This is a genomic window from Caballeronia hypogeia (assembly GCF_001544875.2).
In the GTDB taxonomy this organism is placed as follows: domain Bacteria; phylum Pseudomonadota; class Gammaproteobacteria; order Burkholderiales; family Burkholderiaceae; genus Caballeronia; species Caballeronia hypogeia.
Map to the genome: position 1 here is coordinate 1 of NZ_FCOA02000044.1, position 50,715 is coordinate 50,715.

At 64.1% G+C, this 50,715-nt stretch carries 49 protein-coding genes; 9 read left to right on the plus strand and 40 right to left on the minus strand.

Annotated features, from left to right (window positions below; all coding sequences use genetic code 11):
- Positions 1–219: 219 nt before the first annotated feature.
- The 7 genes from AWB79_RS34820 to AWB79_RS34850 are packed head-to-tail and all read right to left on the minus strand — an operon-like array spanning position 220 to position 7,792.
- Complete coding sequence (locus AWB79_RS34820; RefSeq protein WP_061172008.1) at positions 220–894, minus strand: GntR family transcriptional regulator; 675 nt, start codon at positions 892–894, stop codon at positions 220–222.
- Between the two features lie 49 nt (positions 895–943).
- Complete coding sequence (locus AWB79_RS34825; RefSeq protein WP_061172009.1) at positions 944–1,375, minus strand: GlcG/HbpS family heme-binding protein; 432 nt, start codon at positions 1,373–1,375, stop codon at positions 944–946.
- A gap of 34 nt (positions 1,376–1,409) precedes the next feature.
- Complete coding sequence (locus AWB79_RS34830) at positions 1,410–3,404, minus strand: oxidoreductase (RefSeq protein WP_082862563.1); 1,995 nt, start codon at positions 3,402–3,404, stop codon at positions 1,410–1,412.
- A gap of 6 nt (positions 3,405–3,410) precedes the next feature.
- Positions 3,411–4,364, minus strand: a complete 954-nt coding sequence (locus tag AWB79_RS34835) for a hydroxymethylglutaryl-CoA lyase (protein WP_061172011.1) — start codon at positions 4,362–4,364, stop codon at positions 3,411–3,413.
- Positions 4,365–4,376: 12 nt separating this feature from the next.
- Positions 4,377–5,576 (minus strand): CaiB/BaiF CoA transferase family protein, encoded by a 1,200-nt coding sequence (locus AWB79_RS34840; RefSeq protein WP_061172012.1) that lies wholly within the window; start codon positions 5,574–5,576, stop codon positions 4,377–4,379.
- Positions 5,577–5,603: 27 nt separating this feature from the next.
- Positions 5,604–6,368 carry a maleate cis-trans isomerase family protein gene (locus tag AWB79_RS34845; RefSeq protein WP_063963617.1) on the minus strand — a complete coding sequence of 255 codons (765 nt, stop codon included), beginning with the start codon at positions 6,366–6,368 and terminating at the stop codon, positions 5,604–5,606.
- On the minus strand, positions 6,365–7,792 hold the full coding sequence (locus tag AWB79_RS34850; RefSeq protein WP_061172014.1) for an MFS transporter: 1,428 nt from the start codon (positions 7,790–7,792) through the stop codon (positions 6,365–6,367). The genes AWB79_RS34845 and AWB79_RS34850 overlap by 4 nt, the downstream gene beginning before the upstream one ends.
- A 238-nt stretch (positions 7,793–8,030) precedes the next feature.
- On the opposite strand from AWB79_RS34850, the gene AWB79_RS34855 reads away from it, so the two are divergent.
- Positions 8,031–8,960 carry a LysR family transcriptional regulator gene (locus tag AWB79_RS34855; protein ID WP_061172015.1) on the plus strand — a complete coding sequence of 310 codons (930 nt, stop codon included), beginning with the start codon at positions 8,031–8,033 and terminating at the stop codon, positions 8,958–8,960.
- A gap of 6 nt (positions 8,961–8,966) precedes the next feature.
- Here AWB79_RS34855 and AWB79_RS34860 read toward each other — a convergent pair whose 3' ends face one another.
- Positions 8,967–9,890 (minus strand): LysR family transcriptional regulator, encoded by a 924-nt coding sequence (locus AWB79_RS34860; protein WP_061172016.1) that lies wholly within the window; start codon positions 9,888–9,890, stop codon positions 8,967–8,969.
- A 143-nt stretch (positions 9,891–10,033) separates the two neighbouring features.
- Between AWB79_RS34860 and AWB79_RS34865 the strand changes: the two genes are divergently transcribed.
- Genes AWB79_RS34865 through ttdB form a run of 3 tightly spaced genes read left to right on the plus strand, consistent with a single transcriptional unit; the run spans position 10,034 to position 12,887 of the window.
- The gene (locus AWB79_RS34865; protein WP_061172017.1) at positions 10,034–11,335 is read left to right on the plus strand and encodes an MFS transporter; all 1,302 of its coding nucleotides are present in this window, start codon (positions 10,034–10,036) and stop codon (positions 11,333–11,335) included.
- Positions 11,336–11,382: 47 nt separating this feature from the next.
- Positions 11,383–12,282, plus strand: a complete 900-nt coding sequence (gene ttdA / locus AWB79_RS34870) for a L(+)-tartrate dehydratase subunit alpha (RefSeq protein WP_061172018.1) — start codon at positions 11,383–11,385, stop codon at positions 12,280–12,282.
- Positions 12,279–12,887 (plus strand): L(+)-tartrate dehydratase subunit beta, encoded by a 609-nt coding sequence (ttdB, locus tag AWB79_RS34875; protein ID WP_061172019.1) that lies wholly within the window; start codon positions 12,279–12,281, stop codon positions 12,885–12,887. Before ttdA ends, ttdB begins: the two co-directional genes overlap by 4 nt.
- A 54-nt stretch (positions 12,888–12,941) precedes the next feature.
- On the opposite strand, the gene AWB79_RS34880 is transcribed toward ttdB, so the two are convergent.
- The 5 genes from AWB79_RS34880 to AWB79_RS34900 are packed head-to-tail and all read right to left on the minus strand — an operon-like array spanning position 12,942 to position 19,011.
- Positions 12,942–14,078: a porin gene (locus tag AWB79_RS34880; RefSeq protein WP_061172020.1), complete on the minus strand. Its 1,137-nt coding sequence runs from the start codon at positions 14,076–14,078 to the stop codon at positions 12,942–12,944.
- A 40-nt stretch (positions 14,079–14,118) separates the two neighbouring features.
- Positions 14,119–15,039 carry a VOC family protein gene (locus AWB79_RS34885; protein WP_061172051.1) on the minus strand — a complete coding sequence of 307 codons (921 nt, stop codon included), beginning with the start codon at positions 15,037–15,039 and terminating at the stop codon, positions 14,119–14,121.
- 16 nt (positions 15,040–15,055) lie between these two features.
- Complete coding sequence (locus AWB79_RS34890) at positions 15,056–15,904, minus strand: fumarylacetoacetate hydrolase family protein (protein WP_061172021.1); 849 nt, start codon at positions 15,902–15,904, stop codon at positions 15,056–15,058.
- A gap of 41 nt (positions 15,905–15,945) precedes the next feature.
- Entirely contained in the window at positions 15,946–17,274 is a 1,329-nt protein-coding gene (locus tag AWB79_RS34895; RefSeq protein ID WP_061172022.1) for an MFS transporter, read from the minus strand.
- A 48-nt stretch (positions 17,275–17,322) separates the two neighbouring features.
- A complete protein-coding gene (locus AWB79_RS34900; RefSeq protein WP_061172023.1) occupies positions 17,323–19,011 on the minus strand; it encodes an FAD-dependent monooxygenase in 1,689 nt (562 codons plus the stop codon).
- A gap of 100 nt (positions 19,012–19,111) precedes the next feature.
- Between AWB79_RS34900 and AWB79_RS34905 the strand changes: the two genes are divergently transcribed.
- A complete protein-coding gene (locus AWB79_RS34905) occupies positions 19,112–20,026 on the plus strand; it encodes a LysR family transcriptional regulator (protein ID WP_061172024.1) in 915 nt (304 codons plus the stop codon).
- A gap of 1 nt (position 20,027) precedes the next feature.
- On the opposite strand, the gene AWB79_RS34910 is transcribed toward AWB79_RS34905, so the two are convergent.
- The 5 genes from AWB79_RS34910 to AWB79_RS34930 form a co-directional block, all read right to left on the minus strand.
- Positions 20,028–21,065: a DUF2955 domain-containing protein gene (locus tag AWB79_RS34910; RefSeq protein WP_061172025.1), complete on the minus strand. Its 1,038-nt coding sequence runs from the start codon at positions 21,063–21,065 to the stop codon at positions 20,028–20,030.
- A gap of 8 nt (positions 21,066–21,073) precedes the next feature.
- A complete protein-coding gene (locus AWB79_RS34915) occupies positions 21,074–22,219 on the minus strand; it encodes an HlyD family secretion protein (protein WP_061172026.1) in 1,146 nt (381 codons plus the stop codon).
- On the minus strand, positions 22,216–23,769 hold the full coding sequence (locus tag AWB79_RS34920; RefSeq protein ID WP_061172027.1) for an efflux transporter outer membrane subunit: 1,554 nt from the start codon (positions 23,767–23,769) through the stop codon (positions 22,216–22,218). The genes AWB79_RS34915 and AWB79_RS34920 overlap by 4 nt, the downstream gene beginning before the upstream one ends.
- 20 nt (positions 23,770–23,789) lie before the next feature.
- Entirely contained in the window at positions 23,790–24,896 is a 1,107-nt protein-coding gene (locus AWB79_RS34925; protein ID WP_061172028.1) for an AI-2E family transporter, read from the minus strand.
- 61 nt (positions 24,897–24,957) lie between these two features.
- Positions 24,958–26,130, minus strand: a complete 1,173-nt coding sequence (locus tag AWB79_RS34930; protein WP_061172029.1) for a monovalent cation:proton antiporter-2 (CPA2) family protein — start codon at positions 26,128–26,130, stop codon at positions 24,958–24,960.
- A 352-nt stretch (positions 26,131–26,482) separates the two neighbouring features.
- On the opposite strand from AWB79_RS34930, the gene AWB79_RS34935 reads away from it, so the two are divergent.
- On the plus strand, positions 26,483–27,973 hold the full coding sequence (locus AWB79_RS34935; protein ID WP_232471116.1) for an MltF family protein: 1,491 nt from the start codon (positions 26,483–26,485) through the stop codon (positions 27,971–27,973).
- On the opposite strand, the gene AWB79_RS34940 is transcribed toward AWB79_RS34935, so the two are convergent.
- From AWB79_RS34940 to AWB79_RS34995, 12 genes are read right to left on the minus strand one after another with little or no spacing between them, the layout of a single operon-like run.
- Positions 27,974–28,945, minus strand: coding sequence for a cupin domain-containing protein (locus AWB79_RS34940; protein ID WP_061172030.1), 972 nt, complete (start codon positions 28,943–28,945; stop codon positions 27,974–27,976).
- Between the two features lie 4 nt (positions 28,946–28,949).
- Positions 28,950–30,245, minus strand: a complete 1,296-nt coding sequence (locus AWB79_RS34945) for a M20 family metallo-hydrolase (protein WP_061172031.1) — start codon at positions 30,243–30,245, stop codon at positions 28,950–28,952.
- Between the two features lie 5 nt (positions 30,246–30,250).
- Entirely contained in the window at positions 30,251–31,132 is an 882-nt protein-coding gene (locus tag AWB79_RS34950; RefSeq protein WP_061172053.1) for an alpha/beta fold hydrolase, read from the minus strand.
- Positions 31,133–31,145: 13 nt separating this feature from the next.
- Positions 31,146–32,285, minus strand: a complete 1,140-nt coding sequence (locus AWB79_RS34955) for a pyridoxal phosphate-dependent aminotransferase (RefSeq protein ID WP_061172032.1) — start codon at positions 32,283–32,285, stop codon at positions 31,146–31,148.
- Entirely contained in the window at positions 32,282–33,106 is an 825-nt protein-coding gene (locus AWB79_RS34960) for an SDR family oxidoreductase (protein WP_061172033.1), read from the minus strand. The genes AWB79_RS34955 and AWB79_RS34960 overlap by 4 nt, the downstream gene beginning before the upstream one ends.
- Before the next feature lie 52 nt (positions 33,107–33,158).
- A complete protein-coding gene (locus AWB79_RS34965; protein WP_061172034.1) occupies positions 33,159–33,878 on the minus strand; it encodes a GntR family transcriptional regulator in 720 nt (239 codons plus the stop codon).
- A gap of 37 nt (positions 33,879–33,915) precedes the next feature.
- Positions 33,916–34,755: a TauD/TfdA dioxygenase family protein gene (locus AWB79_RS34970; protein ID WP_061172035.1), complete on the minus strand. Its 840-nt coding sequence runs from the start codon at positions 34,753–34,755 to the stop codon at positions 33,916–33,918.
- 38 nt (positions 34,756–34,793) lie between these two features.
- On the minus strand, positions 34,794–35,579 hold the full coding sequence (locus AWB79_RS34975) for a class II aldolase/adducin family protein (RefSeq protein WP_061172036.1): 786 nt from the start codon (positions 35,577–35,579) through the stop codon (positions 34,794–34,796).
- 19 nt (positions 35,580–35,598) lie between these two features.
- The gene (locus AWB79_RS34980; protein WP_061172037.1) at positions 35,599–36,369 is read right to left on the minus strand and encodes an ABC transporter permease; all 771 of its coding nucleotides are present in this window, start codon (positions 36,367–36,369) and stop codon (positions 35,599–35,601) included.
- Positions 36,348–37,160 (minus strand): ABC transporter permease, encoded by an 813-nt coding sequence (locus AWB79_RS34985; RefSeq protein WP_232471114.1) that lies wholly within the window; start codon positions 37,158–37,160, stop codon positions 36,348–36,350. Before AWB79_RS34985 ends, AWB79_RS34980 begins: the two co-directional genes overlap by 22 nt.
- A 1-nt stretch (position 37,161) precedes the next feature.
- Positions 37,162–38,040, minus strand: a complete 879-nt coding sequence (locus AWB79_RS34990; protein ID WP_232471115.1) for an ABC transporter ATP-binding protein — start codon at positions 38,038–38,040, stop codon at positions 37,162–37,164.
- A gap of 32 nt (positions 38,041–38,072) precedes the next feature.
- Positions 38,073–39,083 (minus strand): ABC transporter substrate-binding protein, encoded by a 1,011-nt coding sequence (locus AWB79_RS34995; protein WP_061172038.1) that lies wholly within the window; start codon positions 39,081–39,083, stop codon positions 38,073–38,075.
- Positions 39,084–39,385: 302 nt separating this feature from the next.
- Between AWB79_RS34995 and AWB79_RS35000 the strand changes: the two genes are divergently transcribed.
- Complete coding sequence (locus tag AWB79_RS35000; RefSeq protein ID WP_374728588.1) at positions 39,386–39,823, plus strand: YjjA family protein; 438 nt, start codon at positions 39,386–39,388, stop codon at positions 39,821–39,823.
- A gap of 53 nt (positions 39,824–39,876) precedes the next feature.
- Here the strand turns inward: AWB79_RS35000 and AWB79_RS35005 are convergent, their stop codons facing one another.
- Positions 39,877–40,788: a CHAD domain-containing protein gene (locus tag AWB79_RS35005; RefSeq protein WP_061172039.1), complete on the minus strand. Its 912-nt coding sequence runs from the start codon at positions 40,786–40,788 to the stop codon at positions 39,877–39,879.
- A 244-nt stretch (positions 40,789–41,032) separates the two neighbouring features.
- On the opposite strand from AWB79_RS35005, the gene AWB79_RS35010 reads away from it, so the two are divergent.
- Complete coding sequence (locus AWB79_RS35010; protein ID WP_061172040.1) at positions 41,033–41,401, plus strand: NUDIX hydrolase; 369 nt, start codon at positions 41,033–41,035, stop codon at positions 41,399–41,401.
- 12 nt (positions 41,402–41,413) lie between these two features.
- On the opposite strand, the gene AWB79_RS35015 is transcribed toward AWB79_RS35010, so the two are convergent.
- The 5 genes from AWB79_RS35015 to AWB79_RS35035 all read right to left on the minus strand — a co-directional run bounded on the left by AWB79_RS35015 (position 41,414) and on the right by AWB79_RS35035 (position 46,011).
- A complete protein-coding gene (locus AWB79_RS35015; protein WP_232471117.1) occupies positions 41,414–42,418 on the minus strand; it encodes a substrate-binding domain-containing protein in 1,005 nt (334 codons plus the stop codon).
- 103 nt (positions 42,419–42,521) lie between these two features.
- Positions 42,522–43,364, minus strand: a complete 843-nt coding sequence (locus AWB79_RS35020; protein WP_061172042.1) for a sugar phosphate isomerase/epimerase family protein — start codon at positions 43,362–43,364, stop codon at positions 42,522–42,524.
- Positions 43,361–44,608, minus strand: coding sequence for an NAD(P)/FAD-dependent oxidoreductase (locus AWB79_RS35025; protein ID WP_061172043.1), 1,248 nt, complete (start codon positions 44,606–44,608; stop codon positions 43,361–43,363). The genes AWB79_RS35020 and AWB79_RS35025 overlap by 4 nt, the downstream gene beginning before the upstream one ends.
- Positions 44,609–44,643: 35 nt before the next feature.
- On the minus strand, positions 44,644–45,648 hold the full coding sequence (locus AWB79_RS35030) for a sterol desaturase family protein (protein ID WP_061172044.1): 1,005 nt from the start codon (positions 45,646–45,648) through the stop codon (positions 44,644–44,646).
- Positions 45,649–45,699: 51 nt separating this feature from the next.
- On the minus strand, positions 45,700–46,011 hold the full coding sequence (locus AWB79_RS35035; protein ID WP_061172045.1) for a MocE family 2Fe-2S type ferredoxin: 312 nt from the start codon (positions 46,009–46,011) through the stop codon (positions 45,700–45,702).
- A 257-nt stretch (positions 46,012–46,268) separates the two neighbouring features.
- Here AWB79_RS35035 and AWB79_RS35040 point away from each other — a divergent pair, with 257 nt between their 5' ends.
- Positions 46,269–47,303, plus strand: coding sequence for a LacI family DNA-binding transcriptional regulator (locus AWB79_RS35040; RefSeq protein WP_198399159.1), 1,035 nt, complete (start codon positions 46,269–46,271; stop codon positions 47,301–47,303).
- Positions 47,304–47,312: 9 nt separating this feature from the next.
- On the opposite strand, the gene AWB79_RS35045 is transcribed toward AWB79_RS35040, so the two are convergent.
- The 4 genes from AWB79_RS35045 to AWB79_RS35060 are packed head-to-tail and all read right to left on the minus strand — an operon-like array spanning position 47,313 to position 50,144.
- Positions 47,313–48,032, minus strand: a complete 720-nt coding sequence (locus AWB79_RS35045; protein ID WP_061172047.1) for a GGDEF domain-containing protein — start codon at positions 48,030–48,032, stop codon at positions 47,313–47,315.
- A 2-nt stretch (positions 48,033–48,034) separates the two neighbouring features.
- Positions 48,035–48,430, minus strand: coding sequence for a DUF1987 domain-containing protein (locus AWB79_RS35050; protein WP_061172048.1), 396 nt, complete (start codon positions 48,428–48,430; stop codon positions 48,035–48,037).
- A 22-nt stretch (positions 48,431–48,452) separates the two neighbouring features.
- Positions 48,453–49,016, minus strand: a complete 564-nt coding sequence (locus tag AWB79_RS35055) for a SiaB family protein kinase (protein ID WP_061172049.1) — start codon at positions 49,014–49,016, stop codon at positions 48,453–48,455.
- A 12-nt stretch (positions 49,017–49,028) separates the two neighbouring features.
- A complete protein-coding gene (locus AWB79_RS35060) occupies positions 49,029–50,144 on the minus strand; it encodes a SpoIIE family protein phosphatase (protein ID WP_061172050.1) in 1,116 nt (371 codons plus the stop codon).
- Between the last annotated feature and the right edge of the window lie 571 nt (positions 50,145–50,715).

A 50,715-nucleotide genomic window follows, 5' to 3' on the forward strand; every position in this document is an offset into this window, starting at 1 on the left:
GCTATTGCTGATCCCGAAGAACCAGCCGCACTTGCATCAAGCGCCCACACTTATCGGCTGTTAGTTTTTAAAGAGCATTGCGCAGTTATTTGCTTCGCGAGTAATTCGTTTCGCTTGCTTTCTTGCGCGCCGTCATTCAACGGGAGGCGAATTATGCGGGGCTAATTCGATGGCGTCAAGCGTCTTTTTTAAAAAAGTTAATCGGGTCACATTTACCGGTCAACCGGCCGTCGCGGTCGCGCCATCCGCGCCATCGACTCCGCTCTTCAGATAGCTCGCCCGCGCCGCGAGGATATGCGCCTGCATCACGCTGCGCGCCCATTCGCCATCGCCGGCCTTGAAGCTATCGATGATCTCCCGGTGATGCCCGAGGCTCCGCGCAAGCTGCTTGTCGTCGTATCGATGAAACGTGCGCAGCACCACGGGAAGCTCGATGATCCCCGCCAGCACGTTCGCGAGCCGCCGCGTTCCGGCCGCCTCCAGAATCCGTCGATGAAACTCGCTGTTCAACGACGATATCCGCTCGATGAAACCGTCCTCACGCTCGCGCGCCTCACGCTCCATGCTGTCGGCGAGGCCTTCGAGCAGCGCGACTTCTTCATCCGAGATGCGCGTGGCCGCGATCGAACACACCATGCCTTCGAGCGTCGCGCGCAACTGGAAGATCTCGACCGCATCGTCGATATCGAACGACGCCACAGACGCGCGCTGGCTCGACGTGAACTGCACGAGCCCGTCATTGGAGAGGCGCCGCAGCGCCTCGCGCACCGGCGTGCGCGACACGCCGAGCTGCGCCGCGAGTTCCGTCTCGGTCAGCTGCGCGCCGATATGCAGCTCGCGCGAAAGAATGGCTTCGCGAATCGCTTCGTAAGCCTTGTCGACGGCCCTTTTCATGGTGCTGGATGATGATGGTTGGCTACCCTGAGCAGCATTCTAGTCCGTGCTAGTCGCTGGATGCGGAGCCAATCGCCGCGAGCGCCGCGCGCGCGCATTCCATGTCCTGCGAATAGTGGCCGCCGCTCAGCCCGATCGCCCCTATCACCGCGCCGTCCTCGACGATCGGAAAGCCGCCGCCGAACACCACCAGCCGCGGCGTATGCACGAAGCCATGCAGAAGCGGCGCATCGTCCTTGATGAAGTCGTGCCAGCGATGCGTCGGCAGGCCGGTCGCGGCCGACGTGTACGCCTTGTCCTGCGCGATGCCGAGCGAAATCTGCGACGCGCCGTCCATGCGCATGAACGCCTTCAGCAAGCCGGCGTTGTCGCACACGGCGATCGACATCAGCAAGCCCTTCGAGCGGGCGTGATCAGCGGCGGCGGCGATGGCTGCCTGTGCGGTTGCGGCGTCGATGCTGAGCGTTGAAATCGAGGACATGCGTGGTTCTCCCTTTGGTCGGTGATTGAATTGATCAGACTGCATTGCCGGCTTCGTGCCCGTCAGCGGTGGCGGCGAGAATGCCGCGCCCCGTGCGGCAGTCGCCGACGAGCCGGGTGGGAATGCCATGCTGTCGCAACGGTTCGAGCAGCGAGATATCGGGCACGCGCGGCGTCGCATAGGCGAGGAACGCGACGTCGTCGATAAAGCCCGCATCGCCGCTATAGACGTTGCGGTATTCGAGCCGTCCCTCGTCTTCGAACGACACGCCGATGACCGGCTCGCACAACGTCAGCACCTGCACGCGCGCGAGCGCGAGCCGCCGCAAAAAGCCTTGCCGCGTGACCAGCGCGACCTCCTGCGCGATCGCTTCGCGCGGCGTGATGATCGCGACGCGATCGAAGATGGTCGCCAGCATTTCGGCGGCGGCGTAGGTGCCTTCGCCCTGATCCATGTCGAAGATCACCGCGCTGCCCGGCTGGCGCGACGGATGACGCAGCAGCTCGGCCATCGCCGTGTTGATGTCGGGAATCAGGCCGCTTTCGGCATATTCCGCGGGCACCCACGACGGCACGCTATGCGTCGCGCCCGTCGCGAGAATCACTTCGTCGGGCTTGAATTCGCGAATCTCGTCGATGCCCGCGCGGAGGCCCAGCTCGAAGCGCGCGCCCGCGCGCTGCGCCGCCACGACCTGATAGTCGTACACGCTCGTGATCGTCTCGCCGCCCGGCAGATGCGAGCGCAAATGCGCTTTGCCGCCCGGCTCGCCGCTTGCGCCGAACACGATCACGTCGTGCCCGCGCGCCGCCGCCACCCACGCCGCTTCGAGCCCCGCGACGCCCGCGCCGACCACCGCGACGCGCTTCTTCTCCGGCGCGCGAGGCGGCATGAAATCGACCTCGTCGGGCTCGGCCACGCGCGGATTGTTGATGCAGGCGATCGGCCGGTTGTACGTGATGATCGTGTCCCAGCACGTATTGCACGACACGCAGTAGCGGATGTCGTGCGCGCGGCCCGCGAGCGCCTTGTCGAGCCACGCCGGGTCGGCGACGAGCGTGCGCCCGAGGCCGATCAGCTCGGCGTCGCCGCGTTCGAGAATCGCTTCAGCTTCGGCGGGATCGGTGATGCGTCCGAGCGCCATCACCGGCACGCCGTTGGCGGCTTCGCGCAGACGCCGGATCAGACCGGTGTACGGCACGCGCTCGCCGAAGCGGTCGGGCACGTGCATCTCCAGCGAGCGCGCGTGCGAGCCCTGCGCGAAGCAGACGTAATCGACATCGCCGGAGCGCGTCAGCATAGACGTGACGAGCGCGGCTTCGTCGGGGCCGATGCCGCCGGGCACGCCATCGTCGCCAGGCAGCTTCAGGCCGATCGCGAAGTGACGCGGACAGCGCGCGCGAATCGCCTCGATCAGCTCGCGCAGAAAACGCGTGCGGCCGTCCCAGTCGCCGCCGAATTCGTCGGCGCGAACGTTCGATTGCGGCGACAGGAACTGATGGAACAGATGCCCGTGCCCCGCCGAGAATTCGACGCCCGCAAACCCGCATCGATGCAGTCGCGCCGATGAAGCCGCGAAATCGTCGATCAGCTCGCGGATTTCGCCCGCCGAGAGTTCGCGCGGCATCGACCAGCTCAGATCGTCGGCGAGACGCGACGGTCCGATCGCGTTGAAGCTGCGCCCCGATTCGTGACGCGCACGCCCCGGGTCCTGAATCTGGCCGAAGAGGCGCGAGTCGTAACGCTCGACAGCTTCGGCCCAGCGCGTGAGGCCGTCGAGGTTGTCGTCGTTCCAGACGCGCACGCGGTCCCACACGCGCTGATGCCGCGCCATCGAAAGCGGCTCGGTCACGACCGCGCCCGCGCCGCCCTGCGCGCGATTCGCGAAGTAGCGGATCAGGCGGTCGGTGACGTACGAGTCGTCGGACATGAACGTGCTCATCGACGCATGCACGACGCGGTTGCGCAGCCGCGTGCCGCCCGGCAGCACGAACGGCTCGGCCAGTGGAGAAGAGAATCCTGGGTTCGTCATGAGCGTTCAGGAAGAAAGAGCGTTGATCGGAGCGGCCTGCTCGCGGCGCTTCCTGCGCTGGTTCGCAAGCCACGCCGCGACGCGTCCCTGATGCCGCGCGCCGAGCAGCGCCTCGACAGTATCGAGCACATCGAGCAGGCGGTCGATGTCGATGCCCGTCGCAAAGCCCGCCTGTTCGAACAGGAACGCGAGGTCTTCCGTCGCGACATTGCCGGATGCGCCCGGCGCGAACGGACATCCGCCCAAGCCGCCGATCGATGCATCGAACTGACGCACGCCGGAGAGCGCCGCCTGCCACGCGAGCGCCGTCCCAAGACCGCGCGTGTCGTGAAAATGCGCCGCGATGCGCGCGTCGCCATGCGCGCGCAAGAGCGGCTCGAACAGCGCGGGCACGTCTTTCGGATGCCCCGCCCCGATGGTGTCCGCCACCGCGATGGCGTGCGCGCCCGCATCGATCATGCGCGCGGCGAGCGCGTGCACGCGCGCGGGCGGGCTCGGGCCGTCGAACGGACAGCCCATCGCGGCCGCGAGATAGACGCGCACGCGCACGCCGTCATCGGCGGCGCGGCGCGTGACGGTTTCGCAGATGTCGGTCGCCTGCGCGAGCGTCATGTTGATGTTCCGAACGTTGAGCGTCTCCGATACCGCGAGCACCAGCGCCACCGACTTCACGCCGGCCGCATGCGCGCGCTCGTAGCCCTTCATGTTCGGGACCAGCGCCATGCAGTCGTCGAGCCGCGCGGTGAGGCCGCTGCGCGCGGCGGCATCGACGAGTTGCGCGGCATCGGCGAGTTGCGGCACGGCGTCGGGGCGCACGAAACTCGTCAACTCGACATGACGCACGCCCGCTTCGATGAGCGCTTCGAGCAATGCGAGCTTGCCCTCGACCGGCACCGCGACCGGCTGATTCTGCAAGCCGTCGCGCAGGCCGACTTCGGTGATGCGGATCGTTTCCGGCATGGATGCTTCACCTCACTGAATGACGCCTTCGCGGGCGAGCGCGGCCAGATCGGCCTCGCTCAGTTTGAGGAACTGCGACAGCACTTCGGCGGTGTGCTCGCCGATCGTCGGCGGCGGCGTATAGCTGTCCTCGTGCGTTTCCGAGAGCTTCACCGGATTGCCGGGCATCTCGACCATGCGGCCATCGGGCGCGCGCACCGGCACGAACATGCTGCGGCTGCGGATCTGCGCATCGCTCAAGACGTGCTCGAAATCGTTCACCGGTGCGCACGGAATGCGCCGCGCGGAAAGCTGCTCCAGCCAGTACTCGCACGTATTCGTTTCGAACTTCTGCTGCACCAGCGCGTTGATGCGTTCGCGCGCGGCATAGCGGCCCGGCTGACTCTTGTAGACGGGATCGTGCAGTTCCTCGATGTCGAGCAGCTCGATCAGCGACTCCCAGAACTTGTCGGTCAGCACCGCGACGATCACATGACGCGTCGAGGTGCGGAACGCATCGTAAGGCACGTGCACGAAATGGCGATTGCCGAGCGGCTCGGGGTTCTTGCCTGACATCGCGTACATGGTCGCCATGTAGTTGAGCATCGACACCTGGCAGTCGAGCATCGAGATATCGACGTGCTGGCCGCGCCCGGTTTCGTGGCGCGCCATCAGCGCGGCGAGCACGCCGATCGCGCCGAACAGCCCGCCGCCGAGATCGCCGATCGGAATGCCCGCTCGAATCGGCCGTCCGCCTTCTTCGCCCGTGATCGACATGCCGCCGCCCATGCCCTGCGCGACGAGATCGAACGCCGGCCGATGCTGCGCCGGGCCGCTTTCGCCGAAGCCGGTCACCGAGCACGTCACGATGCGCGGATTGATCTTCGCGAGTTCCTCGTGGCCGAGGCCGAGACGCGTCATCACGCCGCTGCTGAAGTTGTCGAACACGACATCGACCTGACGCACGAGTTCGAGCAGCAGCGCGCGGCCGCGCTCCGTTTTCAGGTCGATGCACACGCTGCGCTTGTTGCGGTTGAGCGTGAGAAAGTACGCGCCCATGCCGTCGATCGAATGATCGGGGTCGTTCGCGAGCAGCCGCCGCGTGCCCTCGCCCGCGCCCGGCGGCTCGATCTTGATGGTCTGCGCGCCCAGGTCGGCGAGCAGCATCGTCCCGTAAGGGCCCGACAGCATGTGCGTGAAGTCGAGCATCACGATATTCGAAAGCGCTTTCATGCGTTCGTCCTGTATTCGATGTTGGTTTTAGAACTGCGACATGAGCTTCGACCAGCCCCGCACGCGGTCGTCGATGCCGTTGTGGCGCAGCGCATGCCAGTAGTTCGCGATATTCACCGCGATCACCGGCTTGCCGAGCCAGCGCTCGGCTTCATCGGCGAGCGAGGCCATCGGCAGGTTCGCGCCGAACTGCACGATCGCTTCGGCGTCGGGCGTGTCGGTGTCGCGCAGGGCGTCGACCAGGTATTGCGCGCTCACTTTCGTGTAGCCGGTGAACTGCTTGCCCTGCAGATGATTGAATTTGACGACGTCGAAACCGGCCTCGCCGAAGAAGGCTTCGAGGTGTTTCTGAATGACCGGGTAATACGGCTCGACGATCGCGATGCGCCGCTTCACGCCGTGCGCGGCGAGCGCTTCGAGCACGGCGTCGGACGCGAGCGTCACACCGATATTGCGATCGGCTGCGCCCGCCCGAGCCGCGATGCGCGCCTTCAACGCGTCCGACTTCTCCCGGCTGCCGCCCCAGATCGCAAGCGCCGAAATGCCGAGAATCAGATGGTCGGGGCCGCAGGTCATCACCTGATCGACGGCGTTGTCGAGCGCGCCGAACAGCGCCTCGATGCCGCGCTCGAAATCTTCGTCGGAGCGCACGGCCAGATCCGGAACATGCATCCGCGCGATGTGATTCGTCACGCCCGCCGGACGCATCTCGTCGCATTCGGGCTGCACGCAGGTGTTGACCGAGGGCGTCGGGATGCCGAACATGCAGCGCGAGCCGAGGAAGTCTCTCATCGCGTCTTGCCCTCCGCGTTCAGCGCCATGTCGTGCGTGAAAGCGGCGTTGTCGGCGGCCTCGGGCGTCAGCGCTTCGAGCGGCTTCTTCTTGGTTTCGATGCCCGCGACGAGGAAGATCAGCGCCTGCACGACCAGCACGCCCGCCAGCGACGTGATCACGGCCGTCACGCCGCCCCACGTGAAGAGCGCCACCACGATGAACTGCACGAAGGCGGTGACGAGACGGCCCATCGTCTGGCAGAAGCCCGTGCCGCGCAGACGGTACTCGGTCGCGAAGAGCTCGGTCTGCAGCGTGTAGCCGATCGTGAGCCAGACGAAGATCGACGCCACCAGAAGCAGGCCGACGACGAGCAGCAGCGGCGTGTTGTGCACGGTGAGCGGATAGACGAACGCGCACAGCGCGGTGAACGCGGAAGCCCCGACCATCAGCGGACGGCGTCCTACGCGGTCCGACAACATGAAGCCGATCAGCGCGCCCAACGGGCCGCCGAGGCTCATCACGGTCGTATAGCCGAGCGACGACGCCACGCTCACGCCTTCCTTGACGAAGAAGCTCGGCAGCCAGCCGACCAGACCGTACACCGACAAACCCTGCACCACGCTGAAGGTCGCGCCGAGGAAGGTGCGGCGGATCACGGCTGGGGTGAACAGCACGAAGATCGACTGACGTTTCTGCGCGGGCGCGGCGGCGGCCGCTGTGGCCATGGCAGCCGGCGCGAGCGGCGGCAACGGTTTGCCGGTGGCGCGCTGCGCTTCCTGCTCGATGCTTTGCAGAACGGCTTCGGCTTCGGCGAGACGGCCCTGCTCTTCGAGCCAGCGCGGCGACTCCGGCATCTGCTTGCGCAGCACCCAGATGATCGCAGCGCCCACGCCGACGATCAGGAACATCGGACGCCAGCCGAAGCTCGGAATGATGAGCCACGCAAGCGCCGACGACGCGAACAGCGACGCATTCGCGATCAGCGCGAGCAGCGCGATCCAGCGGCCGCGCTTGCCCGCCGGGACGAACTCGCTGAGCGTCGCGAAGCCGATCGCCAGTTCCGCGCCGAGCCCGACGCCCATGATGAGGCGGAAGAAGATGAGCCATTCCATCGACGGCGCGAACGCGCCCGCGATCGACGCCACGCCGAAGATCGCCAGATTCACCTGATACGAGAAACGCCGGCCGTAGCGGTCGCCGAGCACGCCCGACATGAACGCGCCGACCACCATGCCGGCGAAAGTCGCCGTGACGAAGAACGCGTTCATCGCCAGCGTGGACCAGCCGCTTTTCAGCAGCGAGCCGAGCACGCCGCCCGCCAGATAGACATCGAATCCATCGAGAAACAGACCGCCACCCACGAGCCACAGCATCCGGGTGTGGAAGCCGCATAGCGGCATCCGGTCGAGTCTCGGTCCCGCCATGACACTTTGCGTCGTCATTTCGCTGTCTCCGCCATTGTGTTTTTAGCCGCCCGGGTCATGCTCGATGGCTGGTCGCGATGCGCTTCCATCGAGTCTCGGACGATGAAAATGTACACAATTTTTCGTGATGACGAACACTATTTCATAGAATCATCGGGAATTCACCTAGAATTTGTACACATTTCAGACATCCGAAAACGGCGCTCCGACGCGGTGCTAGACTCGACGCATCTTTAACCTGAATTCACGAATCCCGATGTCCGATGCCGTCCAGCCGGCCGACCTCAGCTTCTTCTCCACGCTGTCCGCCGCTGGCAGCCTGAGTGCGGCCGCGCGTGAACTCGGACTCACGGCCGCCGCTGTCAGCAAGCGCTTGTCGCAGATGGAGGCGCGCGCGGGCGTGGCGCTCGTCAATCGCACCACGCGCCGGATGATGCTCACGCCGGAAGGCGAGCTTTACCTCGAACACGCGCGCCGCATTCTCGACGAAATCGACGTGCTCTCCGAACTCCTCGGCTCCGCGAAACAGACTCCGAAAGGTCTGCTGCGCGTCAATGCGACGCTCGGCTTCGGGCGCAGTCACGTCGCGCCGCTGATCTCCCGATTCAGCCGGCGCTATCCGCAGGTTTCCGTGCAGCTCCAGTTGTCGGTGACGCCGCCGCCCCTGACCGACGATAAATTCGACGTCTGCATCCGCTTCGGCGAGCCGCCCGACACGCGGGTCATCGCGCGGCGTCTGGCCGCCAACCGGCGTCTTTTATGCGCCGCGCCTTCGTATATCGAAGCGCACGGCATGCCGCTCGTCGCGCACGATCTGACGCGGCATAACTGCATCGGCATACGTCAGGGCGACGAAGCCTATGGCGTGTGGCGTCTGACATCCGGACGAGGCGCGGCGCGCAAGACGGAGGCGGTGAGAATCAACGGCACGCTCACGACGAACGATGGCGAGATCGCCGTCAAATGGGCGCTGGAAGGCCACGGCATCCTGATGCGCGCCGAATGGGATCTCAAGCCCTATCTCGCCGATGGCTCGCTCGTGCGCTTGCTCCCCGATCACGAAACGCCAAACGCCGACATCTTCGCGGTGTATTCGCCGCGCCATCAGATGTCGAATCGCATCCGTTCGTTCGTGGATTTCATCGCGGAAGAACTGGCGGGCGAGGTGAACGAAATCGTTCGATGAACCTGGCTACCACGGCGAGCCGACCGGCGCGGGCCCATCCGCATGCTGGCCCAGATAGCCGCGCAGATGCTCGACGAAAACCGCCACTTTCGCCGACAGATTCAGCCGTTCGGGATAGACCGCGTAGATATCGGCGGGCGGCGTGTCGTACTCGCCCAGCACCTGCACCAGCCGCCCACTGCGCAGATATTTCGCGATATCCCATTCGGCGCGCATGAGCACGCCGTGACCTTCGAGAGCCCAGTTCAGCGCCACTTCGCCGTCGTTGGTGCTGAGCTTGCCGTGGACCTTCACCGTTTCCGTGCGCCCGCCTCGGCTCAAACGCCAGTTTCCGTAAGCGGCCTCGTTCTGGCGCAGCACGATGCACTGATGCGACGTCAGATCGTGCGGATGAACCGGCTCGCCCGCCGTTCGCAAATAACCCGGCGACGCCACCAGCAGACGCCGGTTCGACGCGATCTTCTTGGCTATCAGACGCGAATCCGGCATTTCGCCGAAGCGCACGGAAACGTCGATGCTCTCGTCCGGCAGACTGATCGGCCGATCCGTCAGATGTAATTGCACCTCGACATCGGGATACGCCTCGCTGAATTCCGAAATGGCCGGCCCGATATACGACCGGCCGAAGCCCAGCGGCGCGTTCACCCGCAACAAGCCCTTCGGCGCCGCCCGGCTGCTCGAAACGAGCTGCTCCATGTCGTCGATATCGCTCAGGATGCGCTGCGCATTCGCGAAATACACCTCGCCTTCGCTCGTCAGGCTGATGCGCCGCGTCGTCCGGTTGAGCAGGCGCACGCCCAGCCGGTCTTCGAGCGAGGAAAGCCGCCGCGAGACCGCCGGAGGCGTGAGGTTCAGCTCCCGCGCGGTGGCGGCGAGGCTGCCTTGCTTGACCAGCAGGCAGAAGAAACCCAGTTCCGAGTCCGTGCTCATTCGTGATTTTTTTGCAATGATGTTTTAAGTTTAGGTCGATTCATACGCGTTTCCAACGGTTTTAACCTTCGTTCCAGGCTCACGTAAAGCCCAAAGCCGCATCAGACGGTTTCGACACCTGTTTTTGGAACTGGAGACATTCCATGGAAATGGACCTGGAGAAGCGCACCCTGCGCAAGGTCAGCTGGCGCATCGTGCCATTCATCATGCTGCTGTATTTCATCGCGTACATCGACCGGGTCAACATCGGCTTCGCGTCGCTCACGATGAAAACCGATCTCGGCTTCACCGCATCGATTCTCGGCTTCGGCGCCGGCATCTTCTTCTGGGGCTACTTTCTGTTCGAAGTGCCCTCCAATATCGTGCTGCACAAGGTCGGCGCGCGCATGTGGATCGCCCGAGTCATGGTGACGTGGGGCATCATTTCCGCGTGCATGGCCTTCGTCAAAGGGCCGACCAGCTTCTACATCGTCCGCTTCCTGCTCGGCGCGGCCGAAGCCGGTTTCTTCCCCGGCATCATTCTCTATCTCAGCTACTGGTTTCCCGCGCGGCATCGCGCCAGCGTGACGGCCTTCTTCATGGCCGCCGCGCCGATTTCGACCGCGCTCGGCTCGCCGCTTTCCGCCGCTTTGCTGGAGATGAACGGCGTGATGGGCCTGCACGGCTGGCAGTGGCTGTTCGTCATCGAAGCGGTGCCGGCCCTGATTCTCGGCGTCGTGGTCTTCTTCTACATGACCGACAAGCCTGAAAAGGCCAAGTGGCTGCAAGACGACGAACGCGCCTGGCTCGTCGGCGTCATGAATGCGGAAGCGGCGGGCCGCGCCACCGGCGCCAAGCACGGCATCATCAGCGGGCTGGCCAATCCCCGCGTGCTCGCGCTGTCGCTGATCTACTTCGGCACCTCGGCCGGTTTGTACACGCTCGGCATCTGGGCGCCGCAGATCATCAAGCACCTGGGCGTCTCGTCGATGACGGTCGGCCTCCTCAATGCGATTCCGCCCATCGTCTCCGTCGTCGCGATGGTCATCTGGTCGCGTCACTCGGATCGCACCGGCGAGCGCACCTGGCACGTCGTTCTGGCATGCGTGGCCGCCGCCATCGGTCTCATCGTCGCGGCGATGGCGGGCAGCGTGGTCGGCCTGATCGCGGCGCTGACGCTCGTGAATATCGGCATCAGTTGCGCCAAGCCGCCGCTCTGGACCATGCCGACGATGTTCCTCTCGGGCGCCGCCGCCGCCACGGGCATCGCGACCATCAATTCGATCGGCAATCTGGGCGGCTTCGCCGGGCCTGCTGTGATCGGCTGGATCAAGGAATCGACCGGCAGCTATTCGGGCGGACTCTACTTCGTCGCCGGCCTTCTCGTGATGTCCGCTGTTCTCACCCTGCTGCTCGCCCGTTCGCAAAGAACGCCGGTTTCCGCCGGCAACGCAGCCGCGCACTGAAAGACACAAGACCGTCCCCCACTCAATACGTCGTAGAGGAATGCAAGATGGAAAAGGAAGCAGCCATCCAGTCCGTGACGGACACCATGGCGAAGTTCACCGCGTATATCGGCAAGCGTCTGCCCAAGGACGTCAAGGCCAAGCTCGCTGAACTGCGCACGCTGGAAACGAATCCGCTGGCCAAGTCGGTTTATGACTCGATGCACAGCAACCAGGAAGCAGCCGACAAGCTGAATCGTCCGAGCTGCCAGGACACGGGCGTGATCCAGTATTTCGTCGAAGCGGGCGCGAACTTTCCGCTGCTCGGCGAACTCGAGGAAATCCTTCAGGAAGCGACCGCCGGCGCGACCAAGCTCGGCCCGCTGCGCCACAACGCGGTCGAAACGTTCGATGAAAAGAACACCGGCACCAACACCGGCACGCAGATTCCGTGGCTCGACTGGCGCATCGTTCCCGAAAAGGACAGCTGCACCATCGACGTGTACATGGCCGGCGGCGGCTGCACGCTGCCGGGCGCGGCGAAGGTTCTGATGCCGGGTCAGGGATACGAAGGCGTCGCTGAATTCGTGATGGATGTGATTACCGAGCGCGGCGTCAACGCGTGTCCGCCGCTGCTCGTCGGCGTCGGTGTATCGACTTCGGTGGAAACCGCCGCGCGTCTTTCGAAGCTCGCGATCCTGCGTCCGGTGGATTCCAAAAGCTCGAACCCGCGCGCCGCGCTCATGGAAGACCTGCTCGAACAAGGTCTCAACGAAGTGGGCATCGGCCCGCAAGGTCTGACGGGCAATAACAGCGTGATGGGCGTGAACATCGAATCGTCCGCGCGTCATCCTTCGACGATCGGCGTCGCCATCAACACCGGATGCTGGGCGCATCGACGCGGCAAGATCCGCATCAACGCCGACATGTCCTACGAAATCCTCTCGCACGAAGGAGTGGTGCTGTGAAAAAGATTCTGACTACGCCCATCAAGAGCGAAGACCTCGAGGACCTGAAAGTTGGCGATGTCGTCTATCTGACGGGACGGCTGGTGACGTGCCGCGACGTCGCGCACCGCAGACTGATCGAGCAGGGACGCGAGCTCCCGGTCGATCTGAACGGCGGCGCGATCTTTCATGCTGGTCCCATCGTGCGCAAGAAGGACGACGGCAACTTCGAGATGGTCTCCATCGGTCCGACGACGAGTATGCGCATGGAGAAGTTCGAGCGCGAGTTCATCGAGCAGACGGGTGTGAAGCTGATCGTCGGCAAAGGCGGCATGGGTCCGGAAACGGCGGCCGGCTGCATGGAGCACAAGGCCGTTCACGCGATCTTTCCCGGCGGATGCGCCGTGCTCGCCGCGACGCTCGTCGAGGAGATCGAAGGCGCGGAATGGCAGGATCTTGGCATGCCGGAAACGCTGTGGATCAATCGCGTGAAGGAGTTCGGACCGCTCATCATCTCGATCGACACCAAGGGCAACAATCTGATTCAGGATAACAAGACGGTCTTCAACGATCGCAAGAAGCCGATCCTGGAGAAGATCAGCAAGGAACTGAGCTTCATCAAGTAAGCGGTCTAAACGGCGGAACGGCGCTGCATGATGCGCCGCTCCGCCGCGACCGCATCAGAACGCATGCCGGATACCGGCCATCACGCCGAGCTGACTCACGCCCGCGTTGGGCGTGGTGCCGGGGCCGCCCTGACTCAGCGTGTAGCGCGCCTTCGCGCTGTTGAAGATATAGCCGCTCTGCAGATAGACGGCCGTGCGCTTGGACAGCAGATACGTGCCGCGCAATGCGGTGAGCGTCGCGCGCGTGTCCTGATCCGAATCGATGGTGCGATACACGCCGCCATCGAGCACGATGGTCGGCGTCACGTAGTACGTGCCCGTCAGAAAGTAGATGTCGGTGCGCACGTCGGCGAGTCCGGGCGACACGGTCTGCACGCGCCGCCCGAGCCAGCCGCCGCCCACCTTCAGTTGCCCCACCTTGAAATAGCCGTTCAGTTGCGTGCGCGCGTCCTTGTCTCCGCTGTTGGTAAGCGGAATCGGCGCGAGGCCGTTGAAGATGTTGGCCGCCGCTCCCGGTCCGCCGCGCTGCTCGTCGTACGATGCCGCGACGCCGAACGCGCTCGCGTCGTAACGCAGCAACACCGACCATTGCTTGCACGCGTTGTAGTCGCCGGGAATCGCGCCCGCGCAGGTGCCCTGTCCCGGCGAGTTGCCTGTGCCTGCGGAATCGCGTCCGAACGCATACGTCGCGCCCGCCGTGACGCCGCTGAACGTGCCCTTCCACGCGACGGTGTTGTCGCTGCGCGCGTTCGGGATATACGCATCGATCGAGCCCACGCCGCCGTAGATGTCGGGGCCGAGCTGATCGGCATCGACGATCGCCCAGTACGACATCGTGTATTGCCGCCCGAAGGTGAGCGTGCCGAAGCGGCTCGACAGACCGACCCACGCCTGCCGTCCGAATAGACGACCGCCCTGATTGATGTCGCCGGAGCGCACGTTGAAGCCGTTCTCCAGCGTGAAGATCGCCGCATAGCCGCCGCCCAGGTCCTCGGTGCCGCGCAAGCCCCAGCGCGACGGCACCGAGCCCGTGATGCCAGGCATGCGCACGACCTTGTCGTCCGTCGGTCCGGCGTGCGTGACGAGTTCGATGCCGGTATCGAGAATCCCGTACAGCGTGACGCTGCTTTGTGCGTGCGCGCCGCAGCTGAGCGCGAGCGCACCCGCTGCTGTCATCAGCTTGTGTTTCATGTCTCCGTCCTTGTTTCGTTTTGTCGTTATGCGAGGCGCGTCATGCCTCGGTATTGCGTATGAAGTTGTCGGGCACGGGCGGGCCCCACAGATAGAGCGAGTCTTCCGGCGCGAAATCGCCCGCAGGCCATGCATGCCCCGCCGAAACGAAATCGATATCCGCCGAGTACTCGCAGAACGAGCCCCACGGATCTTCGACGTAGTGGAAGTAGTTCGAGCCGAGCACGTGCCGCCCCGTGCCCCAGCCTTTCGCGTACCCGGCGGCGGCCATTTGCGCGCCGCCCTCGCCCACGCGATTCACATCGTCCACGTCCCACGCGGCGTGATGCCAGCCGCGCGCGCTGCTCTTGGCGAACGCGAGCAGATGATGGTCGCTGCCATGTGGCGCGTGCGTGAACGCGATGATGTCGAGCGACTTGTCGGAGAGACGCAGGCCCAGCGCGTCCCGATAGAACGCGAGCGCGCGCAGAACGTCGGGCGAGAACAGCAGCACATGCGAGAGCCGGTTCGGCGTGACCTTCATCACTGCGGAGCGCGTGCAGTTGCCGCGTGTATCGGCGGGTGCGCCTTCGATTGCATGCCGCTTCTTCGATGACGGACTCGTCTTCGTCCCCGCCTTCACCTGAATCAGATTGCCGTCCGGATCGTGGAACCAGAATCCGGCGCCGTCTTCCGGGACGAAGCGCGCACCGGCAGCTTCGGCTTGGGCACGCAGCGCATCGAAGTCCTGCTCGAAGCAGTTGAAGCTCAGATACGCGAGCGATCTGCGCGTCGAAGGAAGCACGCGCGCCCAGCGCCAGCCATCGGCGGCGCGCAGTTCGAGCGCTTCATCCTTCGCATGTGAAACATCGAGTCCGAACGCCGTGAAGAAGCGCGCCGCATCATCGATCGAAGGAACGTTCAGCGCGAAGTGATCGATCGAATGGACAGCTACTTGCGATCTCGTTGTCGAACCGGTCATGACGACCTCCGTGTCCTTAGCGCGACGGTTCATCCGCGATCACGTTGCGCAACGTGCCCATGCCCTCGACGCTCACTTCGCACACGTCGCCGGCCTTCATCAGCAACTTCGGCGTGCGCGCCCAGCCGATGCCCGAAGGCGTGCCCGCCACGATCACGTCGCCCGGTTCGAGCGTGATCGCCTCGCTGATGATGCTGATGAGCGAGGCCACGTCGAACACCATGTCGTCGGTGCTCGCGGACTGCACGATCTCGCCGTTCACGCGCGTTTGCAGCAGCAGGCCCTTGATGCCCGCCGGAAGCTCCTCGGGCGTGATGAGATCCGGGCCGAACGCGCCGGTCGCGTCGAAGTTCTTGCCGACGGTCCATTGCGGCGTCTTGAACTGATACTCGCGCACGGAGCCGTCGTTGAAGAGCGCGTAGCCCGCGACGTGACCGAGCGCGTCGTCCTTCGCGATATGACGCCCGCCCCGGCCGATTACCACCGCGATCTCGCCCTCGTAGTCGAGGCCTTCCGAGTCGCTCACGCTCGGGCGAATCATCGGCTGATCGTGGGCGACGAGACTCGTGTTCACGCGCAGGAACAGCGTCGGATAGGCCGGCTGCTCGTAGTTGCTCTCCTTCGTGTGATCGGCGAAGTTGAGGCCCACGCACAGAATCTTGGACGGGCGCTGCAACGGCGGCAGCAGGTGCAGTCCGGCCATCGGCAGCTTGTCCTCGCTCGCCTGCGCGCGCGCCCATTCGTGCAGATCGACGCCGCGCGCCAGCACCGCTTCGAGAGACTCGTGGCCGAGCACGCGCACATCGTCGCCATCGCGCACGCCGAGCGTCGCGCGTCCGTCCTTCATGAAATTCACGAACCGCATGTTTTCTTCCTTGTGGATTGAGATTGATTGGATCGGCGCCTTCAGGCGCGCGAGCGATACACCCAGCCGTTCGCGAGCATCGCCAGTCCCGCGACGACGACCGGAGCTGCGAACACCGCGAACGCCGCCGTCAGCGAATGAAACGTGACGAGCAGGACGCCGCCCGTCATCGAGCCGATGATCGAGCCGACGCGCCCCACGCCGAGCGCCCAGCTCACGCCCGTGGCGCGCGCCGCTGTCGTATAGAAGCCCGCGACCAGCACGTTCGCGCCGGTCTGCGCGCCGGACAGCCCGAAGCCCGCCATGAATACGGTGAGATAGACGAGCACCGGTTCGCCGATCGCCAGGCCGATCAGCGCAATGGAAACCGCCGCGATCGCGTACGAGCCGGACAGCACGAAGAACGGATTCATGCGATCCATCAGACGCGCGTTGACGAGCGAGCCCAGGGTGCCGCCGAGCGGCAGCATCGCGCCGACGCGGGCCGCATGCGATGCGTCGATACCCGCGCTCGTGATGACCGTCGGCAGCCAGCTGCTGACCTGGTAATAGACCCACAGCGTGCAGAAGAACGCGAGCCAGAGCAGCAGCGTGCCGGTGCGGTAGCGCGCCGAGAACAGCGTGCCGACGATGCTCTCGGGGGCGGTGCCGCGCGTCGCGTCGTCCGGCGCGACGGCTTCGAACGGCGTGTTCGCGTCGCCGGTCAGGCGCTCCATCACCCGGCGCGCTTCTTTCGCGTAGCGCGGCTTGCCGGCCATGAAGCGGATCGATTCGGGCAGCCACAACCAGATCACCGGCGCGAGCAGCAACGGAAACACGCCGCCGAAGATGAACACGCCCTGCCATCCGAAGCTCGGCAAAAGAATCGCCGCAACGGCGCCGCCGCCCGCGAGCCCTAGCGTGAAGCCGCAGAACATGAGCGTGACGCGCATCGCGCGGCCGCGCGCCGGGCTGAATTCTGACGACAGCGTGATCGAGTTCGGCATCGCGCCGCCAAGACCCGCGCCGGTGAGAAAGCGCAAGGCGACGAGCCATCCCGCCGAGGGCGCATAGGCGCACGCGAGACTTCCCAGGCCGAACAGGATCAGCGAGACCGTGATGACGCGCTTGCGGCCGATGCGATCCGCTAGCGGCCCGAACACGAAGCTGCCGACGGTCAGGCCGAAGAGTCCCGCGCCGAAGATCGGTCCGAGCTGCGCGGGCGTGAGCGCCCACTCCGACTTCAGCAACGGCGCGACATAGCCGACCGACGCGACATCGAAGCCATCCGCCGCGACGACGAGAAAGCAGAGAACGAGCGTGAGCACCTGGAGCGGCGAAGTCTTCGCTTCGTCGCCGGCGTTCGGTACTGCAACGGATTGCGCCTGCATGGTGTTGTCTCCTGTGTTTTTATACGGACCTGCGTGCGTGCGATGCGGCTATGGCGTGGTCAGCGCCGCCGTCTCTTCGTGCGGATGGCCGACCGTCCGATGCGCCGCCGCCTCGAACGCACGATCGAGCGCATTGCCGCGCCACGCGACATGCTGATCCGGGCGAATCAGCACGTACGCTGCGTCATACGCTTGCGCGACTTCGGCCTCGTCGATGCGCACGACTGCAAGCTGCGGAAGCGCGCGGGCGGCGCGCTGCACCGCTTCGTGATCGAAGGGCGCGCCGGGCGCGTTCGTGCACAGCAGCGTGAAGCCCTGGCCGAAGCGGTCATAGAGCGAACGGCCATCGGCGAGCCATAGATGCGGCGCGCGATGCCCCGCGCGCGCGCTCGGCAGATAGAGATTCGCGGCATCGGGTGGCGGCGCGCCCGCTTCCGCAACGACCAGCGGCGACGCTTCGTAGCGCGTGCCGAGATGCACGCCCGGAATCACGAATTCACCCGTCGCATGAAACGCGAGGTAATCGCCGACAGCGGCGCGCGCCGCATCGCCCGCCGCGCCCGGTTCGTATGCGGCGGCAGGCACGCGCACATGTCCGATGCTGTCGGCGAAGCCGCGCGCGAACGCCGTGTTGCGCAACGCCGCCGGCCGCCGTTCCGCTTCGTAGCTCGCGCCGAGCGCATCGCCTGCGAAGCCTTTCACCATCGCTTCGAGCTTCCACGCGAGGTTCGCGGCATCGTCGATGCCGGTGTTGTAGCCGAGACCGCCCGTCGGCGTGAACAGATGCGCGGCGTCGCCGGCGAGAAACACGCGCTTCTCCGCGAAGCGCTCCGCGACGAGCGCGAAGCCCGCCGTCCACGTCGAACGGCTCTTCACCTCGAACGGAATGTCCGCGCCGATCGCCTCCGCGATGCGACTGCGCACGCTGCCCGAATCGGCGGCTTCGCCATCGCGCAACTGCACGTTCATGATGAAGTGACCCGCGCCATCGACCGCGATGATCAGCGCCCGCTGCCGCGCACCGAAGGTCCAGTACTGCCACGCGGGCGGCCGCCCGCTCACGCGATAGATATCCGGCGCATGGAAGTAGACGGCATCCATCTGACCGCCCATGAACTCGCGCTTTTCGCCCGCCATGCCGTCCAGGCGAATGCCGAGCGACTTGCGCACGAAGCTGCGCGGACCGTCGCAGCCGATCAGATAGCGCGCGGTCACGGTGCGCGTACTGGCGGCACGCGTGGCGGTCGCATCGAGCTCGACGGTCGCGGTGACCGTGTCCTCGCCCTGTTCGAACCCGGTCACGCGCGAGGAGAAATGCACGTGGCATCCGGCGTGACGGCGCGCCGCATCGAGCAGAACGGGTTCGACGTAAAGCTGCGAGCAGCGATGCGGCGGCTCCGGCGTCGGCCAGGTGAACCCGTGTCCTTTCGCCCATTCGACCGCATCGCGCGAGGCCGGCTGATGCAGCCGCGCGAGTTCGTGACCGGCGATCGACGTGAAGTACGCGACATCCGGCGCGTAATCCGGCGGCAGTCCGAGCGCCCGCACGCGCGAGGCGATGCCTAAGCGCCGGAAATGCTCCATGGTCCGCGCACTGTTGGCGTTGGCGGCCGGGTGCCGGCTCGTGCCTTCCTTCGCATCGAACAGCTCGACGCTGATGCCTCGCTGCCCGAGTTCGGCCGCGAGAAACAGCCCGACCGGCCCACCGCCCACGATGATGACTTCGCAATCCAGCACTTCCGTCTCCTGTTTTTCTGAAGCTGGATGCGAAGTTAAACGCGTTATCTCTATAAATCTATACAATGACTTTCATATCCTGAATGAATCAAATTCATACATGCAGACGCCCGACCTGAACTTCCTGTATGTGCTGCAGGCGCTTGCCGAAGAACGAAGCGTGTCGCGCGCGGCCGACCGTCTCGGGCTCACGCAACCGGCGGTGAGCCACGCACTCGGGAAACTCCGTACGCTGTTTCAGGACGATCTGTTCGTGCGCGCGGGCTCGGTGATGGCGCCGACGCCGGTCGGCGAGCGTCTCGCGGAGGGCGTCGCGCACGTGCTCGCGGTCGTGCAGGAGGAGATCTGGAGCGCGAAGGCGTTCGACGCCGCGACCACCACGCGCGCCTTCTCCGTGTGTCTCAGCGACATGGGCGTGATCGTGCTGCTGCCGCGCCTGCTTGCCGCCTTGCGCGAGCGCGCGCCGAACGCCGTGCTCAGGCCGATTCAACTGCCGTCGCTGGAACTCGCGAGCGCGCTGCAGGACGGGGCGCTCGATCTCGCCATCGGCTACCTCGGCAAGATGGGCGAAAACCTGCACCAGCAGCCGCTGTTCCGGCGCTCGCTGGTGGGCATCGTGAAGGGCGGCGACACGCGCAGAAAGATCAGCATGACGCTCGACGAGTTCATCGGGCGCAAGCATGTGGTCGCGGGCACGCTCGCGCTGACGAATCAGTTGCTGGAGAAGGAACTGCGCCGCCACGGCGCGCGGCTGAAAGTGGGCATCGACGTGCCGTACCTGCTGGCGGTGCCGAGTCTAGTGGCAACCTCCGACTTCATCGCGGCCGTGCCGGACGAGCTCGCGGAGCTGTTCGCCCGGCTCGCGCACGTCGACGTGTTCCCCTTGCCTATCGACCTGCCCGATCTCACCGTGCAGCAGTTCTGGCATGCACGGCATCACAACGATGCAGGGCATCGCTGGTTCCGGGGACTCGTCGCGCAAACGCTCGGGCAGCCGATCCGCCGCGGCGGCTGAGCTACCCTCCCGCCTGCGCCGGCCGCGCTCGCACGCCGCGCGGCCGCTCGAACAGCAGCAGCATCAGGCACGCATACAGCGTGACCGCGATGAACAGCCCCATGCGCACCGCGAACGCGGTGTAGACGTCCTTGCCCGCCACGCTGTCCTGCACGGACTGGCCGAGCAGGATGATCATCGTGATGATGCTGTTGAGCCAGAAGCCCGGCGACTGGCGCGTCGGATCGAGTCGATAGAGCCGGCGCCCGGCCAGCAGGCCGAACAGCAGCATCCACAGGAAGAACATCCACAGATTCACCGAGAGCCTGAGCGCGAACCAGAACGCGATGGCGAGCAGGCCACCGAGCAAGGTCGAGCCGATGAGCTCGCGCGCCGCACCGCGCGCGCTCGTGGTGCAAGTCTGCCGGCCGAGGCTGACCGATTTCATGATGATCGGCATGTAGCTCGCCGGGTCGGTCATGGCGAGCAGATACGCCGGCATGACCACGAGCGCGGCGCGCAGCGCGATGTAGGCGGCCTGATCGGCGGGCAGCGCGCGCGCGGCGGACGGCGCAGGCGCGCCGACGGGTTCGGGAATGAGACCGTGCATCAGCGCCGAGACCAGCACGGCGAGCAACAGCCCCTTCACCAGCGCGCCGACCACGGTCACGGCCACCTGAAAGTCGGCGGTGCCGGCGGCGGAGATCATCGTGAGCCCCGCCACCAGGAAGGTCGCGACGAGATTGTTGCCGCCGCGAAGCCCGTAGCGAAACGCGAGAAACAGCAACAGGCCGACGAGCATCACGCCCGCGAACGCGTAATGCCTGAGCAGCGGGACGAGCAGAAGGCCGCTGCCCGTCGTGAGCATCACGACGAGCGCCAGCATCACGCCCGCCTTCAGCGACAGCGGCCGGCCCGGCGTCGCGAGCAGAAAAACGGCGAACACCGGCGCGATCACGGGAATCGGCAGCGCCAGCGCGAAGCTGATCGCCAGGCACAAGGCGGCGCCGATCGCGAGGCGCAGCGCGCGTCGGCCGAAAAGCCGGAGCCTGTTGTCCATGGCCGGCCTCAGTAGACGTAGGAGATCCAGCTCATCGCGCGCAGGAACGCGCGGCCGAGCGGATTGAGCGGATTGCCCGGGCTCGGGAACGCCATCACCTCGGCCTGCCCGCCGACGCGGATATTCGAAAGACGCGCGCGCTCGTTCGCATCGAACTCGACGATCACCGGAAAGCGCTGCGCCGGACGCAGCCAGTCGCGGCTGTTCTGCACGGTCGGCAGACTGCCGGGCGGCGTCTCCTGCCCGACGCTCACGCCATAGCCGATGCTGCGCACCCGTCCTTCAAAGACTTCGCCGGGCAGCGCGTCCAGCGCGATCCTCACCGGTGTGCCGGGCTTGAGCCGGCCGAGATTGTTCTCGGTCATGTCGGCGCTGATCCAGACGTCGCGGATCGCGATAAGCGTCATGACCGCCTTGCCCGCCGCCGCGAACTGCCCGACTTCGGTGCCGAGATCCGTGATGACGCCGCCCGAGCGCGCCCTGATACGCGTATTGGCGAGATCGAGTTCGGCCTTTTCGAGCGCGGCGGCCGCGCTGCGCAACTGCGCGTTCTCAGTCTCGACGCCGCCCTGCTGCTCGCGCGCGCGCTCGACTTCGGCGCGCGCCGCGACGACCTGACTCTGCGCCTGCTCGTAGGTCGCGCGCGCCACTTCGAGACGCCGCAGCGAGATCGTGCCCTCGTCCTCGCGATAGAGCCGCTCCAGCCGCTCGCTGTCCTGCCGCGCCTTGACCTCGTTGGCGATGGCCGCGCGCAGCGATGCCCGCGCCGAATCGATTCCCGCCGTGCTCGCGCCGACCTGGCGGCGCATGGTTTCGAGTTCCGCCCGCGAGCGATCGGCGGCGATGCGGTACTGATCGCCATCGACTTCGAAGAGCACGTCGCCCGCATTCACTTCCTGATTGTTACGGACCAGCACGCGCGTCACGCGGCCGGACACTTCCGCGGCGACGGGCACGACATAGGCCTGCACCCGCGCCTGTTGCGTGTAGGGCGTGATGCGGTCGGCGAGCAGATACCAGATCAGACTCACGACGATCAGCACGACGACCCACTTCACCGCCCCGCGCGACGGATCGCGCGCCGGCGCAGGCGATGCTTCCGGCGGCGCGCCCGGCGCCTGTGCGGCCTTGGTCGGCTCGGACGTTTCGCTCATCGGGCCGCTCCCTGGGATGAAACGTCGGTGACCGGGGGCGCGCTCGCGTCGTTCAGAAGGTCGCCCCAGTCGGTGCGTTGCTGCATCTGCTGACGCGTCGCGGCGTCGACGAGCGGCGCGCGCGTGGTCCAGCCGCCGCCCAGCGCCTTGTAAAGCGCGATCAGGCTGCCCACCGCGTTGCGCCGGTTGACGACATAGGCGTCCTGCTGCGCGAACAACGCGCGCTGCGCATCGAGCACGCGCTGGAAGTCCGAATATCCTTCGCGGTAGATCGTGTTCGCGAGCGTGAGCGAGCGTCGCGCGGCGCCCTGGGCGTCGTTCAGGATGCTGTCGCGCCGCAACGCGGCGAAGAGCGCCGTGGCGGCGTCATCGGCTTCGCGCGCGGCTTCGCGCACCGTGTTCTGATACGCGACCGTCAACTGCTGCAAACGGGCGTCCTGGACACGCACGTTGTTCGTGATCCTGCCGTGGTCGAAAACATTCCAGGTGACGCTCGGGCCCAGCGCCACCGCCAGCGTGTTCGGCGAGCCGGTGAGCGAACTCGCGCTCCAGCCGAGCGTGCCGAGCAAGGACACCGACGGATAGAAATCGGCTTCCGCCACCCCGATTTGCGCCGACTGCGCCGCCATCTGATATTCGGCGGCGAGCACGTCGGGGCGACGCAGCAGCAGATCGGCGGGCACGTCCTGCAGCACGGCGCGGTCCACGAGCGGCAGCACGCCCTCCTTGCCTGCGGATGCATCGAGTTCCGGTAGCGGGCCGGGCGGCCGCCCGAGGAGCACGGACAGCGCATGCCGCGCGAGCACGATCTGACTCTCCAGATCCGGAATGCTGCTCAGCGTCCCCAGATACTGCGTCTTGGCCTGCTGCAGATCCAGCTCATCGGTTTCGCCGGCCTTGAACAGCTTCAGCGCGATGTCGTAGCTGCGCTTTTGCAAGCGCGCGTTCTCCTGCGCGATGCGCAGGCGCGCCTCGGCGGTGCGCAGCGTGAAATAGGTGTCGGCGACCTGTGCGTGCAGCAGGACCAGCGCGGCGGCGCGGTTCGCCTGCGCGGCGAAGAACGCGGCATCGGCCGACTCGATCGCGCGCGCGAAACGCCCCCAGAAGTCCAGCTCCCAGCCGACGAGAAAGCCCGCGCCATATTGCAGATACGCACCCGAGCGCGGGTTGAATCCGTCGGAGCGCTTGCGCGCCGACGCGAGCACTTCGGCGCTCGCCTGTTGCACCTGAGGATATTGTCCCGCGAGCGCGATGCCGAGCTGCGCCCGCGCCTCGATCACGCGCAGGCCGGCGATCCGCAGATCGCCGTTGCCGGCATCGGCTTGCTCGATCAGGCGCCCGAGGGTTTCGTCGCCGAACACTTCCCACCATTGCCGGACATCGGGCTGGGCGGCCTGCCGCGTGACCTGCTCGAGCCTCGCGCTGCTCCAATGCTCGCTCCAGCTTTCGCGCTGCGGATGAAAATCCGGTCCCACGCGCATGCAGGCGCTCATACAGAGCGAAAGCGCACCGCACGCGATCAGACGGCGGCCCCGGAATGGCGAAGGCATGGCGACGGCGGCGCGGCCGTTCAGCGCGGCCTCTGCTTCTGCGCGAGCGCGGACTCGGGCTCCGGCTGGTCCTTCACCCATCGCCAGAACAGCTTGTACGCGACCGCCAGCATCACCGGGCCGATGAACAGGCCGATCACGCCGCCCGTCACCATGCCGCCGAGCGCGCCGATCAGCACCACGGGCATCGGCACCGCGACGCCGCGCCCGAGCAGCAGCGGCTTGAGCACGTTGTCGGCGAGACCCGCGACGAAGACATAGACCGAGAAGATGACCGTCGCCGTGCTTACGCCTTTCGTCACAATCACGAAGATGATGACGGGAATCGTGATCAATGTGGCCGGCAACTGCATGATCCCGATGAGCAGCACGGCCAGCGCGAGCAGGCCCGCCGCCGGGATGCCCATGACGACGAACGCGACGCCGATCAGCAGCATCTGGATGAACGCGATGCCGACGACGCCCTGCGCCACGGCGCGAATCGTCGACGTGCACAGATCCGCGATCTGCCTGCCGTTGTCGGGGCCCGAGATGCGCGCGGCGATCTGCACGGCGCTCTGATAGCCCTTTTCGCCGTGAGCCATGAAGATACCCGCGACGATCAGCGCGAGAAAGAACACGAGCAGCCCCGCGCCCAGTCCCGTGACGGTGCCGAGCACCGCGAGCCCGGCCGCCTTGAGCTGCGGCGCGAAGTGTTGCACGAGCCCGGAGAGATCCGTCGATGCCTGCGCCCAGAAATCGTAGACCCGCTGACCCACGAGCGGCCACGCGGCCACCGATTCCGCTGGCGGCGGAATCTCGAAGCTGCCGCTGCGGAAGACGGCCATGGCGCGCTCGATCGAGGTGGCCACCGCGACGCCCAGCAGATATGTCGGCACCAGAATGACGATCAACGCCACGAGCACGATCAGCGTGGCGATCAGGCCGTCCTTGCCCGCCAGCGGACCGCGCAGTCTGACCTGAAGCGGATACAGCGTGACCGCCAGGATCACCGCCCAGATCATGAGATCGAGGAACGGGACGAACACCCGGAAACAGAAGACCGCCAGAACCGCGACGAGTCCGGCGCGAATCAGGACATCGAGCAGCTCTCGGGAGAGCGTGCGTTCGGAAATCGGCGACAGCATTTCGAGCCTCCCATCGTTTCTATAGCCGGAAAACAGGACCTCGAGTCCCGCACGCACCCGGTCAGCTCGCCCGGATTTGCGCGGAGCCGCTGAAGAACCTGCGGTGCGCGAGCAGCAACAAGGGCGTCGATACCATCGAAAGCGCGACAACCAGGGTGACCAGCGATGCCTGCCGCTGATCGATGACGCGCGCCGCGAGCGATGCCGCCATCACCACGAACGCGAACTCGCCGCCCTGCGACAGCAACACGGCGAAGTATCCGCGTTGCGCCGACGGAACCTCGAACCGGTTCGCCAGCAGCCACTGCGCAACCGTCTTGATGCTGACCAGTGCGACGACGAGCACCGCGACCCGCACCGGCTCGCGCATCAGCACGCTGAAATCCATCGACATGCCCACCGCGATAAAGAACAGCCCGAGCAGCAGTCCCTTGAACGGCGCCATGTCGGCCTCGACCTCGTGGCGATAGTCCGAGTCGGCGAGCAGAACGCCCGCGACGAACGCGCCCAGTGACATCGACAGATGCACGCTTTCCATGAGCAATGCAATACCTATGATCCAGAGCAGCGCGAATGCGGTGAAGATCTCCGGAACGCCGGTGCTCCGGATCACCCGCAGCACGAAGTGCAGCAGATAGCGCCCGACCAGCGCGATTGCGCCCAGCATGGCGAGCGCCTTCAAGGCGACCAGCCAGCCGGGTTCCGCCGCGGGCGTGGGGACCGTGGGCCCGAGCAGCGGCAGCAGCGCGATCAGCGGGATGGCCGCCATGTCCTGAAACAGGAGAATGCCGAAGCCGGCGCGGCCCGTCGGCGTGTCCATCAGCTTGCGATCCTGAAGCTCGGACATCACCATCGCGGTGGACGACAGCGAGAGCGCGAGCCCGCCCGTCAGCGCGATCCGCCAGGGCAGGCCCAGCATCATGAAAATCGCCAGCAGCACGGCGGCGCAGACGGTCATCTGCATCGTGCCGTAGCCGAAGATGGTGCGGCGCATGGCCCACAGCGCGTCGACCTTCATTTCGAGTCCGATCACGAACATCATCAGCACGATGCCGAGCTCGGAAAAATGCAGGATCGCGTCGACGTCGGTCACGAGCCTCAGCACCCAGGGGCCGATCATGACGCCCGCCAGCAGATAGCCGAGCACCGATCCGAAGCCGAGCCGCACGGCCAGCGGCACGGTGACCAGCGCCGAAGCGAGGAAGATGACGACGTCCACCAGCAACTTGCTCATGCGCTGTCCTCCTGAACCGGTTTGCGACGAAGGTTGCTCCGGAACGGTCATCGAAAAGGGCGCGATGGTCTTCGAACACTTTATGCGACGCCGGCACGAGCCGGCAACCACGAAATCGGCACCTCGCAGGTCAGCAAGTGCTTACATCTCGTCCGCGAAATCGCGCCTTTGTCATGGATGTTCGCTGCGCCACGTTCCGATCCGCTTGATTCATGTCAACGTCGCGACCAGGCTGAACGATATCCTTTCAGGCGCACCGAAAAGATCGGCTGAGACCTACGCCGCAACGGGGGATGTGATGCCCTTTCTTCGCGCATGGCCCGTGACAGGCTCCATCGGCATCGTGCTGTGGATGTGGAGCACGCTTGCTGCGGCAGCGCCCGTTGCATCGGCTGCATCGGGCGCTGCGCCCGCTTCGGTTGCATCGGTCGCATCTTCCGTCGCGGCGGCGTCCGCGCCCGTCGCGGCGAGCGCTTCTCGACGTATCGATATCACAAATCAGCCGTGGCGCGGAGACTTCGACGCGATGCTCGAGCGCCGCATGATCCGCGTGCTTGTGCCGTTCAGCCGCACCTTGTATTTCAATGACCGCGGCCATGAGCGCGGCCTGGCCGCGGACTTCGTGCGCGACTTCGAGCGCTACGTCAACAAGACGTATGCCGATCGCCTGGGCAAGCGGCCGGTCACGGTCGTGATGATTCCGACGACGCGCGACAGACTGCTGCCCGGACTCGTCGATGGCGTGGGCGACATCGCCGCCGGCAACCTGACAGTGACGCAGGAACGCCTGAAGCAGGTCGATTTCGTCACGGCGCACGCGCTCAAGCCCACCCGCGAAGTCGTGCTGACCGGACCCAAGTCACCCGCGCTGTCGAAGCTCGACGATTTGAGCGGCAAGACCGTGCACGTGCGCCGTTCCAGCAGTTACTTCGAGAGCCTGAGCAGCCTGAACCAGCGCTTCAAACAAGCCGGCAAGCCACCGATGAAGCTCGTGCTGCTGCCCGATGCGCTCGAAGACGAAGACGCAATGGAGATGCTGAACGTCGGTCTGCTGCAGATCCTCGTGGTCGACGACTGGAAAGCGAACATGTGGGCGCAGCTATTGCCGCACATCAAGGTGCACGACAATATCGCGGTGCGTGAGGGAGGGCAGATCGGCTGGGCGATCCGCAAGCAGAGTCCGCAGTTGCAGGCGGCGATCGGCACGTTCTATGAACATGTCATCAGGAAGCAAAGCGTCGCGGAGGTGCGCCTGAAACAGTACATGCAGGGAATCAAGCAGATCCACAACAACACCGAGAGCGCGGAACTCAAGCGCTTCACGCAGACGGTTGCGTTCTTCGAGCAGTACGGCCATCAGTACAACTTCGACCCTCTGATGCTCGCGGCGCAGGGCTTTCAGGAGTCGCAACTCAATCAGGATGCGAAGAGCCGCGTGGGAGCGGTCGGCATCATGCAACTGATGCCGGCGACCGGCAAGGAGCTGAACGTCGGCAATATCAGGGTGGCGCAGTCGAACATTCACGCCGGCGCGAAATACCTCGACCAGCTTATGACGCGCTATTTTCAGGATGCTCATTTCTCGGAGGTGGACCGCCCGCTGTTCGCCTTCGCGAGTTATAACGCCGGGCCGGGAAACATTGCGAAGATGCGCAAGATCGCCGCCGAACGAGGCCTCAATCCCGATGTCTGGTTCAACAATGTGGAGATCGTCGTGGCCGAGAAGATCGGCATCGAGACCACGACGTATGTGAGAAACATCTATAAGTACTATGTTTCTTATCGCCTGCTGAAAGAGGCGCAGGCGCACCGGACTCGCGCGGTGAAGGAGTTGAGCCGCTGATCAGACCCGCGCCGACGCCTCGTTTTCGAATGCGAAGCCCATGGTCCGGCAGTGATAATGCAGCGCGCCGTCCTGCACGATCAGGAAGCGCGCGCGCTGGCTCGCGCCTTCGTTATGGTGCGAATGCAGCGCCCCCGGCGGCGTGACCAGCGTCATGCCGCGCGACCAGGCGACCGGTTCGCCGTCGATGCGCGTGCAGCACTTCTCGCCGTCCAGTACCAGCGTGATCGCCGCCGAGTTGTGACGATGCGCCCGCTGCGTGTCTCCGGCGGGCAAGGTGTTGAGGCTCAGCGTCAGGGTCGGCAGCACGTTGCGGCTGCCGCCGAGCAGGTCGCTCGAAAACACCAGCGCGAAGCCCGAGGTCGTCGCATCGGCGGTGGTGTCGAAGAGTTCGGCAAGCTGACGTTCGATCTCGTCCGCCGGATAGTGCACCGCTTGCAGCGTCGACGACGCACTCGGCATCACCTGTTCGTGCGCGAGTTGCGGCGAATTGTCGACGCGCCAGAACACCGCGCCCGCATCGCCCGCGGCGAGACGCCATGGGTCGCCGCCGGGCAGCATGAAGACGTCGCCCGCATGGAACGCGAACGCTTCGTGCGATGCGCTCGCGCACGCGCCGCCGCCCGCCATCACATACCACAGCGATCCGCTCGAACGCGAGGTCACGTCCCGCGTATCGGCCGATTCTCCGGGCGCGATGACTTGATACGCGGCGAGCATCAGCGGCGTGGTCGCGGCGACGGGACTGCCGAGCGCCGCCGACTGATCGCACGCCTGCACGAATGATGCGCGCGCCGCCTGCACGACGCGCGCATCCGGCATGAAGGTCGCGGCGGGCACGGGCGGCAGCACGACGTTGAACGCGTTGCCGGAGTTGAAATAACGGGCGCGCGCATCGGCCGGACCGAGCGGCGCCGCGCACACGCCCGCGGGCATGTCTTCCATGCGGCGCGGCTTGAAAGTCGAGTTCATCTGATCAGGTCCCCGTTTCGAGTTGCGGCATGCGCGCGAGCTCGTCCTGCACGAGCCAGCGCGCGATAGTGTCGGCGAGCACATCCGCGCCCGCGCTCACCTGCTCGGGCGTGGACCATTCGACAGGCGCATGACTCACGCCGTCGCGGCTCGGAATGAAGATCATCGCGCTCGGGCAGACTTGCGCGAGGTAGCGCGCGTCGTGGCCGGCGTGCGACAGAATGGGCATCGACGGATGACCGTGCGCGCGCGCCGACGCTTCGATCAACGCCTGCCAGTGCGGCGCGAAATCGTTCGACTCGGCATCGACGAGCCGCTCGGCTTCGACCGTGCACGGCGCCGCATGCGCAGCGCAAATGGCTTCGAGCCGCGCGCCGAGCGCCTGCAGCACGGCGTTATCCGGATGACGCAGATCGACGCTGAACACCACCTGTTCCGGAATCACCGAAGGCGCATTCGGCGTGACGACGACGCGTCCGAGCGTGAGCTTGACGGCTTCATCGTGCCGGCCGATTTCATCTTCGAGACTTTGCGCGATGCGCGCGAATGCGAAGATCGCGTCCTGCCGCGCAGTCATGTCGACGGTGCCCGCATGCCCCGGCGCGCCATGCAGCGTGATGCGCCACGTCGTCTTGCCCTGAATGCCGGTGACGACGCCGATGGTCTTCCCCTTCGCTTCGAGCACCGGCCCCTGCTCGATATGCAGCTCGACATAACCCGCCGCCGCGCCACCGGGCGCGCGACGCGGCAAGTCCGCAAACGCGGCATGCACGCGATCGAGCGCTTCGCCGACGCTCACGCCGTTCGCATCGCGCACGGCGCGCATCGTATCGAGCGTCATCACGCCCGCGAACGCCTGCGAGCCCATCATGCCAGGCGCGAAACGCGAGCCTTCCTCGTTCATCCAGCCGACTGCGACGACATCGCGATCCGGCCGCACGCCCCGTTCCTTCAGCGTGACGAGCACTTCGAGCGCCGCGATCACGCCGTACACGCCGTCGAAGCGCCCGCCCGCAGGCTGGCTGTCGAGATGGCTGCCCATCAGAAGCGGCGGCAATGCGCGATGCGCGCCCGCGAGCGTGACGAACAGATTGCCCGCGTCATCGCATGCCGCGTCCAGTCCCGCTTCACGCGCCCACGCGATCATCTGCCGCCACGCGGCGATCTCTTCGTCGGAAAGCGCCTGACGATTCACGCCGCCGTCCGGCAATGCGCCGAACTCCGCGAGTTTCATCAGATGCTGCCACAGGCGCGCGCCGTTGACCGCGAGCGGCGCGCCGTTGTCGAATGAAGACGTCATGCGGCTCAGTCCGTCTTCATGATCTGCGACGGCATCGCGCGTGGATCGCGCGGACCCCACGCGCCCGCCTCCACCTGCGCGACGAACTCGCCGACCAGCCGATTGAACTGCTCCGGCTCTTCGAGGTTCAACGTGTGACCGGTTTTCGGCAACACGGCAAGACCGCATGCGGGCATCGTCTTCTTGAGGAAGATGCCCGGTTGCAGGCAATGGTCGTCTTCGTCGCCGACCACGACGAGCGTCGGCACCTTCACCTTCGCGATCTCGGCTTCGAGATCGTAGAGCGACGGACGGCGCGCCTGCACGCCGCGCATGGTGTTGGCCGAGCCGACCGAATCGTGCTGGCCGAGTTGCGTCGCGAATTCCTGCCAGCCGCGCGGGTCCTTGTTTTGAAACTGCACGCGGCTCGCGCCGAGCGAATAGATCTTCGCGAACTCCTTCGCGCCCTGCTTTTCGAATTGCGCGGCGACTTCGTTCGACACATCGCGGAAGTAGTCTTCGAAGGCTTTCTCCGCGCCGTAGCCCGCGCCCGCGACCGTCAGCGACAACGCGCGTTCGGGCGCGCGCAAGCCGAGATGCAGCGTCGCGAAGCCACCCATCGACAAGCCGACGACATGCGCCCGCTCTATCTTCAGATGATCCAGCACCGCGACGATATCCTCGACGGCCTTCATCTGCGAATAGGCGTTGACGTCCTTCGGCACATCCGACGGCGGATAGCCGCGCGCGCCATACGTGATCACGCGATGCCGCCGCGCGAAGTGGCGCATCTGCGGTTCCCAGCTGCGGTGATCGCCGCCGAACTCATGCACGAAGATGATCGGCGTTCCCTGGCCCGCTTCTTCATAATAGAGCGAGACGTCGTCCGGCGTCTTTGCATAAGGCATATCGTTGATCTCCTCAGAACTGTGCATCGACAGGCGCATCGCCGCGCGCGCGGGCCGCATCGAGCGCGGCGGGCAACGCTTCGCAGAATGCGCGCGCCCATTGCGCGGGCACGGAAAGCGACACCTTGATGAAGCGATCGCCGAAGCGCGGCGTGTGATACGCGCCCTGCCGCACCATGATGTTCGCAGCGCCCAGTTCGGCGACGAGCGCTTCGGGGCGCACGTTGGCATCGGCGCATTCGATCACGAGGAAATTCGCGTGCGACGGATACACCGCGACCTTGAGCCCCGGCAATCCCGCGACGGTTTCCGCGACCGCCGCCTGATTCGCGCGCACCAGCGACTTCAGTTCGCGCATCCATTCGTGCTTCACGGCGAAGCCGGCGAGCGCGCCCGCCTGCGCGACGACGCTCGCGCCGAGCGGCGCTTCGGAATACGGCAACACGCGTTCGAGCAGTTCCGGCGCCGCGACCAGCGCACCCAGACGCAAGCCCGCGAAACCGAGCCACTTCGAGAAGCTGACGATGGTGATCGTGCCTTCCGGATAGAACTGCGCCGCGAGCGTGTGATCGTCGGCGAAATCGCGATACGTGCAGTCGTGGATCAAAATCGCGCCGAGTTCCTTCGCACGCGAGGCGAACGCGGCGATCTCGTCGCGCGTGTAGCAGACGCCGAGCGGATTGTTCGGATCGACGAGATAGATCACGGCAGTGTCTTCGCCCGTCGATGCCTTCAGTGCGTCGATGCTCAACCGGTACCGATGCGCTTCGCCGTAGATCGGAATCTCGGTGATCGGCGAACCCGCGCGCTGCGCGAACTGCAGCGGCCATTTCCAGCCGGGATCGGTCGTGACGAAGCCTTTGCCCGCGCCGCACGTCGCGCGGCACGCGAGCGCCAGCGCGGCGACGGCGCCATCGGTGACCACGGCTTTCGCATCGGGCAAGCCGAGATCGGCGACGATCGCATGACGCAGGGCTTCGAGCCCGAGCGGCGGCGCGTAGGCGTTGAACGATGCGTCGTCGATGGCGGCGTGCATCGCGGCGCGCACGGCCGGATGCGTCGGCATATGGTTCGTGTTCTGCCCGAGCCACATGAGACCCGGCGTGTTGAACAGCTTGTCGAAGTACTGATTGCGGATTTCTGCGGTGCTCATGCTTCCTCCGACTCGGCGGCCATGGCCAGCTTGCTCGTCTTGATGATCGAACCACGCGCCGCGATGCCGCCGTCGATCGTCACCACCGTGCCGGTGATATACGCGGCGCGCGGCGATGCGAGGAACACCATCAGCTCGGCGACTTCGTTCGCATAAGCCGGACGTCCGCCCGGATACATCTTGAACAGTTCGCGCCAGCGGCCTTCGTCGCCGTACATGTCGACGGCGCGGCGCTTCATCAGCTTGACCATGCGATCGGTTTCGACCGGGCCCGGATTCACGCCGACGACGCGAACGTTGTCATCGAGACTCACGCCGCCGAGGGCGCGCGTGAAGGCCATCAACGCCGCATTGCCCGTCGATCCGGCGACGTAGTTCGCGTCCCAGTTCTCGCCCGAATTGCCGATGTCGTTGACGATCACACCGCCGCCCTGCGCCTTCATGCGCGGCAGATATTCGCGCGTGAGCTCCATATAGCCGAACACCTTCAGCTCGAAACCGCGCCGCACAGCTTCCGGTTCGATCGCGTCCAGCGGACCCGACGGAATGTCGCCGGCGTTGTTGATGAGAATGTCGATATCGCCGACGCGTTCGGCCAGCGCCTTCATCGCGCCGAGCGCGCCGAGGTCCATCGGATGCACTTCGACGTTCACGCCGTGTTTCGCGCGGATCGCTTCGCGCGCTTCGAGCAGCGCATCGGCGTTGCGCGCGGCCAGATGCAGATTGCAGCGTTCAGCCGCGAAGGCCCACGCGGCCGCGAGCCCGATGCCTTTCGATGCCCCCGTGATGAGGACGGTCTTGCCACTCAGTTCCAGATTCATGTTGGTTCTCTTTGCGATGTTGAGTCGAGAAATAGGGCGAAGCTCTCATCGCTCATGCAGCGCTGGAGGCAATGCCGGGGATTGCGGAAATGAAATCGACCATGTCGTCGCCCAGCAGATTGACGTGATCGACGGCTGCGTCGTACGCAGCCTGCGCATCGGCGGCGTGCAGCGCGTCGATGATGCGTTGATGCTCGGGCATCGTCGCGGCCATGCGGCCGGGCTGCTTCGTCACATAGCGCCGGTATGGCGCCACGCGTTTGCGCAGGTTGCGCGTCTGCTCGGCCAGCCACGACGTGTTCGACGCGTCGTATAACTGGTCGTGAAACTGCTGATTGATTTCGTAGAAGCGCACGCTGTCGTCCGCCGCGAGCGCGGCGGCGAGTTCCGCGTGCGTCTTCACCAGTGCCTGCTTCTGCGCGGAAGTCGCGCGGCGCGCGGCGAAACGCGCACACAGCCCTTCGAGCGCCGCCATCACATGGAACATCTCGATCAGGACCGGCAGCGACAAGGTCGCGACCGTCACGCCCTGACGCTGACGGATCTCGACGAGTCCGAGTGCCTCGAGCGCCTTGAACGCTTCGCGCACCGGCGTCCGCGACGCCTGGAAACGGCTCGCGATCTCGCTTTCGTCGAGCCGCTCGCCGGGCGCGAGCTCACCGCTGAAGATCGCGTTTTCGAGCGCTTTCTGCACGGTCTCGGAAAGCGTCGCGCCACGCTCGCCATTGGCGACGACAGGGATCGGCAGCACTTTGCCAGCGTCGGTGGTCATGATCGAATGTCTCCTTGCTTATGCTTGCGACGGCGCGTCAAAACGGCCGGTCGCCCGCGACCGTCGTGCGGTGCATGACGCGGCGATACTTCACGTCGTCGTAGGGCGTGGCGCGATGCATCGTCGAGCGGTTGTCCCAGATGATCAGGTCGCCCGGCTGCCACACATGGCGGTGCGTGAAGGCCGGATCGATCGCGTGGCCGTTCAGTTCGGCCAGCAGCGTTTCGCTTTCCCCGGCCGACAGCCCTTCGATTTCCTTCACCACGTCCTCGCCCACGTACAACGACAGACGTCCCGTCTCCGGATGCGTGCGCACGAGCGGATGCGCGACATCGGGCGTCTTCGCCTTCTGTTCATCGGAGAGCGGATTGCGGTCCGCGAAGGCCTTGCCGTAGTACGCGGCATAGGAGTGCACGGCCTTCATGTGACGGATGCGTTGCTGCGCATCCTCGTCGAGCGCGTCCCATGCGGCGTGCATCGAAGCGAACAGCGTGTCCGCGCCTTCGGGCGGCGTTTCGATCGCGTAGAGCAGCGAGCCGAGACACGGTTCGGCCTTGTACGAAAGGTCCGAATGCCAGTTCCAGCCTTCCTTGTGATTGCCGATGGCCTTGCCCGCATCGACCACGTTCGACAACACGTAGATCTCCGGATGCGCTTCTTTCAGGAACTGCGTGAGCACGTGGGTGAGCAACGGCCCGAAGCGCCGCGAGAACGAGACGTGATCCGCTTCGGCCAGTGCCTGATCGCGAAACAGCAGGACAGAATGCGTATTGAGCGCATGACGGATCAGTGCGAAGTCGGCATCGCCGACCGGCTGGCGCAAGTCGATGCCGCGAACTTCCATGCCCATGAACGGAGTGAGCGCGCGCAATTCCATGTTTCGGGTTCTCCTGGTGTCGTTGAGGTTCAGTCGCTTCAGTCGCGATAAGAAGGATCAATGCGGTCGAGCAGGCGCAGGAACGCGGGCCATTCGCGCGTGCCCGCGGGCAGGATGTCGCCTGATTGCTTGTTGAATTGCTCCGATGCGAGACGACTCACGCGCTCGTCGGGCAATTGCAGATGCGCGCCGCCCGCAACGGCTGCCTGCGCCATCAACTGAATGCGCGCGGCCTTCTCGAAGGTGTAGATCAGCATGAAGGCTTCGGCCACGGTGCGGCCCACGCTCAGCACACCGTGATTGCGCAGCACGAGCATCGAATGCGGGCCGAGATCGCGCACGAGGCGCTCGCGTTCGCCGGTTTCGAGGGCGACGCCTTCATAGTCGTGATAGCCGAGATGACCGTGGAAGCGCATCGCGAACTGGCTCACGGGCAAGAGGCCTTCGGCGAGCGCGGAGACGGCGGTCGCCGCTTCGGAATGGGTATGCAGCACGCAATGCGCGTCAGTGCGTCCCGCGTGAATGGCGCTGTGAATCACGAAGCCCGCCTGATTCACCGAGTGAGGCGATAGCTCGACCTGATTGCCCTCGTGATCGATCTTCACGAAGCACGACGCGTTGATCTCCGAAAACAGCATGCCGTACGGGTTGATCAGAAAGTGGCCCGGCTCATCCGGCACGCGCACGGAGATATGGTTATAGATGAGATCGTCGAGACCGAAGTGCGCCACCAGCCGGTAGCACGCGGCGAGTTCCACTCGCAGTTCGGCTTCGGTGCGTGCGCCGCCTGGCAGCGCGCGCGGATCGAGGTCATTGGTTTTCATAGGAGCGTCCTTGACAGGTTCACTGCCACCACACGAGGCGTTTGTCGAGCCACACGGCGACGCCATACAGCACGACGCTCGCGAGCGACGCGCTCAGCACGGCGGCCCATACCGCGAGGTAATCCATCTGCTGCGTCGATTCGAAGATGATTCGCCCGACGCCCTGATAAGCGCCCAGCATCTCCGCGACGATCGCGACGATCATGCTGCGCGGAATCGCCACGCGAATCGCAGTGACGAGCGAGGGCAATGCGACGGGCATCTGCAGGCGATACAGAATCGCGATGCGCGACGCGCCGAAGCTGCGCAACAGATCGATCGCGCCGGCATCCGCCTGCTTCAGGCCGTGCAGGGTGTTGATCAATACGACGAAGCCGGTTGCAAGCACGACGAGCGCCACCTTCGAGGTCGCGCCGATGCCGAACCACGCGAGCGTCAGCGGCACGTAGCCGACGATCGGCACCGAGTTGATCGCAACGAGCACCGGCAACAACATGCGTTCGATGAACGGCGCGAATGTCATCAGCACCGCGATGGCGACCCCGGCGATCACGCCGAGCGCGAAGCCGCCGATGGATTCGGCGAGCGTCGCGGCAAGCGCGTCGGAGAGCGCGCCGGCATCGGTGACGAAGCGTCCGGCGACATCCGCGACGTGCGGCAGCACGAAGGGCGGAATGTCGAACAACGCGATCGCGCCTTCCCATACGGCGATGAAGATCACGAGCGTCAGCAGCACGGGCGCAATTCGCGCGACGCCTGCGGGCAGCATCAGTTTGCGGCTTTCCACCATACGAACCTCTTCTCGACGATTGCCAGAATCCAGTACAGGCAGCTGCCCATGACGCCGCACGCGACGATCGTGGTCCAGATGCGCACCATGTCTTCGGTGTAGGTCGCCTGCAGCAGCATCACGCCGAGGCCCACCGTTTCACCGAACCATTCGCCGACGATCGAGCCGATCAGCGCGAGCGAAATCGCCACACGCAAGCCGACGACGATCTGCGGCGCCGCCGACGGCAACGCCAGCTTCGCGAACAGCATCGCGTGCGATGCGCCGAACGAGCGCATCAGACCGACGCGGCTCGGATCGACCGCGCGCAGGCCGCGCAAGGCGTTGACCGTCACCGGAAAAAACGAAAGGAACAGCGCCATCACGACCTTCGCGAGCAGCGTGTTGCCGAACCACATCACGACCAGCGCGCCGAACGCGACCACCGGCATCGTCTGCGCGACGACGAAGAGCGGGAACAACGAGCGTTCGAGCGTGCGCACATACGCGAACATCACGCCGAACGCGACGCCGAGAATCGAGCCCGCGAAGAAGCCGAGCACGGTTTCGAGCAGCGTGCGGCCGAACGCGGCGGCGAGCGCATCGCGCACGGACCACGCATCCGCGAAGACATGCGAGAGCGGCGGCAGATAGCGCGTCGGGACGTTCAGCGCGACGGTAAGCGCCTGCCACAGCAACGCGATGGCGATGATCGCGGCGAGCGGCGACGACAGCCAGCGCTTCAGCTTCATGGCGCCTTGCGCTTTCGAACGCGGCGGACGTGACGACACTTGCATGGAGACGGGCTGCATATCAATGCGCTCCCGTCGCGGCGAACGACTTCATGCTCTCCTCCTCGATCACTTCGAGCAGGCGGCGCTTGATGTCGATGAAACGCGCATCGGTGACCAGCGACGGGTCGCGCGGACGCGGCAGATCGACCACTTCCTCGCACTTGATCGTGCCGGGGCGCGAGGTCATCACGATCACGCGATCGCCGAGAAAGATCGCTTCGTCGATATCGTGCGTGATGAACAGCACCGTGCGCTTGTGCTTCGCCCAGATTTGCAGGAGCCAGTGCTGCATCTTCGTGCGCGTGAGGGCGTCGAGCGCGCCGAAGGGCTCGTCGAGCAACATCAGATCGCGCTCGAACAGGAACGTGCGCATCAGCGCCACGCGCTGACGCATGCCGCCCGACAACTGCTGCGGATAGTGGCGCTCGAAACCCTTGAGGCCGAACTCGGGAAACATGGTCTGGGCGCGGGCGCGCGCTTCCTTCTTCGACATGCCTTCGACTTCGAGCGCGATGATCGCGTTGTCGAGCACCGTGCGCCATGGAAACAGCAGGTCGCGCTGCGGCATGAACGACACCTTGCCGAGCAGCTTGCCGTCGGGCTGCGGGACGTTGTTGAACAGGATCGAGCCGTCGCTGTCGGGCGCGAGCAGGCCTGCGATCATGTTGAACAGCGTGGACTTGCCGCAACCCGAAGGACCGACTAGCGTCACGAACTCGCCGCGCTGGATCTTCAGGTCGACGTGACGGACGGCCACCGTGGGCGATGCCGGATCGCCAAAGCGCTTCCACACGTTGACGAGTTGCAGCTGCGGCGTGCCGGACACGGGCGCGATGCTCGCGCGCTCTTCGGGCGCATCCACGAGACGTGGCGCGGCGGTTTCCATCGTTGAGCTCATGCGATTCTCTCCGTTGTCGTCAGGAGTGGGCATCAAAGCGACTTGTTCGAGACGGGCACGCCTTGCCACACCTTCGTGTCGAATGCCTTCGACAGATCGACCGGCTTTTGCAGCGCCTTGTACGTGGCGAGGCGCGTCTGGATCTGCCCGGCGACACCCATGTCGATTTCTCCAATGTCGCCCTTGCCGTCCTTGCCCGCGGCGGCGAGCGTCGCGTACTGATCGAGCATGGCCGCCTGATGCGCGCGATTCGCGCCGGGCGCGCTGGCCATGACGATGTCCACCGCCTCATCGCGATGTTCGAACGCGTATTTCCAGCCTTGCAGCGTGGCGGAGAGAAAGGCCGTCGCCTGATCGCGATGCGCCTGCAGAAACTTCTCGGAGGTGATGATCGAATCGGCTTGCGAGACCACGCCGAAGTCGGACGGCTTGAACACGGTGAGGTTCTTCACGCCGTTCTCGTTCAGCGTGACGAGCTCGTTGTAGCGCGTGGCCGTGGCGACATCGATCTGGCCGTCGATGAATGGCGACATCGACGCCGCCTGCGGGACGACCTTCGCGTCGGTCGGCTCGAGCTTCTGCGAGGCGAGCATCGCGTAGAGCGTGTATTGCGCGCCGGTGAACCACGTCGACACCTTCTTGCCCTTGAGGTCCGAGAGCGTCTTGATGCCCGAGTCCGACTTCGCGACGAACACGTGCGGGCTCTGCTGCAACATCATGCCGATGGCGACGAGCGGCAGACCCTTGTCGCGCGCGAAGAGCTGTGCTTCCGCGCCGCCGCCTACGCCGAAGGTATCGGCGCCCGAGCTGACGAGCGTTTCGACATTGATGTTGGGACCGCCGGGATTGATGGTGACATCGAGCCCATTGGCCTTATAGAAGCCTTTGGCAAGGGCGACGTAGTAGCCCGCGAACTGCGCCTGAGGCAGCCAGCGCAGTCGGACCGAGACTTTCTCGTCCGCATGCGCGCTCGACGCGGGAAAGAGCGAGAGACACAAGGAACTGGCGGCCAGGATGCTGCAAACGACGACGTTGCGAAACATGAAACCCTCCTTTGTATGCATGAAGTAGCTAATGCAGTATCCGTGCCATGCTGAGGCACCTTGTTTTAAGGGGTTTCTTGTGTTTCTTGAGGCGCGAAGGTGGTGCACGGCGCTCGCGTATGGGCGCGGCGTCACCAGCGCGGATCACGCGCCCTGTTGTGGTGAGTTGCGGGACATGTCGTGGACGGATGCGATCTTCGGGACGCGCCAGCGATAGTGCGCTATCCTGTCGCCTCCACATGGAATGGTTCTGACGAGACTCCGCACGTCGCATGTAGTGCGGGATCAATCAAGGAGGCACCATGATCGTTTCGAGGCGTCACACGCTGGCCGGCGCAATCCTGGCCGCGGCCGTGCTTTACATTCCGGTAGCTCAGGCACAGCTCGGCAATCTTCTCAATCAGGGCAAGGAGAGCGGCACTGCCGGCGGGCTCGGCGGATTGACCAGCGGTTTGTCGATGGATTCGCTGACATCGGGTAGCACGGGCAATGTCGCCGGTGTTCTCGAGTTCTGCATCAAGAACAACTATCTCGGCGGCGGCGCATCATCGGTGAAGGATGGACTGATGAGCAAGCTCGGCGGATCGCCTTCGAGCGACGCGGGATACACGAGCGGTGCGAAGGGAATTCTCGATAGCGGCAACGGCAAGCAGGTCGATCTGAGCGGCGGCGGCCTGAAGGAACAGGTCACGAAGCAGGTCTGCGACAAGATTCTCGCTCAGGGCAAATCGCTTCTGTAGCGGTAAGTTGCGCGTCCTCGCGTGGCGCGGGGACGCGTGAAGTCATGCCAGCCTCAGCCCGCGATGGCCCGCACCCGCCGCGATGCCGCGCGCATTCGGCGGTTCTTCTGCTGTTTCAGCCATTGCAACGATTCCAGCAGGACTTCCGTCGGCACACCGCTGAAGGTCGCACTGCGGATAAGAAACTCGCTTGCAGCAATGTCATTGAACAGTCCAAGCTTGTTTTGCACGGACGTCAGATTCCTGATCGTGCGGCCGTGGCCGCCCTTGATGACAGGCTGAAAGAATTCGAGCAGATATCTCAACTTCTTGCCGGCCTTGCGGACATCGTGAAGATGCTCTTCATGCGCGATCTCATTGCGAGCCGCGCGCCTGCTGCGCTTTTGAAGCGCGCGCTGCGCAAGACGAACACGGCGCTCGGCGAACGCGCGAACGGGAAGATCATTGCAATTCGATTGCAACGCCGTTTGCGCACGAAACAAGACGTCGTTCAGGAATGCTTCGACGTCGTCGCCTTTAATCATCGTCTGGCTATGCACAACCGCCTGCGCGCGCTTTTCGCGTGCGGCGGCGACGAGCATTTCCACCGAAGCGCCGGATTCCTGCGCCGCTTTCAGGAGTTCGCCCGCGATGTCCCAGTCACGCGTTCCGCCAGCCACTGCGGCAAGACGCTTGAATTCCTCTGTGGCTTGGGCCGTTGCTTCCTCTCCAAGATAAGGGGAGTAGGCCCAATAGAGTGCGCGCAGCTTTCTGAATGCGACACGAAGCTGATGAAACCCTTCAGCGTCGCTGGTGGCGGATAGCTCTCTAGCCCTTTGAACGGCCTCGGCGACCACGGGCGTCGCCAGTAAGGAAAATGTGCTGGCTATGGAGCTCGCTTTTGAAAGCGATGAGCCGGCTGGACGCCGGTCGACCTTGAAGAAAGTGGTTGGCCGTGGCAAAGGCCAGTCACCATCCATATCCATATCAGTGCCTCGGGTGGGACGAAAATGGCTTTGGCACAGACATTACCACAGACATCGCTGCGGCCCCGGTATTCATGACGGTTTGATGAAGCGCCCGTGAAGTGTGGCGAATATGCCTATCTTATTTTGCGGCCTTGCCGGCAGACCGCTGTTCTGTATTAGCATACCGAGCTACGCAAGCACTACCCCGATACGATGGCGCACAGAGCGCCGCGAAAATACATAGAACATAAGTGGGAGTTCCGTGAAGAAGCGCGCCACCGTGATCTGCCGCCGAGGTAAGCGAATCCTTCTGGTCGCTCGCAGTCAATCGAAGTGGGCGTTGCCGGGCGGAATACTCAAACGCGGAGAACATCTCCTGGACGCGGCGCTTCGGGAACTCAGGGAAGAAGCGCGGCTTGCGGGCAAGTCGGCGAAATACCTTTTTGATTTTCGCGGCAAGCAGAAGCACCATCATGTCTTCTCCTGCGAAATCCCTAACCGCGCCAAAGCTCGTCCGAGCAACGAAATATCCAAGTGTCGCTGGGTTCATCTCGACGACATCCCTCGCCTTCTGACCAGCACGCCGACGAACGATATCGTGAAACTCATGAGTCAACGGCGCAGGAAGTAGTCGTCGGTCCACTCAGCGATACTGTCCCGCGAACTTGATGACCGTGTCGATATTCGACTTGTCGATGAAGCCGGGACCCGAGCGAATGTTCTTGTCGGTATAGATCGGCTTGAGACCGTACATGGCGACACGCTCCTTGAACTTCGGATTGTCTTGCAGCGCCGCTCGAATCTTCGCGCCGTCCGTCGTGTGCTCCTTCTTCGCGATGGCAAGCACGGCGACGCCTATGTAACCCTGCAGATAAGGCTGCTGGTCGACGGCGAACTGGATCGATCCGTTCTTGATGCCCTTGGCGATGTCATCCGAGAAGTCGAAGGTGGCGAAGAAGATCTTGCCGAGTTGTCCGCTCTGTTGAAGCGCCTTGAGCGTAGGGGACGCCGAATTCGGACCCAGCGTCAGAATGCCCTTCGTGCCGGGATGATTGCGCAGGTAGGCGCTGACCTTCGTCTGTATTTCAGTCGGGTCGTTGCCCGAATCGAGCGTCGACGACTTGTAATCGGCCCCGATGGCATCAGCAAAACCGCGGCAGCGATCGAATGACGTCGGATTGGTGGCGTAATGGTTCACGCAGAGAAAAGAGGTCACGCCGGCGGCCTTGGCCTTCTCTCCCGCCGCCTTGCCCGCCACGTAATCGGGCTGGCCGATATGCATGATCGCGTGAAGCTGCGCGCTTTGCTCTTCCGTGCCCGAGTTGATCGTAACGAGCGGAATGTGCTTCGCGGTCACTTTGCCGACCGAGGTCTTCAACACATCGAAGTCGCCTATGGAGACGATCACGCCGTCGTAGTTTCGCGCGGCGGCCTGCTCGACGAGTCTGGACATGTCGGCCATGTCGCCGTTGGGCGGATTACGGTAATCCGTGGTGACGTTGAAGTCCTCATCGGCCTGCTGAACCGCGTTCTTGATCGTGTTCCACCAGAGGTCGGAATCGGGTGCGTGGCTGACGAGCACGAAATGCGCATCGGCCGCCTGCGCGTTCGTGCCGATCGCACATCCCACCAGCGCCGCCATCGCCATGCATGAACCTGCGAAGCTGCGTAAAGCGCCTTTTGCCGAACGATTCATGTCTCCACCTTTGTCGCGTTATGAACCCACCTGATGCGGGCAAGAACTCATTGCCCTACGATGCTTCCGCTACTTCCTTCCATAACTTCCGAGCGAGGTCGCGCATCATCAGCGACTCGGCCCATCGGTCCGTCGTGTCGTTACCGTCGCGGCCGATGATCGCGTAGGGCTTCGGACCGATCTCGCAGACGAACGCGAGTGAATCGTCCTTGTCCGCACGGCGGCGCCACGAGTCGAATCCGTAGCGCCACCAGTCGGAGAAAAGATCGACCCACATGCGATGCGGCTCGAACGATATTTCGATCTGCACCTGCTCGCGGCTGGCCACTCTGCCGTGAAACGCCCAGCAGTTGTCCATGATCCGACGCATCAGCGCGTGATTCTCATCGGATACCGGCCACGGGAACTCGCGTCCCACGAGAAAATGCGACAGGTCGCCAAGAAGCTTGAGATCGGGCCGCGCGTCGAGCAGATCGAGCGTGAAGTACAGGTCGGTCGTCATCCTGTCGCGATGCGTTTCGATGTAGACCGGGAAATCCACCTGCTCGGCAAGCCGCTGCCAGCCATCGAGCAGCGTCACGCATTCCTTGATCGTGCGCGGCCGCACGTCCGGCTGAATGTCGAGATGGTGCAGGCCGAACTCCGTCGCGATCTCGAGCGCCGGCTGCAAATCGTCGACGGTGGCCGGAAAGCACTGACCCTCCGCATCGAGCGCAAGCGGCGCGCGCAGCTCCGCCAGTCTGCGAAAGTAGTCGCGATTCGTGCAGTGTGCGCTGACGCCATCGAAGCCGGCTTCCGCGATCATCCGCACGTTCTCTTCCAGCGAACGCTCGAAGCCGTCGGTGTGTCGACGCTCCATCGCCCACAGTGACTGAAAGACCAGAAATTGTTGACTCATTGCGCCTCCGCGACCAGCAAGGAACGTAGTTTCACGGTCCGATCCGCAAGCGTTGCCGGCGACGGCCGGGCTTGTTTCGCGATCAGGTCCTGAGCGATCCGGATATCTTTGGCGATCTCCCCCGTCGTGCCGATGCCGCTTGCACCGACCAGCACGCCGTCGGACGAGAGCGCGAAGAAGACGCGCGAGGTTGCGCCCGTCTCCCGGACTATCGTGGTGGAACCCAGCGAAGGCAGCCCCGCGATCTGAATCGTGATGTCGTACTGATCCGACCAGAACCACGGCACGAAGCGGCTTTCCTCATCGCCCCCGAGCATGTTCGACGCAGCCATGCGCGCCTGATCTTCGGCATTCTTCCAGCACTCGAGACGCACGCGCCGGTTGAAGAGAGGATGTTCGAACGAGCAGACGTCGCCGGCGGCGAAGATCGCCGGGTCCGCCGTTCGCAGCGTGACGTCTGTCACGACGCCGTTGTCGACCGGCAAGCCGCATGCAGCAGCCAGGTCCACGCAGGGCTGCACGCCAACGCCCACGATCGCGAGATCGCACGGAACGGTTTCGCCATCGGCAAGCTCCACGCCGCTGATTCGGCTGTCTCCGACGAAGCGCCGAAGCTGAACATCGAAGCGCACCTCCACGCCCATCGCGCGGTGCATATTCACGATGAGGTCCGAGACGCACGCGGGCACGGCACGCATGAGCGCACGCGGCGCGGCCTCGACCACGGTGAGGCTGCACCCCTTTCTGACTGCCGCCGCAGCCACTTCCAGTCCGATGAAACCCGCGCCGATCACAACGATGCGGCGCCCCGGCAGCAGCTCGCGAGCGATTTCGTTCGCGTCGACATCAGTGCGCAGCACGTGAATGCCGGGCAGATCGTGGCCTGAGACCGCGAGCGTTCGAGGCGCAGCGCCTGTTGCGAGCAGCAGCCGCGAATACGCGATGCTACGGCCATCGCCAAGACGCGCGAACTGCTTTTGACGGTCGATTGCCACAACCGCTGAGTCGACGATCACATCGATGCCTTGCTCGCGATAGAACGCTTCACCGTAAATCTCGCATTGAGACGCGTCCCACTCGCCCAGCAACACACCTTTCGAAAGCGGCGGCCGCTCATAGGGCAGCCTCCGCTCCTTTCCGATCAGCGTAATGGGCCCTCCCCAACCGTTCAAACGCAGAGCATGCGCCGCCCGAGCTCCGCATTGCCCGCCGCCGACGATCACCATTGCCTTGTCGAGATTCATGTCGATGCCTCTGAGAGCCGGATATATTCGCCCGATCACGTCGCGTTCAGGCGCCGCTTCTTCTTCTCGAATCGCTCGCGCATGAGGCGCTCGCCTTCCGGCGAACCGTCATGCCAGGAGCCGAAGATCCGATCGAGCGGGAAGGTGCCGTTATCGCTGTAATTGACTTCGAAGAACTTGTGGTGGAGATAGTGCGCGTAAGCGTGGCTGCTCATCGACGCACCGTTCGATACCCGAAGCTGATCGAATCCGATATGGCCGACGATCGCGCCGAATCCGGCGATATTGATCAGATACACCGCGACGATGGGGTGCGAAGGAATCACCAGCGTCCAAAGCGCGACGCCGAAGTAAAGCGCCGATTCGACCGGATGCATGGACATGGACGACCACGGCGACGGATTGGTCGAATTGTGATGAACCGAATGCACGAAACGGTACAGCGGGCCCCAGTGGATCGTGCGGTGAATCACGAAGAAATGCACTTCGTGAAGCGCCGGAGCAAGCAGAAACACGCAGATCAGATACACCGGATGCTCGTTCCACTGAACCAGCGGCACCGTTCCATTCGCAAACGACCACAGAATGAATACTTCAATAGCCGTTCCGATAGGCACGCTCACGAAAAAGCTGCGAATGAAGTTATCGATGTTCTGGCTCTTGAACCAGAACACGTCCGAGGGTTGTTCCGAGGGAAACTTGCCGTTGTATTTGAAGCTCTGTCCTTGCACGCGCAACACATAGTAGCGAAGCTCGAACGCGCTATAGAAGAGAAAGATCCCGATCCAGTTCGCACCGAGCAGCTTGAGCGTCCATCCCCAGCCTAGCGTGCGCATCGTCTCCATGTCGGGAAGAACGAACTTCCACCAGACAGCGGTAAGGACGATGAAGACGATATTCCACGGCCAGAAATAACCCTTGAGCCAGTTGCCTACGCGCGGCAGGCTCGGCGGCCACGCCCAGAGCTCCGCGGAATCCAGCGGTTGATTCGGCGCCCAGTCGCCGCGCTTGTTGCGTTTGCCGAGCTGCAGGTCGTCCATGATGTCTCCGTCCAAAGGACTGTAGCGATGATGCGCGCGTGACTCGTGCTGTCAGATTTCGATGAGTACGACTTCGCCTTCCACTCGGGCCGGATAGGTCTTGAGGTTCTTGCAGGGAGGCATGCGCGTAGCCTCGCCTGTCCGGTAGTCGAATTCGCCCTGATGCTTCGGACACTCCACGGCGTAATCCATCACGAAGCCATCCGCCAGATGAACGGCTTCGTGCGTGCATAACCCGTCGGTGCAGTAGTACTGATCGTCCGGTCCTCGATACACCGCGAAGGTGCGACCTTCGTGATCGAAACGCTTCACATCTTCCTGATCGATATCGTCTGCCGCGCAGACGCGAATCCATTGCGCCATGGCTGTCTCCTTGATGTTCTTGCGACTGCTCCCGGTGAAAGCAGTCGACGTGAAATCAATGTACTTCCCGGATCGGCGCGGCTCAATCACCATCTCACACGCGCAATCATTTCGTTTCATTTCGTATCTTGAATGCACGTGTAATTCGGACGTGCTAATTAGCGAAAGATATGAATTCGGGGGAAACCCTCAGTGCTTTTGATATGTTCGTATCACCCATTTGTGAGACGATGAGATACAAGATACGGAGGATAACTGTGACTCGTCCGACCATTCCCGACCTGGCCGAAGCAGCGGGCGTTTCCGTGGCGACCGTCAATCGCGTGCTCAGCGGAACGGGGAAGGTTCGCCAGGCCACGGCGCAACGCGTCGTCGATGCAGCTCAGCAAATCGGGTTCTACGGTCTTCGCGCGTTGCAACATCGCGTGGCGACGACCGCGCGACCAGCCTTCAGGTTTGGAATCGTGCTTCAGTCGCCGCATCGCCCATTTACTGACACGCTCGCTGGTCATCTGGAGCGCGCGGCCGCCGAGTCCACGGAAGGTGACATTCGATTGAGGATAGAGGTCGTCGAAGACCTTTCGCCCGAACGCGCGGTATCGAAAATGACCGCGCTGAGCGACGAGGTCGATGCGCTCGCCGTGGTTGCGCCGGATCATCCGATCGTCTCGGAAACGATAGATCGGCTCGCGGAAAAGGAGGTACCGGTCCTGGGCCTCGTCTCGCCGCTATCGGCGCGCGTGCCGGTGGGCTACGTGGGACTCGATAGCTGGAAAGTCGGCAGGGCGTCAGCCTGGGCGCTGGCTCACACGATCAAGCGTCCGGGAAAGCTCGCGGTACTCGTCGGGACACACCGGTTCCGGAACCACGATTTGAACGAGAGCGGATTTCGCTCTTACTTCCGGGAGAACGAAGGGGGATTCGTGATCCTCGAACCCATCTCGACGTTCGAGTCGGATGCGATCTCTCGTGAGGTAACCGAGGGACTACTCCGCAATCATCCCGACCTGACCGGAATGGCCATCTTCTGCGGAGGCGTCGGCGGCGTGCTCGCTGCTTTGAAGAGCTCACGAAGCAAGGAGACCGTCAGAGCGGTCGCTTATGATCTGTTCGAATCGACCATAGGCGGACTCGTGGATCATACGTTGACGATGGTGGTCGCTCATCCGTATGACCGGGTCGCACGTGAAGCGATCGCAGCCCTGGTCCGCACGAAGAAGTCTTCCGAACCTCAGGCGGTGGGCCAAACGGTACTCGTGCCTTTCGAACTGCACACGGTCGAAACGATCTAGCGCGCAGGCTTATTGCTCGGCGAATTCCACGCGATTGCGTCCGCCTCGTTTCGCGCGGTACAGCGCCGCATCGGCCAGGCCGTAAGCCGTGTCGAAGCCGGTTCCGGCTTCATTGATGCTGACGCCGAAGCTCGCCGTGATGCGGCGATCCACCGGCGGGACGGCCAGCGAGTCGCTGATGGCTTCGCGCATGCGTTCGGCAAGCAGCGCGGCCTTGTCCGGGTCATGACCGGGCAGCAGCACGGTGAATTCCTCGCCGCCCACGCGCCCGACGAAGCCCTGCTCACCGACAATGCGCCGAAGACAATCGACGACGCCGAGAATGACCGCATCGCCGGTGGGATGGCCGAAATCGTCGTTGATCCGTTTGAAGTCGTCGATATCGAGCACGATCATCGTCGCGCTCTTCACGCGCAGCGTCTTCGCGGTTCGCTCGATGACGGCGCTGCGATTCAGCACGCCCGTCAGCGCATCGTGCGACGCGCGATGCGCAAGCTGTTGCGCAAGCGCCTGCATCTCGCGTTCGGCGCGATCGCTGCGGCCGATCAGACGCCGCGTCTCACGCATCAGGCGCTCGAAGTGATCGATCAGTTCCCCGAGCGACTGACGATACTCACCGGCATTCGCGGCGGAATCCGCATGCGTGGCGCGCGCCTTGTCGAGCGCCGCGCTTTCGTTCTGAAACAGGTCGGGCGCCACGCCCGGATCGACGGCGGATGTCGAAGGCATCCTTAGCGTCCCTGATGAGCGACCGGACGATCCGTGAACTCGATCGCGGAGAAATCGGCCTTCAGCTCTTCGCCGAATTCGGCGATCGTCTCGTCTTCTTCATCGTGGTACCAGTTCATCAGCACGCGGCTGCCTGACCCGGTCGCCTGATCCAGCGCGTCGAACATGCTGAACAGCATCTTCGTGCTCGAGCTGTTGAAGTAAGTCAAAGCGACGTCTATGGTGACGACGGCTCCGGCGCTCTCGGCCAGATACTTGCGCAGCCGCTCGATGACGGGCGCGTAGAAAGCAGCCGCATTCTCGGGATACGACTCGCCTTTGAGCAACAGCGAGTGCTGGTCAAAACGAAAATCGATCTCGGGCGAAGTTGCCGTGGCGGCAATGTAGAGGTTATCCATGGTTGTTCTTGCGCCTTCCTGCTCAGATGGTGGCCATGAGGCAAAACAGCGTGGTTCCGGGTTCGTCGGCGCGCGGATGAAAAGCAAACTCGAGTGGTGCGCTTGCATCGCGCGCCATGGTCAGGAAACCCAGTCCTGCGCCTTTGCTATCTTCCGGCGTTTCTGATCGCAATGATAACTTGTATGCGTGCCTGATCTCTTCAAGCGACATGCTGCGCAAGGGTTCGAGCTTGTTGCGCAGGTTTTCCACTTCGGACGTCGCCATTGGATTGACGCATAACATCACGTGATGCTCGCCGTCGCGCGAAATGCACACCGCTCCCTCGCGTATCGCGCCGCTTCCTCCGCTATCCTCAGCGAGCGCATTCGACGAATAGTGGACGATGTTCTGCGAAAGCTCGACAAAAGACGAAAAGAGCTTGCGACGCGTCGGCCCGCTCACGCCCGCGACTTCGAGTTGCAACTTCACGACCTCGCCCATCGCCGCGACGATGTTATGCGAGAAAAAACCCTTGTGATAGAAGAGTACGTTGCGTCGCTGCGCCAGATCGAAAAAGGCGCTGTCCTGATCGAGTAGTTGAGACATGCTTGTGATTGCCTAAATACGGACACAAAAGAACGTGAGGTCGTCGCGGCGTGCCTGCACGCTTTGCCAGTCGGCGAGCGCGCCCCGAAGGCGCTCGCAGATGCTCGAAGGCGATTCGGCACGGTGCTCGCGAATCAGATCGAGCGCGCGGCGCCGGCCGAATGAAATGCTGCGCGGGCCGCCGACCTGATCGGTCAGCCCGTCCGTGCAGATGAAAAGCAGGCTGCCTTCCGGTACCGGAACGGTGCGCAGATTCCACGTATAGTCCGCGCGGCTGTCGACATAACCTACACCCATGCGATCGGCCGCGATGGTTTCGAGCTGCGCCGCGTCGGGTGAAAGGATGTGCAGCGCGATCCGCGCTCCGGCGAAATGCAGCACCTTTTCCGCGGCGTCGAACCAGAAGAACGCCGTATCGAGGCCGTCGTTGGATTGAGGTCCGCCGGCCGCGTTGTTCACCTGTCCGAGCAGGCCTTTCACATTGCGATTGACAGCCGAGAGCAGCGCCGCCGGGTCGCGCGGACCGATCTGCTCGAGCGCCTTTGATAGCGACGCCGATGCGAGCAGCGTCATAAAGGCGCCGGGAACGCCATGACCCGTGCAATCGGCGACCGCACCGAACCATCCGTCTGGGAAAGCCGCGAAATGATAGAAGTCGCCGCCGACCACATCGCGTGGCTCCCAGACCATCGCGGCGGCGGTGAGTCGCGTCGACAAGGTTTCGTCCGAGGCACGCAGCATGGCGCGTTGGATCACGCTCGCGTACTCGATGCTCTGCATGATCTGGCGGTTCTTCTCCGCCTGCATTTCCGCCACTGCGCTCACGAGTTCCAGACCGCTGCCCACGCCCGAGAAACGTCCGGCGCGCGTGACGATGAAACCGTCGACGAGCGCCTTCTCTCCGGCCTCGACCGTCCTGAAGGCAAGCGACTCGATGCTCACGTTCGCTTCTACGATCAGCGGCTCCTTGTCCATGAACGCGATGCAGCTCTTCTTGTCGTAGAGCTCGCGATGAAAAGGCTTGCTCATCTGCGACATGAAGATATCGCGGTTGATCAGACCGATGGGGCGAAGCCCTTCGATCACCGCGAGGCTTCCCATGTCGCGACGCGCGGAGAATATCTCCATCACCAGGGAGTTGGAATCCTCGGCGTCTACGAACGGCACTTCCTGACACAGGTCTCCGGCAGTGCGCAAGGCTCTCTGCCCGGAAGAACGGCGAAAACTCGAAAACGCTGGGTGCATGGCAACGCTAGCCAATGTATGAAGAAACCTTGCACGCTAAGGCTTCTGTGTGAACTTTCCATGACAAGGAATGGCGTTATCCGTTCTTTGACGCGATTTCGTGAGGACGGCCGAATGCAAACGTTTGCCTGTGTTCTCCAGACGACGCTGATAACCGGAAAAAACATCCGTGCGCCCGGCGTGCGAACACATAAGCCAATGTAATGATTCGAGGAAAATAAATGACGTTGACGCCACATTTATGCCCTCGAATACTGTTTTGCGTCAACTCCTTCACCACGACACAGGGTACGCGAAGATGAACGCCTCATTCGCAAGGTTCGCCGTGAAAGCCGCGGCCGCAGTCTTCACAGTCACGCTCACGCTGTCCGCGAAGGCGGCCGAGCCGATCAAGATCACGCTGGCCAACTGGGCCGACACGCAAGCGGTCGTGTACACCGCGAAATACGTGCTC

Coding starts and splice junctions, on each gene's coding strand:
- ttdA (WP_061172018.1), top strand. CDS start 11,383: ATGGAAAAGGAAGCAGCCATCCAGTCCGTGACGGACACCATGGCGAAG.
- AWB79_RS35000 (WP_374728588.1), top strand. CDS start 39,386: ATGATCGTTTCGAGGCGTCACACGCTGGCCGGCGCAATCCTGGCCGCG.
- AWB79_RS34940 (WP_061172030.1), bottom strand. CDS start 28,945: ATGAACTCGACTTTCAAGCCGCGCCGCATGGAAGACATGCCCGCGGGC.
- AWB79_RS35060 (WP_061172050.1), bottom strand. CDS start 50,144: ATGGAGATATTCTCCGCGCGTCGCGACATGGGAAGCCTCGCGGTGATC.
- AWB79_RS34920 (WP_061172027.1), bottom strand. CDS start 23,769: ATGCCTTCGCCATTCCGGGGCCGCCGTCTGATCGCGTGCGGTGCGCTT.
- AWB79_RS34915 (WP_061172026.1), bottom strand. CDS start 22,219: ATGAGCGAAACGTCCGAGCCGACCAAGGCCGCACAGGCGCCGGGCGCG.
- AWB79_RS34990 (WP_232471115.1), bottom strand. CDS start 38,040: ATGAGCTCAACGATGGAAACCGCCGCGCCACGTCTCGTGGATGCGCCC.
- AWB79_RS34985 (WP_232471114.1), bottom strand. CDS start 37,160: ATGCAGCCCGTCTCCATGCAAGTGTCGTCACGTCCGCCGCGTTCGAAA.
- AWB79_RS35035 (WP_061172045.1), bottom strand. CDS start 46,011: ATGGCGCAATGGATTCGCGTCTGCGCGGCAGACGATATCGATCAGGAA.
- AWB79_RS35050 (WP_061172048.1), bottom strand. CDS start 48,430: ATGGATAACCTCTACATTGCCGCCACGGCAACTTCGCCCGAGATCGAT.
- AWB79_RS35055 (WP_061172049.1), bottom strand. CDS start 49,016: ATGTCTCAACTACTCGATCAGGACAGCGCCTTTTTCGATCTGGCGCAG.
- AWB79_RS34965 (WP_061172034.1), bottom strand. CDS start 33,878: ATGACCACCGACGCTGGCAAAGTGCTGCCGATCCCTGTCGTCGCCAAT.
- AWB79_RS35015 (WP_232471117.1), bottom strand. CDS start 42,418: ATGGCGATGGCGGCGCTGGTGGGATGTGCGATCGGCACGAACGCGCAG.
- AWB79_RS35005 (WP_061172039.1), bottom strand. CDS start 40,788: ATGGATATGGATGGTGACTGGCCTTTGCCACGGCCAACCACTTTCTTC.
- AWB79_RS34840 (WP_061172012.1), bottom strand. CDS start 5,576: ATGAAAGCGCTTTCGAATATCGTGATGCTCGACTTCACGCACATGCTG.
- AWB79_RS34910 (WP_061172025.1), bottom strand. CDS start 21,065: ATGGACAACAGGCTCCGGCTTTTCGGCCGACGCGCGCTGCGCCTCGCG.
- AWB79_RS34925 (WP_061172028.1), bottom strand. CDS start 24,896: ATGCTGTCGCCGATTTCCGAACGCACGCTCTCCCGAGAGCTGCTCGAT.
- AWB79_RS34895 (WP_061172022.1), bottom strand. CDS start 17,274: ATGCAGGCGCAATCCGTTGCAGTACCGAACGCCGGCGACGAAGCGAAG.
- AWB79_RS34855 (WP_061172015.1), top strand. CDS start 8,031: ATGTCCGATGCCGTCCAGCCGGCCGACCTCAGCTTCTTCTCCACGCTG.
- AWB79_RS34955 (WP_061172032.1), bottom strand. CDS start 32,285: ATGAGCACCGCAGAAATCCGCAATCAGTACTTCGACAAGCTGTTCAAC.
- AWB79_RS34960 (WP_061172033.1), bottom strand. CDS start 33,106: ATGAATCTGGAACTGAGTGGCAAGACCGTCCTCATCACGGGGGCATCG.
- AWB79_RS34835 (WP_061172011.1), bottom strand. CDS start 4,364: ATGCCGGAAACGATCCGCATCACCGAAGTCGGCCTGCGCGACGGCTTG.
- AWB79_RS34980 (WP_061172037.1), bottom strand. CDS start 36,369: ATGGTGGAAAGCCGCAAACTGATGCTGCCCGCAGGCGTCGCGCGAATT.
- AWB79_RS34975 (WP_061172036.1), bottom strand. CDS start 35,579: ATGAAAACCAATGACCTCGATCCGCGCGCGCTGCCAGGCGGCGCACGC.
- AWB79_RS34850 (WP_061172014.1), bottom strand. CDS start 7,792: ATGACGACGCAAAGTGTCATGGCGGGACCGAGACTCGACCGGATGCCG.
- AWB79_RS35020 (WP_061172042.1), bottom strand. CDS start 43,364: ATGAGTCAACAATTTCTGGTCTTTCAGTCACTGTGGGCGATGGAGCGT.
- AWB79_RS34845 (WP_063963617.1), bottom strand. CDS start 6,368: ATGAGAGACTTCCTCGGCTCGCGCTGCATGTTCGGCATCCCGACGCCC.
- AWB79_RS34865 (WP_061172017.1), top strand. CDS start 10,034: ATGGAAATGGACCTGGAGAAGCGCACCCTGCGCAAGGTCAGCTGGCGC.
- AWB79_RS34995 (WP_061172038.1), bottom strand. CDS start 39,083: ATGTTTCGCAACGTCGTCGTTTGCAGCATCCTGGCCGCCAGTTCCTTG.
- AWB79_RS34970 (WP_061172035.1), bottom strand. CDS start 34,755: ATGGAATTGCGCGCGCTCACTCCGTTCATGGGCATGGAAGTTCGCGGC.
- AWB79_RS34950 (WP_061172053.1), bottom strand. CDS start 31,132: ATGCCTTATGCAAAGACGCCGGACGACGTCTCGCTCTATTATGAAGAA.
- AWB79_RS34880 (WP_061172020.1), bottom strand. CDS start 14,078: ATGAAACACAAGCTGATGACAGCAGCGGGTGCGCTCGCGCTCAGCTGC.
- AWB79_RS35045 (WP_061172047.1), bottom strand. CDS start 48,032: ATGCCTTCGACATCCGCCGTCGATCCGGGCGTGGCGCCCGACCTGTTT.
- AWB79_RS34945 (WP_061172031.1), bottom strand. CDS start 30,245: ATGACGTCTTCATTCGACAACGGCGCGCCGCTCGCGGTCAACGGCGCG.
- AWB79_RS34930 (WP_061172029.1), bottom strand. CDS start 26,130: ATGAGCAAGTTGCTGGTGGACGTCGTCATCTTCCTCGCTTCGGCGCTG.
- AWB79_RS34830 (WP_082862563.1), bottom strand. CDS start 3,404: ATGACGAACCCAGGATTCTCTTCTCCACTGGCCGAGCCGTTCGTGCTG.
- AWB79_RS34820 (WP_061172008.1), bottom strand. CDS start 894: ATGAAAAGGGCCGTCGACAAGGCTTACGAAGCGATTCGCGAAGCCATT.
- AWB79_RS34860 (WP_061172016.1), bottom strand. CDS start 9,890: ATGAGCACGGACTCGGAACTGGGTTTCTTCTGCCTGCTGGTCAAGCAA.
- AWB79_RS34935 (WP_232471116.1), top strand. CDS start 26,483: ATGTGGAGCACGCTTGCTGCGGCAGCGCCCGTTGCATCGGCTGCATCG.
- AWB79_RS34825 (WP_061172009.1), bottom strand. CDS start 1,375: ATGTCCTCGATTTCAACGCTCAGCATCGACGCCGCAACCGCACAGGCA.
- AWB79_RS35030 (WP_061172044.1), bottom strand. CDS start 45,648: ATGGACGACCTGCAGCTCGGCAAACGCAACAAGCGCGGCGACTGGGCG.
- AWB79_RS34905 (WP_061172024.1), top strand. CDS start 19,112: ATGCAGACGCCCGACCTGAACTTCCTGTATGTGCTGCAGGCGCTTGCC.
- AWB79_RS34890 (WP_061172021.1), bottom strand. CDS start 15,904: ATGCGGTTCGTGAATTTCATGAAGGACGGACGCGCGACGCTCGGCGTG.
- AWB79_RS35025 (WP_061172043.1), bottom strand. CDS start 44,608: ATGAATCTCGACAAGGCAATGGTGATCGTCGGCGGCGGGCAATGCGGA.
- AWB79_RS34885 (WP_061172051.1), bottom strand. CDS start 15,039: ATGACCGGTTCGACAACGAGATCGCAAGTAGCTGTCCATTCGATCGAT.